Annotated in this window: 47 protein-coding genes (1 of these 47 running past the window's edge); 29 read left to right on the top strand and 18 right to left on the bottom strand. The window is 64.9% G+C overall.

Going from position 1 to position 57,671, the window contains the following annotated elements:
* The 3 genes from QSJ34_RS06020 to QSJ34_RS06010 all read right to left on the bottom strand — a co-directional run.
* Positions 1–1,002, bottom strand: the 5' portion of a protein-coding gene (locus QSJ34_RS06020; RefSeq protein WP_285571714.1) for a Rossmann-fold NAD(P)-binding domain-containing protein. Its footprint begins 432 nt before the window's first position; the window shows 1,002 of its 1,434 coding nt (coding positions 1–1,002); the start codon lies at positions 1,000–1,002; its stop codon lies off the left edge, out of view.
* Between the two features lie 366 nt (positions 1,003–1,368).
* Complete coding sequence (locus QSJ34_RS06015; RefSeq protein WP_285571712.1) at positions 1,369–2,076, bottom strand: alpha/beta fold hydrolase; 708 nt, start codon at positions 2,074–2,076, stop codon at positions 1,369–1,371.
* A gap of 41 nt (positions 2,077–2,117) precedes the next feature.
* The gene (locus tag QSJ34_RS06010; protein ID WP_285571710.1) at positions 2,118–3,770 is read right to left on the bottom strand and encodes an ATP-binding protein; all 1,653 of its coding nucleotides are present in this window, start codon (positions 3,768–3,770) and stop codon (positions 2,118–2,120) included.
* 167 nt (positions 3,771–3,937) lie between these two features.
* Here QSJ34_RS06010 and QSJ34_RS06005 point away from each other — a divergent pair, with 167 nt between their 5' ends.
* Together QSJ34_RS06005 and QSJ34_RS06000 are read left to right on the top strand one after the other, a co-directional pair.
* Complete coding sequence (locus tag QSJ34_RS06005) at positions 3,938–5,404, top strand: serine/threonine-protein kinase (RefSeq protein WP_285571708.1); 1,467 nt, start codon at positions 3,938–3,940, stop codon at positions 5,402–5,404.
* Entirely contained in the window at positions 5,401–6,099 is a 699-nt protein-coding gene (locus QSJ34_RS06000; RefSeq protein WP_285571706.1) for an OmpA family protein, read from the top strand. Before QSJ34_RS06005 ends, QSJ34_RS06000 begins: the two co-directional genes overlap by 4 nt.
* On the opposite strand, the gene QSJ34_RS05995 is transcribed toward QSJ34_RS06000, so the two are convergent.
* Positions 6,065–6,880 carry a helix-turn-helix domain-containing protein gene (locus QSJ34_RS05995; protein WP_285571704.1) on the bottom strand — a complete coding sequence of 272 codons (816 nt, stop codon included), beginning with the start codon at positions 6,878–6,880 and terminating at the stop codon, positions 6,065–6,067. The genes QSJ34_RS06000 and QSJ34_RS05995 overlap by 35 nt on opposite strands.
* Positions 6,881–7,007: 127 nt before the next feature.
* Between QSJ34_RS05995 and QSJ34_RS05990 the strand changes: the two genes are divergently transcribed.
* Positions 7,008–7,364, top strand: a complete 357-nt coding sequence (locus tag QSJ34_RS05990) for an antibiotic biosynthesis monooxygenase family protein (RefSeq protein ID WP_285571702.1) — start codon at positions 7,008–7,010, stop codon at positions 7,362–7,364.
* A 7-nt stretch (positions 7,365–7,371) separates the two neighbouring features.
* Here QSJ34_RS05990 and QSJ34_RS05985 read toward each other — a convergent pair whose 3' ends face one another.
* Positions 7,372–7,671, bottom strand: coding sequence for a cupin domain-containing protein (locus tag QSJ34_RS05985; RefSeq protein ID WP_285571700.1), 300 nt, complete (start codon positions 7,669–7,671; stop codon positions 7,372–7,374).
* Between the two features lie 249 nt (positions 7,672–7,920).
* Here QSJ34_RS05985 and QSJ34_RS05980 point away from each other — a divergent pair, with 249 nt between their 5' ends.
* From QSJ34_RS05980 to QSJ34_RS05965, 4 genes are all read left to right on the top strand, one after another.
* Complete coding sequence (locus QSJ34_RS05980; protein WP_285571697.1) at positions 7,921–11,196, top strand: S41 family peptidase; 3,276 nt, start codon at positions 7,921–7,923, stop codon at positions 11,194–11,196.
* A gap of 214 nt (positions 11,197–11,410) precedes the next feature.
* Positions 11,411–12,577 (top strand): alcohol dehydrogenase-like regulatory protein ErcA, encoded by a 1,167-nt coding sequence (gene ercA, locus QSJ34_RS05975; RefSeq protein WP_285571695.1) that lies wholly within the window; start codon positions 11,411–11,413, stop codon positions 12,575–12,577.
* The gene (locus QSJ34_RS05970; protein ID WP_285571693.1) at positions 12,578–14,233 is read left to right on the top strand and encodes a hybrid sensor histidine kinase/response regulator; all 1,656 of its coding nucleotides are present in this window, start codon (positions 12,578–12,580) and stop codon (positions 14,231–14,233) included.
* 350 nt (positions 14,234–14,583) lie between these two features.
* Positions 14,584–16,083 (top strand): butyryl-CoA:acetate CoA transferase, encoded by a 1,500-nt coding sequence (locus QSJ34_RS05965; protein ID WP_285571691.1) that lies wholly within the window; start codon positions 14,584–14,586, stop codon positions 16,081–16,083.
* A gap of 572 nt (positions 16,084–16,655) precedes the next feature.
* Here the strand turns inward: QSJ34_RS05965 and QSJ34_RS18550 are convergent.
* Positions 16,656–17,099 (bottom strand): DoxX family protein, encoded by a 444-nt coding sequence (locus QSJ34_RS18550; RefSeq protein ID WP_420798830.1) that lies wholly within the window; start codon positions 17,097–17,099, stop codon positions 16,656–16,658.
* Between QSJ34_RS18550 and QSJ34_RS05960 the strand changes: the two genes are divergently transcribed.
* A complete protein-coding gene (locus QSJ34_RS05960) occupies positions 17,098–18,060 on the top strand; it encodes a LysR family transcriptional regulator (RefSeq protein ID WP_285571688.1) in 963 nt (320 codons plus the stop codon). The two genes, QSJ34_RS18550 and QSJ34_RS05960, sit on opposite strands and share 2 nt — an antisense overlap.
* Positions 18,061–18,399: 339 nt before the next feature.
* Here the strand turns inward: QSJ34_RS05960 and QSJ34_RS05955 are convergent, their stop codons facing one another.
* From QSJ34_RS05955 to QSJ34_RS05940, 4 genes are read right to left on the bottom strand one after another with little or no spacing between them, the layout of a single operon-like run.
* The gene (locus QSJ34_RS05955) at positions 18,400–18,828 is read right to left on the bottom strand and encodes a hypothetical protein (RefSeq protein WP_285571685.1); all 429 of its coding nucleotides are present in this window, start codon (positions 18,826–18,828) and stop codon (positions 18,400–18,402) included.
* A gap of 32 nt (positions 18,829–18,860) precedes the next feature.
* Positions 18,861–19,427 (bottom strand): DUF4252 domain-containing protein, encoded by a 567-nt coding sequence (locus QSJ34_RS05950; protein WP_285571683.1) that lies wholly within the window; start codon positions 19,425–19,427, stop codon positions 18,861–18,863.
* Positions 19,424–19,708, bottom strand: a complete 285-nt coding sequence (locus QSJ34_RS05945; RefSeq protein ID WP_285571681.1) for a hypothetical protein — start codon at positions 19,706–19,708, stop codon at positions 19,424–19,426. The genes QSJ34_RS05950 and QSJ34_RS05945 overlap by 4 nt, the downstream gene beginning before the upstream one ends.
* Positions 19,695–20,240, bottom strand: a complete 546-nt coding sequence (locus QSJ34_RS05940; protein WP_285571678.1) for an RNA polymerase sigma factor — start codon at positions 20,238–20,240, stop codon at positions 19,695–19,697. Before QSJ34_RS05940 ends, QSJ34_RS05945 begins: the two co-directional genes overlap by 14 nt.
* Before the next feature lie 626 nt (positions 20,241–20,866).
* Between QSJ34_RS05940 and QSJ34_RS05935 the strand changes: the two genes are divergently transcribed.
* Complete coding sequence (locus QSJ34_RS05935; protein WP_285571675.1) at positions 20,867–21,871, top strand: hypothetical protein; 1,005 nt, start codon at positions 20,867–20,869, stop codon at positions 21,869–21,871.
* Positions 21,872–22,307: 436 nt separating this feature from the next.
* Here the strand turns inward: QSJ34_RS05935 and topA are convergent, their stop codons facing one another.
* Both topA and QSJ34_RS05925 read right to left on the bottom strand, forming a co-directional pair.
* Positions 22,308–24,794 carry a type I DNA topoisomerase gene (gene topA, locus QSJ34_RS05930; RefSeq protein WP_285571672.1) on the bottom strand — a complete coding sequence of 829 codons (2,487 nt, stop codon included), beginning with the start codon at positions 24,792–24,794 and terminating at the stop codon, positions 22,308–22,310.
* A 49-nt stretch (positions 24,795–24,843) separates the two neighbouring features.
* Positions 24,844–25,710: a DNA-processing protein DprA gene (locus QSJ34_RS05925; RefSeq protein ID WP_285571669.1), complete on the bottom strand. Its 867-nt coding sequence runs from the start codon at positions 25,708–25,710 to the stop codon at positions 24,844–24,846.
* 132 nt (positions 25,711–25,842) lie between these two features.
* Between QSJ34_RS05925 and rpmB the strand changes: the two genes are divergently transcribed.
* From rpmB to QSJ34_RS05890, 7 genes are all read left to right on the top strand, one after another.
* Positions 25,843–26,034 (top strand): 50S ribosomal protein L28, encoded by a 192-nt coding sequence (rpmB, locus tag QSJ34_RS05920; RefSeq protein ID WP_285571666.1) that lies wholly within the window; start codon positions 25,843–25,845, stop codon positions 26,032–26,034.
* Between the two features lie 73 nt (positions 26,035–26,107).
* Positions 26,108–26,803 (top strand): tRNA (adenosine(37)-N6)-threonylcarbamoyltransferase complex dimerization subunit type 1 TsaB, encoded by a 696-nt coding sequence (tsaB, locus tag QSJ34_RS05915; protein ID WP_285571664.1) that lies wholly within the window; start codon positions 26,108–26,110, stop codon positions 26,801–26,803.
* Positions 26,800–27,225: a GNAT family N-acetyltransferase gene (locus QSJ34_RS05910; RefSeq protein ID WP_285571661.1), complete on the top strand. Its 426-nt coding sequence runs from the start codon at positions 26,800–26,802 to the stop codon at positions 27,223–27,225. The genes tsaB and QSJ34_RS05910 overlap by 4 nt, the downstream gene beginning before the upstream one ends.
* Before the next feature lie 178 nt (positions 27,226–27,403).
* Positions 27,404–27,880 (top strand): RrF2 family transcriptional regulator, encoded by a 477-nt coding sequence (locus QSJ34_RS05905; protein WP_285571658.1) that lies wholly within the window; start codon positions 27,404–27,406, stop codon positions 27,878–27,880.
* A 35-nt stretch (positions 27,881–27,915) separates the two neighbouring features.
* The gene (locus tag QSJ34_RS05900) at positions 27,916–29,235 is read left to right on the top strand and encodes a cytochrome ubiquinol oxidase subunit I (RefSeq protein WP_285571655.1); all 1,320 of its coding nucleotides are present in this window, start codon (positions 27,916–27,918) and stop codon (positions 29,233–29,235) included.
* Positions 29,236–29,246: 11 nt separating this feature from the next.
* Positions 29,247–30,272 carry a cytochrome d ubiquinol oxidase subunit II gene (cydB, locus tag QSJ34_RS05895; RefSeq protein WP_285571653.1) on the top strand — a complete coding sequence of 342 codons (1,026 nt, stop codon included), beginning with the start codon at positions 29,247–29,249 and terminating at the stop codon, positions 30,270–30,272.
* Positions 30,273–30,424: 152 nt separating this feature from the next.
* A complete protein-coding gene (locus QSJ34_RS05890; RefSeq protein WP_285571651.1) occupies positions 30,425–31,036 on the top strand; it encodes an OmpW/AlkL family protein in 612 nt (203 codons plus the stop codon).
* A 340-nt stretch (positions 31,037–31,376) separates the two neighbouring features.
* On the opposite strand, the gene QSJ34_RS05885 is transcribed toward QSJ34_RS05890, so the two are convergent.
* Positions 31,377–32,060 carry a hypothetical protein gene (locus tag QSJ34_RS05885; protein WP_285571650.1) on the bottom strand — a complete coding sequence of 228 codons (684 nt, stop codon included), beginning with the start codon at positions 32,058–32,060 and terminating at the stop codon, positions 31,377–31,379.
* A 128-nt stretch (positions 32,061–32,188) separates the two neighbouring features.
* Here QSJ34_RS05885 and QSJ34_RS05880 point away from each other — a divergent pair, with 128 nt between their 5' ends.
* Positions 32,189–32,566, top strand: coding sequence for a hypothetical protein (locus tag QSJ34_RS05880; protein ID WP_285571649.1), 378 nt, complete (start codon positions 32,189–32,191; stop codon positions 32,564–32,566).
* Positions 32,567–32,629: 63 nt separating this feature from the next.
* On the opposite strand, the gene QSJ34_RS05875 is transcribed toward QSJ34_RS05880, so the two are convergent.
* Positions 32,630–33,880, bottom strand: coding sequence for a DNA methyltransferase (locus QSJ34_RS05875; protein WP_285571648.1), 1,251 nt, complete (start codon positions 33,878–33,880; stop codon positions 32,630–32,632).
* A gap of 169 nt (positions 33,881–34,049) precedes the next feature.
* Between QSJ34_RS05875 and QSJ34_RS05870 the strand changes: the two genes are divergently transcribed.
* From QSJ34_RS05870 to QSJ34_RS05855, 4 genes are all read left to right on the top strand, one after another.
* Complete coding sequence (locus QSJ34_RS05870) at positions 34,050–36,188, top strand: sensor histidine kinase (protein ID WP_285571645.1); 2,139 nt, start codon at positions 34,050–34,052, stop codon at positions 36,186–36,188.
* Between the two features lie 81 nt (positions 36,189–36,269).
* A complete protein-coding gene (locus tag QSJ34_RS05865; protein ID WP_285571642.1) occupies positions 36,270–36,554 on the top strand; it encodes a carboxymuconolactone decarboxylase family protein in 285 nt (94 codons plus the stop codon).
* 100 nt (positions 36,555–36,654) lie between these two features.
* Positions 36,655–37,224 (top strand): RNA polymerase sigma factor, encoded by a 570-nt coding sequence (locus tag QSJ34_RS05860; RefSeq protein ID WP_285571639.1) that lies wholly within the window; start codon positions 36,655–36,657, stop codon positions 37,222–37,224.
* Between the two features lie 165 nt (positions 37,225–37,389).
* On the top strand, positions 37,390–38,316 hold the full coding sequence (locus QSJ34_RS05855; protein ID WP_285571636.1) for an SDR family oxidoreductase: 927 nt from the start codon (positions 37,390–37,392) through the stop codon (positions 38,314–38,316).
* Here the strand turns inward: QSJ34_RS05855 and QSJ34_RS05850 are convergent.
* From QSJ34_RS05850 to surE, 3 genes are read right to left on the bottom strand one after another with little or no spacing between them, the layout of a single operon-like run.
* Positions 38,297–38,809 (bottom strand): adenine phosphoribosyltransferase, encoded by a 513-nt coding sequence (locus QSJ34_RS05850; RefSeq protein ID WP_285571635.1) that lies wholly within the window; start codon positions 38,807–38,809, stop codon positions 38,297–38,299. The two genes, QSJ34_RS05855 and QSJ34_RS05850, sit on opposite strands and share 20 nt — an antisense overlap.
* 2 nt (positions 38,810–38,811) lie before the next feature.
* Positions 38,812–39,084, bottom strand: coding sequence for an acylphosphatase (locus QSJ34_RS05845; protein WP_285571633.1), 273 nt, complete (start codon positions 39,082–39,084; stop codon positions 38,812–38,814).
* Positions 39,085–39,088: 4 nt separating this feature from the next.
* Positions 39,089–39,838, bottom strand: coding sequence for a 5'/3'-nucleotidase SurE (surE, locus tag QSJ34_RS05840; RefSeq protein WP_285571631.1), 750 nt, complete (start codon positions 39,836–39,838; stop codon positions 39,089–39,091).
* A gap of 66 nt (positions 39,839–39,904) precedes the next feature.
* On the opposite strand from surE, the gene QSJ34_RS05835 reads away from it, so the two are divergent.
* The 7 genes from QSJ34_RS05835 (at position 39,905) to QSJ34_RS05805 (ending at position 51,128) form a co-directional block, all read left to right on the top strand.
* Entirely contained in the window at positions 39,905–40,489 is a 585-nt protein-coding gene (locus QSJ34_RS05835) for an RNA polymerase sigma factor (RefSeq protein ID WP_285571628.1), read from the top strand.
* Positions 40,486–41,616, top strand: coding sequence for a hypothetical protein (locus tag QSJ34_RS05830; RefSeq protein WP_285571626.1), 1,131 nt, complete (start codon positions 40,486–40,488; stop codon positions 41,614–41,616). The genes QSJ34_RS05835 and QSJ34_RS05830 overlap by 4 nt, the downstream gene beginning before the upstream one ends.
* 71 nt (positions 41,617–41,687) lie before the next feature.
* A complete protein-coding gene (locus tag QSJ34_RS05825) occupies positions 41,688–44,099 on the top strand; it encodes a VIT and vWA domain-containing protein (protein WP_285571623.1) in 2,412 nt (803 codons plus the stop codon).
* A 93-nt stretch (positions 44,100–44,192) separates the two neighbouring features.
* A complete protein-coding gene (locus QSJ34_RS05820; protein ID WP_285571620.1) occupies positions 44,193–44,906 on the top strand; it encodes a protein-L-isoaspartate(D-aspartate) O-methyltransferase in 714 nt (237 codons plus the stop codon).
* Positions 44,907–45,078: 172 nt separating this feature from the next.
* A complete protein-coding gene (locus tag QSJ34_RS05815) occupies positions 45,079–46,155 on the top strand; it encodes a metallophosphoesterase (RefSeq protein ID WP_285571618.1) in 1,077 nt (358 codons plus the stop codon).
* 307 nt (positions 46,156–46,462) lie between these two features.
* Positions 46,463–48,526 carry a polysaccharide biosynthesis protein gene (locus QSJ34_RS05810; protein ID WP_285571615.1) on the top strand — a complete coding sequence of 688 codons (2,064 nt, stop codon included), beginning with the start codon at positions 46,463–46,465 and terminating at the stop codon, positions 48,524–48,526.
* 280 nt (positions 48,527–48,806) lie between these two features.
* Positions 48,807–51,128 (top strand): right-handed parallel beta-helix repeat-containing protein, encoded by a 2,322-nt coding sequence (locus QSJ34_RS05805; protein ID WP_285571612.1) that lies wholly within the window; start codon positions 48,807–48,809, stop codon positions 51,126–51,128.
* Positions 51,129–51,194: 66 nt separating this feature from the next.
* Here QSJ34_RS05805 and QSJ34_RS05800 read toward each other — a convergent pair whose 3' ends face one another.
* On the bottom strand, positions 51,195–51,836 hold the full coding sequence (locus tag QSJ34_RS05800; RefSeq protein WP_285571610.1) for a PilZ domain-containing protein: 642 nt from the start codon (positions 51,834–51,836) through the stop codon (positions 51,195–51,197).
* 194 nt (positions 51,837–52,030) lie between these two features.
* On the opposite strand from QSJ34_RS05800, the gene QSJ34_RS05795 reads away from it, so the two are divergent.
* Positions 52,031–57,671, top strand: a 5,641-nt coding sequence (locus tag QSJ34_RS05795; protein WP_285571605.1) for a right-handed parallel beta-helix repeat-containing protein, incomplete at its 3' end; no start/stop codon positions are given.

Below are 57,671 nucleotides of genomic sequence, written 5' to 3'. Positions count from 1 at the left end.
GGAGCGCACGCGGCCCATCTGGCGGATGATCTCGTCGTCCACGTGCCGCTGGCCCTTCGAAAGGGTTCCCGAGGCGGAGGTCAGGGACCGCGCCAGGGTGCCTTGCAGGGGCGCCCAGTCGCGGGTGGCGGCCTGCTGCACGGGATTGTCCTGGCCCGGCGTGCCATCCGCGAACTGATCCAGGAGGTAGCGGAGGAAGACCGGATGCAGCGAAGGATTCAGGCTGCGCAGCAGGGCCGCGAAGAGTCCCGGGGGCATGCCCGGCCAGGGGACGAAGCGGGCCTTGCGGCCCTGCAGGCGGGCCGTGTCCTCGATCATTCGCCGCAGGGTGACGGGTTCGGGCCCGAACACATCGAAGGCGCGATGAAAGGTGTCCGGCCGTCCCACGCAGTGCTGGAAGGCCGCGAGCAGGGTCTCCAGGTGGATGGGGCGGATGTCCGTGTCGGCGAGCCTGGGCAGGGGGATCAGAGGCAAGCGTCGCACCAGGCGCGCCAGCAGCTTCGACAATTCACCACCGGGACCCATCACCAGGCCCGTGCGCAGCACCGTGAGGGGCACACCGCGTGCGGCGAGCACCGCTTCCAGTTCCTGCGCGTGCCTGGCGGTGGGCCGCTCCGGATGGGCCAGCAGCGGCGCGCGGCAGAGGATCTGCTTCACGCCGTTCTTTGCGGCGGCCCAGGCGAAATTGTCGGCCACGAGCAGATCCATGTCCTGGCATTGGGCCTGGTCCAGGCGGGCCGAGGGATCGCGGTTGTGCACGAGGTAGATGGCGTAGTCCACGCCCTCCAGCGCCGTGGCCAGTTCCTTGCGGGAGAAATGGTCGCAGGGCCGGATGTCATCTTCGGGGCCCGCTCGGCGGGCCATGGAGCGCGTGAGGATGCGCAGGTCGAAGCGCTCGCCCAGCGCCTCGCAAAGCGCCGCTCCGATGAAGCCGCTGGTACCGGCGAGCGCGACCCGGGGTCGGGCGGCCCAGAGGTGAGTGGAAGGGGCGGGGAGGTCCACGGGGCCCAAGCATAGCAAGGGCCCGCAAGGCGAAAGCAAAAGCAAAAGATCTTTAACCAGTGATAAACGGAGATGGACAGTGATGAAAAGCGTCCCTCTTTATCACCGTTCATCACTGTTCATCACCGGTTCCAAAGGCTTCCCGCGGTGTGATCAACCCCGCGGGAGACGCACCAGGAAATCCCGGATGGCCTGCGCGGCGGCTTCGGGACGGGCCTGCAGCCATAGCAAGGTCCCTCACGGTGAAAATCACCGCGAAAGATCTTTAACCAGTGATGAACGGAGATGGACAGTGATGAAAAGCGCCCCTCTTTATCACCGTTCATCACTGTCCATCACCGGTTCCAAAGGCTTCCCACGGTGTAATCAACCCCGCGGGAGGCGCGCCAGGAAATCCCGGATGGCCTTTGCGGCGGCTTCGGGACGGGCCTGCAGCAGCCAGTGGGGTCCATCGAGCCTGACGATGTCCAGGTTCGGCAGGTGGGCGCGCAACCACGTGGTGGCGGCCCGGGGCACCAGGCGGTCGCGGGTTGCCACCAGGGCCAGCGTGGGCGCCTGGATGTGCGCGAGCAGCGGTGTGTGATCCACGCCCATCACCGCCTGGAGCCGCGCCCGCATGGCCACGGGGGAAGCTTCGGCGCCCATGGCTCGGGCCAGATCCATCAGCGGCGTCGTGGCCCACCGGCCCAGGAGCAGGAAGCGCAGCAGCCACATGGGCAGGCGACGGGCGGGCAGAAGGCCCAGCAGACCCGCCAGCCAGGACAGGCCCGGGCGCGGGTTCCGCGCGAAGCTGCCGCAGAGCACCAGGGCCACCAGCCCCTCGGGACGCTCCGCCGCCAGGGCCAGGGCCACGGGCCCCGAAAAGGATTCGCCCAGCAGGAGGAAGGGCCGGTCCTTCGGCAGATGCGTGCGCACGAAGTGGATGCAGGCGGGGTACGAGACGAGCGCCGCCGGATAGCGCACCACCCGCGCGTCGAAGTCCTCCAGGGCCGATAGGAACGGCTCGAACATGCGGCCCGTGCCGTCCAGTCCGGGGAGCAGGATGAGCAGGGGAGGGAGGTCGGTATCGGCCATGCGAGGTTTCCGATCCCGTGGTTGCGCCCGCGGCAGGGAGGTCAGCGGTTCGAAGCGAGCAGGGGCAGGCTGAAGGCGAAGGCGCTGCCTTGGCCGGGCCTGCTCGCCACCGAGATCGTGCCGCCCTGCATTTCGACGAGCCGGCTTGAGATGTAGAGGCCCAGGCCGGTGCCGCCGAAGCGTCGCGTGGTGGCCGCCTCGCCCTGGGTGTAGGGATTGAAGAGGTGGTCGATCCGTTCTTCCGGGATGCCGATGCCCGTGTCCGTGACGGTGAAGCGGAGCCGCGCGGGATCCTCCCCGGGCACCACCGCGAGCGAGACGTGCCCGTCGGAGGTGAACTTCACCGCGTTGCCCACCAGGTTGGTGAGCACCTGCCCGAGCCGAAGCGGATCGCCGACGCAGTCCGTGGGCAGCGAGGGATCGCGCTGCAGCCGGAGGGTGATGCCCTTGGCCGAGGCCTGGGGGCCGAAGAGATCCAGGACGGTTTCAAGCACTTCCTGAAGCTGGAAGGGGATGCGCTCCAGTTCGATGCCGCCCGCCTCGAGTTTCGAGAAGTCCAGCACCTCGTTGAGGATGTTCAGCAGGGTGGCGCCGGAGCGCTCGGCCTTCTGCAGGTGGGCCTGCGCGGCCGGAGGCAGATTGGCCCGCTGGGCGAGCTCCAGGAAACCGATGAGCGCCGTGAGCGGGTTCCGGATCTCGTGGCTGATGAAGGCGAGCAGCTCCCCCTTGGCGCGGGTCTGGGATTCCAGGGCGAGGATCTGGCGTTCCAGATCTTCCTTGCGCTGCAGTTCCTCCGCCGTGCGCTGATGAATGATGCGGGTGGCCGCCAGGTTGCCCAGGGAGACGACGAAGCGGATCTCCTGCTCGGTGAAGGGGCCGCGGGTCTCGCTCGCACCGAAATGCATCAGCCCGAGCACCTCGCCCTGGGATTCGAGCGGAACCACCATCACGGACCGGGTCGTGTCGCCCGGGGTGGCTGCCGTCACGCCGTTCGGAGCCGCCGGGTGGTTCGGAGCAGCCAGCGTCGCATCCATCAGCAGCGCTTCCTTCCGCTCGAACAGGGCCTCCATGGTGCCGGGCGAGAGGGAGGCCGCCGCGCCGGGATCCGTGCCCACGGATCGCGCCGCCAGGCATTCCAGGGCTCCTCCGGGCTGTTTCAGGTAGACCGCGCCGTGGCTCGCGTCGAGGTGGGACATCAGGCGCTCGAGCAGGTCCTCGAGGAGGCTCCGGGGCGACCGGCGAGACACCAGGTCGCGGCTCAGGTGATGGAGGATGTCCACGGCGCCGGGCCCCGAGACGTCGCCGCCGGGCGGCCGCGTTTCGTACCGCAGGTTCTCCACGGACAGGGAGAGGGTGACCGTCTCTTCCTTCGTGCGCCGCGGGAGGCCGGGCTCCGCGCGGGATTCGCAGGGCGAAAGAGAGAGCTCCACTTCACCCAGCAGGATCCGGTCGCCGGGCTGAATTTCGCAGCGGCCCGAGGTCTTCCGTCCGTTGATGCGGCTGCCGTGCCGCGAGCCCAGGTCCTCCAGGTAGGCCTTCCCTTCCTTCCACAGGAAGCGCGCGTGGCTGCGCGAGATGGCCGGATCTTCCAGGACGACATCCTGTCCCGGGGCCCGGCCGATCCGAAGCTCAGGCCTGGCTTGGTTCAGCGGCTGAGCGCGGTGCCCGGGAATGTGGAGAAGGAAATCCGGCATGGCCTGGACCCCTGGGAGCGGGAATCGCTCGGGATGTAAACGGGACAGTCTCGGCATTTTCCGTGAGGAGGAGGCCCCTGTCTAGGCTGCCGAGAGATTATCTCGAATGCTGGGCCCCCGGAATCCTCCCACGGATGGATAATGGGCCCATGTCCCAGGAACGGTGGATGCAGCTTGCGGTCCGGCTGGCGGACCGGTACGAGTTCGTGTCTCTGGTGGGCAAGGGCGGCTGGGGTTCGGTTTTCGAAGTCGTGAACCGCCAGCTGGGGCGGCGCGAAGCCCTCAAGGTCGCCTCCGAAGACGCCAGCACCGGGCTCAGATCCCGCCGCTTCACCCATGAAGTGAAGACCGTCGCCGCGCTGGACCACCCGCGCATCGTCAAGGTCTACGCCTTCGGCGAAGAAGAAGGCATCCAGTGGTACTCCATGCAGCTGGTGGACGGCCCGACCCTGGCGGACCTGCTGCAGGCGGGTTGGCGCTTCGATGCGGCCATGACGGCCCGCATCGCCGTCCCCCTCCTGGACGCACTGGCCTACAGCCATGAGCGGGGTGTCATCCACCGGGACATCAAGCCCGCCAACATCATCTTCAACCAGGAGGGTCGGCCCTTCCTGGCGGACTTTGGCATCGCCAAGGTCTGGGGGGACATCCAGGAGACCCAGACGGGCCAGCTGCTGGGCACGCCCGCCTACCTCTCGCCCGAGCAGGCCCTGGGCGAGGAGGTCGATGGCCGCGCGGATCAGTACGCCCTCGGCATCACGCTGTACCGCACCCTCACGGGGGTCTTCCCCTTCAGCGAGGAAGGCGCCATCCAGACGCTGATGCAGCGGGTGCAGGAAGAACCCACGCCCATCGGGACACTGTTGCCGCACCTGGATCCGGTCTTCAGCGAGGTGGTCATGCGCGCGCTGCGCCGTGACAAGAACCGGCGCTGGGCGGGCCTCCACGAGATGCGCGAGGCCCTGGTGCAGGCCTGCGCGGCGGCGGGAATCGCGTGGAACCTCCCCCTCGAAGGCCTGGGCAGCGTTTCGATCACGCACGAGCCCCTCAGGCCCCTTCCGGCGGAGGAGGCGGCGGAGAACCACCATCCAGGGCTCGATCCGACCGTGGACCTGCCGAAGGGGCCCAAGCGGAGCGGCGCCGGCAGCCTCGTTCTGGGGGCCGCCCTCCTGGCCGCCGTGGCGCTGCTTGCCTGGACCCTCCCGCGCAGGTCCGTCGACGCGCCGGCTCCTACTGGATTGGTGGCCGGAGTTTCGCCGACCCCCTGGAAGACGCCGCCTCCGCCGGCCCCGAAGCAGGCTCCCGCCGACGTTCCGGCCAAAGCCGCGCCCGCGGAACCTCCACCCCGCCGGGTGGTCACCTACCCGCAGCTGATCGAAGGGGGGGCCGCGTCCACTTTCACGCCCACCTCCGTGCCCGCCGCCTGCCTGGGCACCAAGGTGGCCGTGTCCCTGGTGGTGGGCGAGGACGGCACGGTCAAGTCCTGCCGGCTGCTTTCCAAGGTGGCGCCCGAGTGCGCCGAAGCGGCCAAGGCCCTCGCCCTGGCCTCCCGCTACAAGCCCGCGCTGGATGGGGAGGGCAGGCCCATCGAAAGCACCGTGGCAGCGGGCATCGATTTCCCGGAGGCACCATGAACGCTCAATCTTCAGCCTTCTGCGCCCTCGTTTGCTCCCTCACCGTCGGCATCCTGGCTTTTGGCTGCCGGACGCCGGAGCCGCCGGCCCCTCAGCCGGCGATCAAGGTCACCATCACCTCCGATCCCGGCAAGGCCGCCCTGTTCCGCGGGGGCAAGCCCATCGGCGAAACGCCCCAGACCCTGGCGGTGAACGCGACCGAAGACCTGCTGCCCATCACGGCCACCTTCGGCCAGGAGGTCCTGGTGGAGAAGCGGATCAAGTACCTGAACCTGGACCGGGTGGAGATGAGCTTCACCTTCGGCGCGGGCCGCTCGGCCATGGCGAAGGTCCTGAAGCTTCCGCGGATTCTCGTGTTCGACTACGGCGCCGGCGTCACCTTCGACGTCAACCGCGCGGACCTCAAGCCCGACTTCCTTCCGCTGCTGGATCAGCAAGCCCGCCTGCTCAACGGCCCCTTCTCGGCGCTGGAGGTCCACCTCTGCGGCCACACCGACAGCCAGGGCACCAACGACTTCAACCTGGCCCTCTCCCTGGATCGCGCGCGGGCCGTGGCGGGCCGCCTGGAGGCGCAGGGCGTGCCGAAGAATCGCTTGAAGTCCGAAGGGTTTGGCAGCGCCTATCCCGTGGCCGGGAACGACACCGAAAGCGGGCGGTCGCTCAATCGCCGGACTGAGTTGATCCTGCCCCAGTAGGTCCGCCGCAGGGCGGCCCCTGGAGGAAGGCCTTTGGCGAAACGCCGAGGGCGGCCCTGAAGTGGCGATTGAAGTGGGCCTGATCGTAGTAGCCCGCATCGAGTGCCACCCGCGTCAGCGGGGCGCCCCTGCGGTGGGAGCCGATGGCCCGCCGCAGGCGGAGGATGGCCGCCAGCTGCTTGGGCGAGGCGCCGACGCTGCGGCGGAAGCGCTTCTCCAGCCCGTCGATGCTGAGCCCCAGTTCCTGCGCGAGGGCGCCCACGCGCAGGGCGCCCGGGTCGCTGCGGATGGCCTGCACGGCCGCATCCACGACCCGGTCCGGCCCCCAGGCCCGCCGCGCCAAACGCTGCAGCAGGAACCGCTCGAAGGCGTCCACGCGCTCCCGATGGCTCCTCGCCGCGCGGATTTGGGCGGAAGCGGCTTCGACCTCGGCGGGATCCACCAGTTCTTCGAGGGCCACCGTCGCCCCGAAAAGGTGGTGCAGGGGCAGGTCGAGGAAGGCCCCGGCGGCGCCGTCGTGGCATTTGGCCAGGATGATGCCGCTGCCCGGGGCGGTGAGCATCCGTCGCGCCGTGGCCCGCAGGCCCGTCACCACGTGGTTTGGCACGGGCACCTCGGCGGCGCCCTCCTGCAGGCGCGAGGAACCCGCGTAGCGGAAGCCGAGGATCAGGCCCGATTCCGGAACGAGGGTGTGGTCCGCGGCCGCCTCGGCCTCGACGATCTCGAAGACCCGCACGTAGGGCGCGAGGGCGGCGCAGGGTGCGAACGCGTGCATCTTCATGGGGCCATCCTACTCGACGCATGTTCGGGGCCCGCTGAATTCATACAATCCCCAGGTCCGCGTCGGAACAAGAATCAGGGTCCGGGCCACGCGCCCCTGGTATCCACCCCCCTCACGAGGACCCGCCATGTCGACCTTCATCCCCCGCCCGAACCCGGCCATCCAGCCCTGGTATCGCATCGATTCGTTCATCCTCCCCGAGGCCGCGCGAGAGGAATTCCTGTCGGCCATGCATCAGAACATGGCCTTCATCCGCACCCTGCCGGGGTTCCAGGGCCACAGGGTCTTCGAGAAGAAGGCGGGGGATGGGCCCTACAACCTCGTCACCCTCGCCACCTGGGAAAGCCGCGAGGCCCTGGAGGCTGCCGGCAAGGAGGTGCGGGCCTACTACCAGCGCATGGGCTTCGACATGCCGGGGTTGTTGAAGCGCTGGGGCGTCGTCATGGTGCGCGCGGACTACGAGGCCCCCGCCGGGCTGCAGTAGGGCGACCTCAGCGGGGCAGCAGGCGGATGGTCTCCTTGTCCCCGGCTTCCAGGAGGTAGGCCGCGATGAAGGTCGCGGAGGCGCTTCCCTCCGGGTCGAAATGGACAACGCGGGCCATCGCCGGCTCGAAGAAGGCCTCGCCCGGTTTCAGGTGCTGAACGGGCCCGCCTTCGATCTGGAAGCAGATCGCGCCCGCCGTGACCAGGCCGACCACGGGGCAGGGGTGAAGGTGGAGCGGAGCCTTCATGCCCGCTTTCAGGGTGATCTCCTGGATCTCGACCCGGTCCGTGCGTTTCCCTGGTTCCACCTGGGCGAGCAGAAGGGCTTTTCGAAGGATCGGCGGGGCGGCCGGCTCCTGCGCACGGCCTGAGCCGAGGAGCAGCAAGGGGAGAAGGAGAGCGCGAAGGGAAGGCCTGATTGGTTGTCTCATGAGACGAGCATCGGCGGCTCGGAGCGGTTTGGGAAGACCGGGCCTGTGCCCGTGCTACACCTTTCGCCGTTAAGCTCGTAACGCCAATCTCAGTCGGCAGGCCCACCCCGCCGCCCCGGAGCCTCCATGTCCAAGCCCCTTTCCGCCCTCGCCTTCAAGCTCGTCTTGGGCGCGCTCATCCTGAGCCTGCCCGCCCATGCGGGCGAGGCCTATGTCCGCTTCCCCGCCACCCGGGGCGACCAGGTCTTCTTCACGGCCGAGGGCGACCTCTGGCGCGCGCCGCTGACGGGGGGCAGGGCGATGCGGCTGACCTCGCACGCGGGGCAGGAGATCCGGCCCGCGGTGTCTCCCGACGGCCGCTGGCTGGCCTTCTCGGGCTCGTACGAAGGGCCCCAGGAGGTCTACGTGATGCCGGTGGAAGGCGGCCAACCCCGGCGCCTCACCTTCGCGGGCCTGGGCTGCTCCGTGCTGGGCTGGACGCCTCAGGGCCAGGTGCTCTTCACCACCCAGGCCGAGGTGGGCCCCAGCCGTGCCACCGTCGTGGCCATGGTGGATCCCAAGACGCTGGCGCGCACCACGCTGCCCCTGGCGGATGCCAACGAGGCCTGCGTGGATCCCTCGGGCAAGCTCCTCTTCTTCACCCGCCTGGGCATCCACATGACCGGGGACAACGCGCGGAACTACCGCGGCGGCGCGGCGGCCGAGGTGTGGCGCTACGACCTGGCGGGCGGCCGCGAGGCCGTGAAGGTGTCCTTCGGCGCCCCCCTCAAGCGGCCCATGGTGTGGAAGGACCGCCTCCTCGTCGTGAGCGACAAGGACGGCTGCGACAACCTCTGGTCCCTGGCCTTCGATGGCAGCGACGCGCGCCAGCTCACCCATCACAAGGCCTGGGACGTGCGCGGCGCCTCCCTGGGGGATGGACGGGTGGCCTACCAGCTGGGCGCGGACCTGCGCGTCTATGACCTGGTCACGGGGCAGGACCGCCTGGTGGAGGTCTCCCTCGCCTCCGACTTCGATCAGCAGCGCGAACGGCTCATCAAGAAGCCCCTCGATTTCCTCGAGAACGCCGGCCTCGCCCTCAACGGCGAGCGCGTGGTGCTCACGGCCCGCGGCCAGGTGGCCGTGGCGGGAACCGAGGGCTTGCGCCGCGTGGACGTGGCCCTGCCCGCGGGCAGCCGCGCCCGCGAAGCCACCCTGAGCCTGGACGGCAAGAGCGTCTTCGCCTTCTGTGACGCCACCGGCGAGCAGCAGCTCTGGCGCTTCCCCGCCAACGGCGCTCCCGGCGGCATGGCCCTCACCACCGACAAGGGCCTCGACCGCATGGCCATCTTTCCCGCGCCGGACGGCTCGGTCCTGGCCCACACCGACCACGAGGGGAACCTCTACCTGCTGAACCTCGCTTCCGGCGAGAACAAGCGCATCGACGCGAACCCCTACGGCGAGGTGCCCAGCGTGATCTGGGCGCCGGACGCCAAGACGCTCGCCATCATCCGCCCCGACAGCGCCCGCCACCTCAGCCAGATCCTGCTGCACAGCGTGGCCGACGGCCGGCAGATGGTCCTCAGCAGCGACAAGTACGAATCCTATGCGCCCGCCTTCAGCCCCGACGGCAAGTGGCTCTACTTCCTTTCCGACCGCAGCTTCCAGGTGGTGAACGATTCCCCCTGGGGCGACCGCAACATGGGCCCCTACTTCGACCACCGCACCAAGGTCTACGCCCTGGCCCTGCAGGAGGGCCTGCGCTTCCCCTTCCAGCCCAGGACCGAACTGGATGCCGAGCCCGCCGAATCCAAGGAGGCCAAGCCCAAGGAAGGCAAGGAGGCGAAGGCCAAGGATGCGAAGGCCGAAACTCCGGCCATCCTCTGGAACGGTCTGGCGGCGCGACTCTACGAGGTGCCCCTCGCCGCGGGCAACTACAGCGACCTGCACGTGGACGCCAAGAGGCTCTACCTCACCGAGCGCGAGGGCCGCGCCACCCAGGTGAAGACGCTGGAGATCGGCAACAGCGGCGCGCCGCTTGAAACCTTCGCCGCCGACGTGGCGAGCTTTGATCTCTCCGCCGACGGGAAGAAGGCCATGCTGCGCAAGCACGGCCCCAACGGTGACACCTTCTACCTCGTGGAGGCGGGCGCCAAGGCCGGCGACCTGGCCAAGGCCGAGGTGAAGCTGGGCGGCTGGGCCTTCCCCGTGGAGCCCAAGACCGAGTGGCGGCAGATGTTCCAGGATGCCTGGCGCATGCACCGCGACCGCTTCTACGACAGCAAGCTGCGGGGCCAGGACTGGGAGGCTCTGCGCAGGAAATACGAACCCCTGGTGGCCCGCGTGACGGATCGCGCCGAGCTGAACGACCTGCTGGGCCAGATGATGGGCGAGCTCGGCGCCCTGCACAGTCAGACCCGCCCCGGCGATCAGCGCGTGGCCCAGGACGGCTCGGCCCAGGCCTTCCTCGGCGCGGTGTTCAGCCGCAGCGCCGAGGGCTACCGCCTCGACCACCTCTACCGCACCGAAGCCGAGCTGCCCTCGGAGGCCTCGCCCCTGGCCCAGGCGGGTCTGGGCCTGCGGGAAGGCGACGTGCTCACGGCGGTCAACGGACGTCCCGTGCTCGAGGCCCGCGACCTCTCGGACCTGCTGCGCAACCGGGCCGGCCAGCAGGTGCTGCTCGCCTTCACGCGCGGCGGCGAAGCGCTCAAGCCCGTCATCGTCACGGCCATCGACGGCGGACGCCAGGCCAGCCTGCGCTACAGCGACTGGGAGGAGGGCCTGCGGCGCCAGGTGGACCAGGCCAGCCACGGCCGGATCGGCTACCTGCACCTGCGGGCCATGGGACCCGGCGACATCAACACCTTCGCCCGCGAGTTCTACGGCCAGGTGGACCGCGACGGCCTCATCCTCGACGTGCGCCGCAACAACGGTGGCAACATCGACAGCTGGGTCATCGAGAAGCTGCTGCGCCGCGTCTGGGGCTACTGGACCGACAACAAGGGCCACCTGAACGCCACCAACATGCAGCAGACCTTCCGCGGCCACCTCGTGGTGCTGGCCGACGAGTTCACCTACAGCGACGGCGAAACCTTCACCGCCGGCATCAAGGCCCTGGGCTTGGGTCCCGTGGTGGGTCGTCGCACCGCCGGGGCCGGCGCCTGGCTCACGGATTCCAACCTGCTCGCCGACAGGGGCCAGATCCGCGCCGCCGAATGGGCCCAGTACCTGGGCAAGGACGGCAGCTGGATCATCGAAGGCGTCGGTGTCGCCCCCGATGTGGAAGTCGAAAACCTGCCCAAGGAAACCTACGAAGGCCGCGACCGCCAGCTGGAAACGGCGATCAAGCTGCTGCAGGACAAACTGGCCAAGGAGCCCGTGGCGCCGCTGAAGCCCAAGGAGGTACCGGCGCTTCTCCGCTAGGGCTGATTGGCCACGGATGAGCACGAATCCTTTGACCTCCAACAACCCCGACTGACCGGTCCATGGACGGCACCTGGATCAGCGAAGGCGTGGTTCCGCCAATGTCTGATTTGCCTGGCCCCCCCTGCCAGATGGGGCTAATTCATCGACAAACGCCCCTTTGCCGATACAGGAAGCACCTACCCAAGCTGAACCCTGGTCCCCGGGGGCCTTCATGCCTGACACGATCATCGACGAACTCCGGAAATTCGTGGCGCCCGAGTTCATCTTCGGGGCGAATGCGCGGCAGCTGGCGGGCCGGTACGTCCGGAAGTTGGGTGGACATCGGGTGTTGCTGGTTTCCGATGCCGGGGTGGAGGCCGCAGGCTGGACCGGGGAGGTCCTCGCCCAGCTGGAGGCCGAGGGGCTGGTGGTGGTGCCGTTTCTTGGCGTCTCGGCCAATCCCCGCGATACCGAGGTGATGGAGGGCGCCGAGCGCTTCCGCGACATGGCCTGCGATCTCATCGTGGCCGTGGGCGGCGGCAGCCCCATGGACTGCGCGAAGGGGATCGGCATCGTGGCCGCGAATGGGGGCTCGATTCTCGACTTTGAGGGCGTGGATCGGGTGCCTACGCCCATGGTCCCCCTGATCTGCATCCCGACCACCGGGGGCACCTCGGCGGATGTCTCCCAGTTCGCCATCATCACCGACTCGCAGGAGAAGGTGAAGATCGCCATCATCAGCAAGGCCGTCGTGCCCGATGTGGCGCTCATCGATCCCTGCACGCTGCTCACCATGGATACCTACCTCACGGCCTGCACGGGCATGGATGCCCTGGTGCATGCCATCGAGGCCTTCGTGTCCAACGCCCACTCGCCCATCACGGATCTGCATGCCCTGGAGGCCATCCGCCTGGTTCACACCCACCTGCGGGCCAGCGCCGAAGCCCCGCAGAACCTGGAACTGCGCACCCAGATCATGCAGGCCAGCCTCCAGGCCGGGCTGGCCTTTTCGAATGCCAGCCTGGGCTCCGTCCATGCCATGGCCCACAGCCTGGGCGGCTTCAAGGATCTGACCCACGGGGAATGCAATGCCCTGCTTCTCCCCTTCGTGATGGACTACAACTTCTCCTCGGCCCCCGAGCGGTTCCGCCGCATCGGCGAGGTCATGGGCTGCGATCTGCGGGGACTCAACGATCGGGAGTGCCGGGCCCGATTGACGGCGCATATCCTGGACCTGCGTCGGGATTGCGGCATTGACCAAGGGCTCGCGGCCCGGGGGATTCACGCCACCGATCACCAGCGGCTGGCCAGCAAGGCCATCCTCGATCCCTGCAATGCCACCAACCCCAGGCCGCCCAGCCAGGGGGACCTCCAGTCCCTCTATTCGGAAGCCATGTAGATGCGCGACAGACAGGATTGGGCCCGGATGCGGGAGGGCATCATCGGATTGGGAACCGAGTCCTCCCGGAGAACCTACTATCCCGAACTCCAGAGCCGCATCACCCAGTTGGAGGAGGCCCGCGAAGACCTGCGGCGTTCGGAGGCGAACCTCCGCACCCTCTTCGACAACCTGCACGACGCGATCCTGATCCATGACTGGGAGGGTCGGCTGATCGAAGTGAACGACGCCATGCTGTCCATGTACGGCGTCACCCGGGACACGTTCCGCACCTTCACCCTTGCGGACTATTCCGCCTCTCCGGATGCCAGCCAGCCCAACAAGGTCGGCATCGCGGACCAGCTGGCCCGCCTGCGCGTGGAAGGGTACCTGGTCTTCGAGTGGCGTGCGAGACGCCCCCTCAGCCCGAACGGGGACTTCGATGTGGAAGTCTCGCTCCGACGGGCCACCTGGTACGACCAGGACGTGGTCGTGGCCGTGGTGCGGGATGTCTCCGAACGGAAGCGGCTGGAAGCCATGCTGCAGCAGGCCCAGAAGCTGGATGCCCTGGGGCAGCTGGCGGGTGGCGTGGCCCACGACACCAACAACATGCTGGGCGTGATCATCGGCTACGCGGACCTGCTGCTGGAAGAACTGCCCGAAGGCACCAAGGCCCGCGAGGATCTGGAGCAGATCCGCAAGGCCGCCCTCCATTCGGCGGATCTCAATCGGCAGCTGCTGGGCTTCGCCCGCAAGCAGACGATCCAGCCCGTGTTGGTCGATCTGAACGAGGTGTTTGAGGCCACCCAGAAAATGCTCCGGCGCCTGATCGGGGAACAGCACACCCTGGTTTGGAAAGCGGCCAAGGATCTCTGGCTCGTGCGCGTGGACCCCTCGCAGATGGACCAGATCCTCACCAACCTGGTGTTGAACGCCCGGGATGCCCTCGGTCCCAGTGGGACCATCACCCTGGAAATGGCCAATGTCACCGTGGATGAGGCCTTCCATCAGGTACACCCGGACGCGGATCCGGGCCAGTTCGTGGTGCTGCGGGTCACCGACACGGGCCACGGCATGAGCCCAGAGGTGCAAGCCAGGATCTTCGAGCCCTTCTTCACCACCAAGGCGCTGGGGTGCGGCACGGGCCTAGGCCTGGCCATGGTGTATGGCATCGCCCGCCAGAATGGGGGCTTCGTTTCCGTCTATAGCAGCCCGGGCCTGGGAACCACCCTCAGCTTCTACCTCCCGAGACACCAGGGTGGAGATCCCGCGACCCTGTCCACCCAGGATCTCGACCCACCCCGGGGGCATGAAAAGGTGCTGCTGGTGGAAGATGAGCAGGCGCTGCTCGAATTGGGAACCCGGGTGCTGAAGGAGGCCGGTTATCAGGTCGTCCCCGTGTCGAATCCCCTGGAAGCCCTGGCGAAAGCCCGGGATGGCAGCCTGCAGAGCGTCGCCTTGCTGGTCTCCGACCTCGTCATGCCGGGCCTGAATGGGATCGAGCTGTTCCATCAGTTCCAAGCCCTCCAGCCCACCCTTCGGGCCCTGTTCGTCTCCGGATATCCCTCGGGGACCTTGGACCTCGAATCCCAACCCGTCCTCGGTCGGGCCTTCCTCCAGAAACCCTTCACCCGTGCCGCCCTGCTGCACAAAGTGCGGGAGATCCTGGACGCCTAGGTTCGCTCCTGGGCGCCGCTGAATCCTCGCTTCAAGGAAGAAGTAAATAAGCGGAGGAGAGCTGAGAAACGGAGGACAGCGGAGCAGAGCAGGGCTGAATCGTTTTTCCTCCGCTTTCCTCAGCTCCTCCGCCATCCTCCGCTTATTGAATTCCTTTTCCTTTCTTCTTTGATCCCCGATGCTGCCTTCACACGATGGGGCAGGCGGAACTTCATTCATGATCGAATGGTCATTAACGGCTGAAATCCGCTAAAATGGGCTTGTCGCCCCGGTTCCGGGGCCCCGTACCGGGGCCTCAGCTTTTCGACCCGGAGAGCGCGCATCCCCCACCACCCATGCAGGTGATTCCCATGTCTACTCCTTTTCCCGTCATGACCGCCGCCGAGGCCGCGGAACTCATCGGCCACGGCCAGACCATCGGCTTCAGCGGCTTCACAGCCGCGGGCGCGGCCAAGGACGTGCCGGCCGCGCTGGCGGTGCGGGCCAAGCGCGAACACGCGGCGGGCCGCCCCTTCAAGGTGGGCGTGCTCACGGGGGCCTCCACGGGCAAGAGCCTGGATGGCGCCCTGGCGGAAGCCGAGGCCATCAGCTTCCGCGCCCCCTATCAATCCGATGCCGGGCTGCGCAAGCAGATCAACGCGGGGCAGGTGCGCTTCGTGGACATGCACCTTTCCGTCGTGCCCCAGAATGCGCGCTACGGATTTCTCGGCCCCATCCACTTCGCCGTGGTTGAGGCCTGCGATATCACGGCCGGCGGCGGCATCGTACTCAGCACCTCCGTGGGTGCCTCCAACACGTACCTGCGCCTGGCCGACAAGATCATCATCGAGCTCAACGAAAGTCTGTCGCCCCAGATGCTGGGCATGCACGATCTCTTCGAGCCCCAGGACCCCCCGACCCGCGCCGAGATCCCCATCTTCAACGCGTCCGATCGCATCGGTTCGCCCATCTGCACCGTGGATCCCCGAAAGATCGTGGCCGTGGTGCGCACGAACCGCCCCGACGAAACCGGCGCCTTCGACAAACCCACCGCCGCCACCGATCAGATCGGCGATAACGTGGCCCGGTTCCTCGTGGCCGAAATGAAGGCGGGGCGCATCCCGCCCACCTTCTTGCCCCTTCAATCCGGCGTGGGCAACATCGCCAACGCCGTGCTGGCGGCCCTGGGCGAAAGCAGGGACATTCCCCCCTTCGAGATGTACACGGAGGTGCTGCAGGATTCCGTGGTGCCCCTGCTGGAAAATGGCCGCTGCACCTTCGCCTCCACCTGCGCCCTCACGCTGTCCCTGGAGGCCCACGACAAGGTCTTCAAGAACCTGGATTTCTTCAAGCAGCGCGTCCTGCTGCGCCCCCAGGAAATCAGCAATCATCCCGAAATCGTGCGGCGCATCGGCATCGTGTCCATGAACACGGCCATCGAGGTGGACCTGGGCGGCAACGTGAACAGCACCCACGTCATGGGCAGCACCATGATGAACGGCATCGGGGGATCGGGCGATTTCACGCGCAACGCCTACCTGTCCATCTTCTCCTGCCCCTCCACGGCCAAGGGCGGCATGATCTCGGCCATCGTGCCCATGGTGAGCCACATGGACCACAGCGAACACTCCGTGCAGGTGGTCGTCACCGAACAAGGCGTGGCCGACCTGCGAGGCAAGGATCCCCACGAGCGCGCCCATCTCATCATCAACAACTGCGCCCACCCCGCCTACCGCGAGCAGCTGCGCGACTACCTCAAGCTCACCGAGGCCGGCCACGCGCCGCTGTCGCTTGCTTTGAGCCTCGGCATGCACCGGGAATTTTTGGCCAGCGGGGATATGCGCAACATCGACTGGGCGAAGTACCAGTAGGTTTCGTAGTCGTTCGTCGAAAGGAATTTTGAAAGCGGAGGAGAGCGGAAAGGCGTAGGCAAGCGGAGCAAAGAAGGACTGTCTTTCTCCGCTTTCCTCAGCTCCTCCGCCAACCTCCGCTTATTGAATTCCTTTTCTTTGACCTCTAACGCATCCGATTAGCCACGGATGAACACGGATTCATATGGATGGAAGAACTGAAAAGCAGGAATCGGTCAAAAACACCGATGAACACCGCAAACTGAATGATGAACACCGATAAAGCCTGTGAGCGTACTGCTCATGTCTTGGCCTGATCGGTGTTCATTCGCTTTTATCGATGTTGACCTTTTCGATCTACCCCTTCTTTCGCGCCATGCCTTCAGGGTCGTCCAGCCACCTCTGCAACTGCTCGGGATCCACTCGCATCTTGATGAGCACGACCTCGGTCTTCTCGGAGGTCACGATCATCAGTTCGGTCCTGGTCCCCTTCTCCCAGAGGTAGAGTTCGCTTTACCCGTTTGGCCGTAGGCTTAATGGGTTTTTCTGCTTTGGAATGATTTCCATCGCGACTTGTTGAATTTTTTCCGATCTCAGCTTCGAGCTCGCGGCGGGACGGCGGCTCTTCCGAAACGGCCCCACGCGACGAAGACGGCTAGGCCACCAAGTGTCATGGTCACGGGGACCATGGAAAGCTCGCCGCGGGAAAGGTGCGTGATGCTTGCGAGTGCCATGACCAAAGCCAATCCCAGGGACGCCACTGGAGTGAGCTTCGGCGCGATTCGAGTGGCGGCCGGTAAGACAATTCCAATAGCTCCGAGAATCTCGACAAACCCAATCATGCGAACGGCACTGCCCAAGGCACCATTGACCCAGGGCATTTGTGCCCTTAGTGCTTCGGTTGACGCAGCCACCTTCATTCCACCTGACATTAGAAAAACCAAAGCCAGGATCGTTTGAGCGACCCACAAGCTGGTGGTGAGAGCCTTGCCAGAGGCGGTAACCCGAGAGGGTGATATTGCGCTGGTGTTGTTCATGGTGAATTCCCCTTTCTGTTGTAACGATGATTCTGTTCCGCATTGCCAACAAGCTCGAAAAAAGGAAACAATGTGTTCTATGAATGCAACACAGATTGATTTCCAGCTTCTCGTCGTCTTTGCCGCCGTCGCAGAGCAAAACAGCTTCACAAAAGCCTCACGCAAGCTTGGCATCGGCAAGGGAACCGTCAGCCGATCCATCGCCCAGCTCGAAGGTCTTCTCGGCTTTGAATTGCTTCACCGAACCACCCATAAGGTCGCGCTTTCCACTGCCGGCGCTGCCCTCTACGAAAGGACACGAGAGCATCTAGCGGAGTTACAAAGGGCTCTTGTCGACCTGCCTGAGCGGGACGAAGAACCTTCCGGCGTCTTGCGTATGACCGCACCTCAGGACTTTGGGACCATCGTGTTGCCTCCCATCTTCGCGGCATTCGCCCGTCGCTATCCTGCGGTTCAGCTGGAAGTTCGTTTGATGGGCCCTCATTCCGGCCCGGTAAGAGAAGGCTACGATCTCGCGATTCGAGTCGCCACGGGGCCTCTAAAGGATTCATCGTTGACGGTTCGGCGAATTACACGCATTCCGGTCGGAATTTACGCATCGCCGTCGTACCTCGCTCGTCGCGGCCGCCCCAGGGACAAAGTGGATGAACGCCACTCGTGGGTAGTTCATCTCGCAACTATCAGGTTGCTGAAGACCCGCCCACTCCCTTCACACTTCGTGGTAGATGATTTCTTGTTTGCGCGGGAGCTCATTCGTGAGGGCGTGGGCTTGGGCCTATTACCGCTCTTTGTTGCCAAAGACTATGTGCGCGAGGGGTTCATCGAAGAAGTCTCAATTCCCGGGCGCGATCGGATGGAGGGCGAAATCGTGATCCTATATCCTTCGAGTGGCCAGGTACCCAAGAAGGTAATTGCGTTTGCCAATTTCGTGATCGATGCGTTTCGTTCGCACTCGCGATAGTTTGGATTGGAGCTGCGTTATCTCAACCTGGGACTCTCACCAGTCTTGGTATAGAAGTGAGAAAGACGTTACTCGCCGTATCTAAAGGGCATTAGTCGCGACTTCGCGCGCGTCGTGGCATTCGCCGATGACCGCGAATCCTTTGCTGAAATCCCCATGGCAGCCCCGAACCCAAGACGTGCGGGCCTTGTCGGGGACACGGCGTGAAACGCGGATGGACAGGATCAAGAACGAAAGACAGGGGAACCAGTGATGAACGGTGATGGACAGTGATGGGGTGGGTGGATCACCGTCCATCACGGTTCATCACCGGTTGCCTGTCCGCGTCGCGGCTCGGGCTCAGCCCTTCTTCCGGGCCATGCCCTCCGGGTCGTTCAGCCACTCCCGCAGACGGTCGGGATCCAGGCGCATTTTCAGCAGAACCACTTCGCCCTTTTCGGAGGAGAAGATCAGGAGTTCGGTCCGCTTTTCCCGCTCCCAGAGGTAGATGCTGCAACGTTCTCCCGTCCTGCTGAGGGACCGCAGCAGGGGCGTCACCTCCGTGCCGATGGTCGAACGCACGACGGCCTCGAAGTCCTCGCCCTGGGGTTGGCGCGTGTCCACTTCCTCGAAAATGGCCATGCGCAGCCCGCTGACGCCCTTGGGCGAGAAGCACCGGGCCATGAACCCCATGAAGCCCGTGCCCACAGGCGCCTTCTGATAGCGCGACTGGAGGTGGTTCACCAGGTGGTCGAAGACCTTGTCGCCGGCCCGGAGGGGGCATCCCACGAGAAGCGCCGAGAGGAGGAGGCTCCGGGCTCTCACTTCGCACCGCCCGGCTTGGTGGCCTGCTTGGTGACCTTCGGCTCGCTCAGCCGGGGGATCCCCATCTTGCCTTCCAGCGAACCCAGCTTGGCGACGTCGATGGGGCCCAGGATGTTCACCAGGGCCACCTCCCGGGGCTCCATGGCCAGGACGGTGAGGCCCGCGTTGCCTCCCTTACCGTCTTCCAGCAGGTAGATTTCCACCTCGCCCTCCCGGCGGCTCTTCACCTGGGTGATGCGGGACCAGCCCCCGGGTTGAAGCTGGGCGCGGATCCCCTCCAGATCGGACGCCGCGTAGCCCCCGGGCTTATCGAACTCGAAGACCTTGACGAAAATGCCCGTCAATCCCTGGATCATGGCCTGGGCCTCGGGATCCTTCTCCAGGATGCGGGCGGCCATGCGAAGGCCCGGGCCGTCCAGGGTGATGTCCACCACGTTCGAAGCCTTGGCCGCCAGACCGGCGCAGGCGTCCAGTTTGAGGCGACCCTGCTGGGCGAAGGCGGGCAGCGCCACCAGGCAGATGAGGCCAGCGCAGGCGAATGAGGGGAGGCGGTTCGTGATCATGGCTGCTCCGGTTCGGCGTTCAGGTGTTTGAAGGCGAGGTTGAGTTTTCCGCTGGTGATGCTGAGGGCCAGGCGGAGCTGAGCTTCGGCGCGCTGGCGTTCCGTGTGGACGTGGTAGGCGTAGCCCGCCGGGAGGATCATCAGGGCGAGGGAAGCGGCGGCGAGCCAGCCCCAGCGCCGCTGCCGCCGGGCACGGGCCGCGAGAAGCACGCGGTCCGCGAAGCCCGCTGGCGCTTCCTGGCGGCGAAGGGCGTGGGTCAGATGAAGCTCAAAGTCGTCCATGGCCGACTCCCAGGGTTTTGAAGCTGTCCCGCAGGGCCTGCAAACCGCGCTGAAGACGGCTCTTGATGGTGGGGAGGGGTTCCTGCAGGATCCTGGCGATCTCAGAGGGATCCAGATCCTCCTGGTAGCGCAGCACCAGGGCCACCCGGACGGGAGGCGGAAGCTCCCCCACCAGGTGCCGCAGGTGCGCGGACAGGAAGGGATCCCGGGGATGCGGCTCGGCCGCTGGTTCAGGCACGGCCTCCAGGCTCAGGGCCTTGCGGCCATGGCTGCGCAGCTCGTCGATGCACAACCGCGACGTCACGGTGCGCAGCCAGTTCACGAGGTGGGCTTCCGACTGGATGCCGCCCAGCCGGTCCGAGAGGCGCAGAAAGACTTCCTGCGCCACCTCCTCCGCCAGGGCCCTGTTGCGCAGGGTGTGCAAGGCGATGGAAAACACCAAGGACTGATGCGCCGTCACGATCTCCCGGAAGCTCCGCAGGGGAACGGCGGCCTCGGCGGCTTCCAGCGGCATGGGAAGGTCGAGGTCCAAGGGATGCATCCAGGTGATCGCAACGGCGATACAGACCTATACGAACGAGCCGAGCGGAAGGATGCACGGAAATTTTGGAGAGGCTGTCCCTAAGAGTGCCTAACAAAACTACCAACCCAGCGCATACCAGCAGATCAGGATGCATCCGAGACTGAGGAATACCTGGTGGATCGGTTCTGCCGACTTGGGGGGCTACCGTTCGGCCTTCATAAATTACCGTTCAGGCCTTTTCGTTGGACGGGAAAAGACTCCATTCCGTTTAATGTGTCAGCCGCTGAGATACCCCCTGCTTTACCGCGTGGGACCTTTCCTTGTTTGCGAAGACTTTTGGGGGACCTTATCACTCACATTACATGCTTGGGTAAAACATGTTAATAAATGTAAAAATATAACAATAACCATATGTAGCCAAAATTGTAACCAAGCTTATTGTCAAAAATAAATTCACTATGACCCCAGAATTCACTGGAAAAATGTTAATTTAATTCATATCAAATGTTAACATGGTTTATAAAATGATAATTATATATTTGAGCGAATCTAGAACAACTTATAATCGAGGTCCACCTTTCATTTAAAATATTATTGCATAATAATCTTTATAATCGCTGATGGAGAACATAGCTATGAAAATTGCATCTTGCGCTTTGATTTTTGCTTTGAATATATATGCCGAAACGCCAACAAATCCCGTCCATGCAGACACAGCGGTTATTTGTCCAATCGTTGCAGATGCGACATTTCATGTAAAAAAAATGAATTTGAATTTCACACAATTGTCTTATTTGAATGTTGATGGCAATAGTGCCAATGTGAATAATTTGGCTAATACTGCAGTGGCTGGTTTGGGGTTTAATGAGCCAAAATATAAAGATATTTTAAGCCAAGTCTGGAATAATAATTATGCGGGAGTAGTTGCCTATATTCAATGGTATGTTGTTACTCAAGCAGTGACCGGTGCATTAACTGGAATAGCGAATAATCTTGCATCGTATAATACGCAATATAGGTATTTTACTTTTTTTGTACCTGTCGATGGTCGCTATACAATATCAGTGTCTCTCCCTGGTGATCCAATTATAAGGCCAAAAAATACCTTGAGGTTAGTTAGTGGTAATTATAACTGGTCCTGGATTGAAAATCTTGGAGGCAATACATCGAAGACTTTTGTGTTTGAAAATCTCGCTGCAGGTCCATACATCATAGAGGTTGGGTTAGGATCAACATCTACAATCTTTCATTCGGCTGGAGATTTAACTCAAGTCCAACTGGACAGCAGTACGGAGAGGTCGTGGGTAAATAAGGTAATTATAAAATCTGATTCTTTTGATGTGCGTACGCAGCTTCCAACTATCGGCAGTACAAAACAGTTCGCGTTTCCATTTCTTCCAGTCCCTGTGAACACTAATGTACTTGATGGCAGGGTTGAGTATACGAATTTTGAAGCCCGACATGCATTTTTAAACTCTACATATAATGATATTTGGACGCAAAAAGTAGGTGGGCTGTGTCGCTGGGTAGAATTTCCAATGGCGAGTGAAACTGTTGAACCATTTCTTTCCGGAGGGCAAGCCTTTTATTCGTTTAAACGAGACGCAAATGAGTACGAGAAAATTTGCGGTGAACAATAGCAATTGTGGGTCCTTGCCTATTTGATTTGATAAGTGTTTGCCATCTGCTATCTTTTGAGTGGTTGGCAAACACTTGTAATTTATAAATAAACAAGGATGACCTGTTGCATGATTTCAAGTAGAGGCAAATAAGGAAACTGGCGATAGTAGCCATCATGGCGTAGTTTTTCATGATTTTGTCGCAAGGGGTGGCGAGGCTGCGACCTCACTACTTGAATCCTATGATTAGGCTTTTCGATAGCTTTTCAATCTTTGTAGAGGTGATAAACATAGTGTAATGGACAAGTTTCACTCGATTCAGGAATAGATGTGGACCTTAATAAAAGCAAAATCTTCACGCTATCAGGTAAGGTCGTGCCTTGTGGGCATAGCAACTAAGCGCTACTTGTTTATTGAAGGTGATTACCAGTAGTAATTGAATTCATATAATAATTAATTACCCCATCGGCTCTTCGTGCTGGCATTTCGGGCAGATGAGCACCTGGATGGGGTCCTTGCCCCTTGGCTTCCGCGTCTTTTCACCCATGGTGGGGTTCTTGCACGCGGGGCAGGTGACGGGGACGGGCTTGTCCCAGGCGGTGTAGTCGCACTTGGGGTAGTTCACGCAGCCGTAGAAGACCTTGCCGAAGCGCGTCTTGCGGGGGCTGAGGCCGCCGCCGCACTTGGGGCAGGGCACGGGCAGGATTTCCTTCTTCACGGTCTTGCAGGTGGGGTAGTCCACGCAGCAGACGAACTCGCCGTAGCGGCCGTGCCGCTTCACGAAGCCCTTGCCGCAGTTGGGGCAGGTCTCGCCGGTGGGCTCGTCGGGGGGCACGGGGATGCCCTTGGGATCGGCCTTCACGATGCCCTTGCACTTGGGGTAGTTGGGGCAGGCCCAGAAGGGGCCCCACTGGCCCTTGCGCAGGTTCATGGGCGTGGTGCCGCAGAGCGGGCATTCCGGCGCGTCTTCGGGCTCCTCCATCTTCTCGAGGTCCGCCGTGTAGTCGCACTTGTCCTTCTCGGCTTCGGCGCCGTAGTTGGTGCAGCCCACGAAGAGCCCGTTGCGGCCGATGCGCTTGAGCAGGGTGCCCGGGTGCTTCTTGCGGTCGCCGCACTTGGGGCACTTCTCCCCCGTGGGTACGCCGGCCTTCAGGTTCTGCATGTCCCGCCCGGCGGCGGCCAGGCTTTCTTCGAAGGGACCGTAGAAGTCCGTCATGGCCTTCTTGAAGGTGAGCTTGCCCTCTTCGATGCGGTCGAGGTTGCCTTCCATGGCGCCGGTGTACTTGGGATCCAGCAGGTCGTGGAAGCCCTGCAGCAGCAGCTCGGTGACCGTCATGCCCAAGTCCGTGGGCTTGAAGCGGCCCTCGTGCTTCTTCACGTAGTCGCGATCCTGGATGGTGGCGATGATGCTGGCGTAGGTGGAGGGCCGGCCGATGCCGTCCTCTTCCAGTTCCTTCACGAGGGTGGCTTCGTTGAAGCGCGCGGGGGGCTTGGTGAACTGCTGATCCGCGTCGAGCTGTTCGAGCTTGAGGGCCTCGCCCAGCTTCAGGGCGGGCAGCAGGGCCTCGTCCTCGTCCTCTTCATCGGGGCCCTTGGTGGCGTCGGCGATGCCCTCGGCATCCTCCTCGGTCTTGTCGGCGCGGTAGACCGCCAGCCAGCCGGGGAAGCGCTCGATCTCGCCCTTGGCCTCGAAGAGGGCCGTGTCCTTGCCCACCGAGGCCCCTACTTGGGCTTCCGTCTGGACGACCGTCTCGTCGAAGCGCGCGGCCTCCATCTGCGAGGCCATGGTGCGCCGCCAAATGAGGGCGTAGAGGCGGAACTGATCGGGCTCCAGGTGCCCGCGCAGGCTTTCGGGGGTGCGGGTGACATCCGTGGGACGGATGGCTTCGTGCGCGTCCTGCGCCCCGGCCTTGCCCGTGTAGACGCGGGCCTTGGCGGGCAGGAAATCCTTGCCGTACTTCGACGCGATGAATTCGCGGGTGGCCTCGACGGCCTCGGGGGCCATGCGGGGCGAATCCGTTCTCATGTAGGTGATGAGGCCCACGGGCCCTTCGCCGAAATCGACGCCTTCATACAAGCGCTGGGCGTTCTGCATGGTGCGGCTCACGCTCATCTTCAGCTTCTGGGCCGATTCCTGCTGCAGCTTGGCGGTGGTGAAGGGCGCGGCGGGGTTGCGCTTCTTCTCCTTGGTTTCGAGGCCCGTCACCGTGTAGGCGGCCTTCTCCAGCTTCGCCTTCAGATCCTTGGCCTGGGCGGCGTCGGCCACGCGGCGCTTGGCCTCCTTGTTGCCGAGCTGCACGGGCTGGCCGCCCAGCTTGACCAGCTTCATCCAGAAGGAGGGCGGCAGCTTGGCGGCGAAGCGGCCCTTCAGCACCCAGTATTCGACCGGGTTGAAGGCCATGATCTCCTTCTCGCGATCGACGATGATGCGCACGGCCACGCTCTGCACGCGGCCCGCGGAAAGCCCGCGACGCACCTTGTCCCAGAGTACCTGGCTGACCTTGTAGCCCACGAGGCGGTCGAGCACGCGGCGGGCCCGCTGGGCGTCGACGAGTTTCTTATTAATGGTGGTGGGCGCGGCCATGGCCTTCTGGATGCCCGCGGGGGTGATCTCGTTGAAGAGCACGCGGCTCACGGGCAGGCTCTTGGGCGGCTTGATGGCCTCCAGCAGGTGCCAGCTGATGGCCTCGCCCTCGCGGTCAGGGTCGGTGGCGAGCACGAGTTCGTCGGCAGTCTTGGCGGCGGCGCGGAGTTCCTTGACCACCTTCTCCTTGGCCGGGCTGATCTCGTATTCCTCCTGGAACCCGTTCTCGATGTCGACGCCCAGTTTCCGCGGCAGATCCCGGATGTGGCCCACGGACGCCATGACCTTGTACCCCTTGCCGAGGTACTTGGTGATGGTCTTCGCCTTGGAGGGGCTTTCGACGATCACTAACTTGGTCACTGGACATCTCCCTTGGGGGCTAAGGATGGAACCTAGGGGCGGCCCTTTGTCAAGTGACCCGGCCGGGGACGAGCCCCTCCAGAAGGTCGTCCGGCGATAGACAAACCCTTGCAGAACATTCTTTTAGCAATAAATTCGGACCCTCGGCCGAAGGATCCTCCGGAGATCCCGGGCAGACCCAGAGTTCCTTGCCCAGGTCCAGGGCGAGGCGAGCCGTGACCAGGGAACCGGACTTCAGGCGGGCCTCGGTGACGAGGACGCCCTCGGTCCAGGCCGCCAGCAGCCAGTTGCGCCGGGGGAAATGCCACTTCAGGGGCGGGGCCTCGGGCGGAAAGGGCGTGATGACGCCGCCTCCCGCGGCCACCATGCGGTCCATGAGGGGCTTGTGCTCGGGCGGGTAGGGCTGATCCAGGCCCGAACCCATGACGCCCCAGGTGCCCGCCTGGGTGAACATGCCGGGCGCGGCCTCCAGGGCCCCGGCATGAGCTTCGCCGTCGATGCCCCGGGCCAACCCCGAGATCACGGCCACGCCGGCTTCGGCGAGCGCCTTCGCCCAGGCCCGGGTGCGGGCCTTGCCCCGCGTGGTGGCCGCGCGGCTGCCCACGATGGCGATGCGGGGGCCGGATGGTGGCAGGGTGCCCCGCACCCACAGGGCCACGGGGTAGGGCAGGGGCGCCAGCAGGGCGTCGACGGCCGGCCCCTCCTCGGGGTCGCCCGGCAGCAGCAGGCGGGCGCCGCGATCCCGGGCCTCCTGCTGGCGGCGGGGCAGGTCGGCCTCCAGGCGGGCCAGGGCTTCGGCCTGTTCGGGGCTGAGGGCGGGCTGGGCCCCGATCTGCAGGGCCGCCCAGCATTCGGCCTTCTGGCGCTCGGGCCAGTCCAGGACGGTGAAGGCGAGGGCCCAGAGGCGAAGGTTCACGGCGGTTCCAGGGGATGCCGCTATCCTGGACAAGGAAAGTGGCGAGGCGCAAGGGCTTTCCCCTTGCGTTATGCACCCGCTTGGCTACACTGGTTCTCTTGGCTGTTTTCACCTTTGGTTCGTGAGGTTCCCATGTCCCGTCAGTGCGAAGTCTGCGGTAAGAAGCCCCAGTTCGGGAACAACGTCTCCCACTCCAACAACGTCACCAAGCGTCGTTGGAACCCGAACATCCAGCGCGTCCGTGCCCTCGTGAACGGCGCCGCGAAGCGCATGCGCGTCTGCACCTCCTGCATCCAGGCGGGCAAGATCCTCAAGGCCTGCTAGGTCTCGGATTCCCATTCGAAAAGGCGGCCCCCGCGGCCGCCTTTTTCTGTTTCCCGCCCTCTACACTGATTTCATGCTGCTCGCCCTCGACACCACCACGGAAATCCTGCACCTGGCCCTGATCCGCGGCGAACGGGTGTGGGCGCGGCGGGTGCTTTCGGGCGTGGGACGGGGCCACAGCGAGCGCCTGATCCCCACGCTGAACGAGCTGATGGCCGAGGCCGGCGCCGCGCCCCGCGATCTTTCGGGGGTGGCGGCCTGCCTGGGGCCCGGCGGCTTCACGAGCCTGCGCATCGGCGTAGCCACGGCCGAGGGCCTGGGCCTCACGGGCCTGCCCACCTGGGGCTTTTCGGCCTTCGCCCTGCGGGCCGAGGCCCTGCGCCAGGCGGGAATCACGGGGCCCTTCTGGATCCTGCTGGACGGCCAGCGCGGCGAGGCCTTCCATCAGCGCTGGGAGGAGGCGCCGACGGAAGCGGCCGCCAAGCACCTGCTCGCGACGTTGCCCGAGCGCGTGGGCGAGGAGGCCTGGTGGGCCCCCGAAGCCTTCGCGCCCAAGGTCGAGGCCGTGCTACCTGCTCATCGAATCGCTCTCGCCGACGAGGGCGAGGCCACCCTGGCGGGCCTGGTGGCCCTGGCGCGACGCGTCTCCCAGGGCGCCCCGGAATCGCCCCTCGTGCCCTTCTACCTGCGCGAGACGGACGCCGAAGTGAACTTCCCCCACGCCGCCGCCCACCTGCCCGAGGCCCTGCGGAAGGGCCACGCGCGATGAGTGAAGAGGCCCTGATCACTCAGCGGCTTTCGGGAAGGGACCCGTTGCCGGACTGGGCGGTGCGCCTGGACCGCACGGCCTTCGGAGTGCCCTGGAAGGCCGCCGCCGATCACGAGGCCCTGTGGCTGGTGCCGGGTCTGGCCTTCGCTCGTTGGGCCTGCGTGCCCGCGGCCGGCGAGGCCGAGCTGCTGCGCATCGCCGTGGATCCGGCCCATCGGGGCGGGGGCCTGGGAAGGCACCTGCTGGAGGCCTGCCAGCGCGACCTGGCGGCCGAGGGGATGCCCCACCTCTTCCTCGAGGTGCGCGTGTCCAACGCACCGGCCATCCGGCTCTACGAAGCCTGCGGCTGGACGCTCTGCGGCCGGCGGCCCGGCTACTACCCGGATGGCGAGGACGCCCTGCTGTTCCAGCGGACCTCCTAGAACCTCGGAACCCGGGTCGGACGCCAAGCGTCGAAGAAAAAAATCAATGCTTCCAAGCGCGGACTTTTCTCGTCTTGAAATAAACGGATAAATCACTCTTTTAAATAATTGACCTACAGGTGTTGACCAATGTTACCCAATGGGTAATGTTACAGATCTGGTCACCTTGCGGGGCTCCATGATCGGCATTTCACGGCAAACGGATTACGCGGCGCGGCTCGTGCTGCACCTGGCGGCGCTGCCGACGGGCAGCCAGGTCTCCATCGCCGAGATCTCTACCCTGCGCCTGCTGCCGGTGGCCCTGGTGCGCCGCCTGGCGGGCCCCCTCGTGAAGGCCGGCATCCTGCGCACCTCCCGGGGCACGGGCGGGGGCATCCGCCTGGGCCGCGACGCCGCGCTGATCTCCCTGCTGGACGTGATCACCGCCATCGAGGGGCCCGTGGTGCTCAACCAGTGCCTGGATGGCAAGCACGTCTGCCCCTTCACGAACGCCTGCCCCATCCAGGATGCCTGGGCCGCCGCCACCCGCGCCCTGGAAACCCATCTCGCGGCCGTGCGTTTCGACGCCCTGGCCCGGGCTTCGGATACGCACCTCAGCGCTCACCTCTCTCGCCACGCCGCCTGCAAGGCGGTCCCGGCCTGTACTGTCACCTAGCCCACCCACCCATCCCGCCCTGAAAGGAGGACACCTTGGATGTCCTAGCCCTGTCGCGCCTGCAATTCGCGGTCGCCACCTACTTCCACTTCCTCTTCGTGCCGCTCACCCTCGGCCTGTCCATGCTCGTCGCCATCATGGAGACGATGTACGTGCGCTCCGGGGACGAGGACTACAAGCGCATGACGAAGTTCTGGGGCAAGCTCTTCCTCATCAATTTCGCCGTGGGCATCGTCACGGGGCTCACACTGGAATTCCAGTTCGGCACGAACTGGTCCCGCTACTCGGCCTACGTGGGTGACATCTTCGGATCGCTGCTGGCCATCGAGGCCACGGCGGCCTTCTTCCTGGAATCCACCTTCATTGCGGTGTGGTTCTTCGGCTGGGAGAAGCTGTCGAAGAAGGCCCACGCCACGACCATCTGGCTGGTGGCCATCGCCTCGAACATCTCGGCCTTCTGGATCCTCGTGGCCAACGCCTGGATGCAGCATCCCGTGGGCTTCGTGCTGCGCAACGGCCGCGCGGAACTGTCGGATTTCTTCGCCGTCATCACCCAGCGCTTCGCCATCCTGGAATTCATCCACACCCTGGGCGGCGCCTACCTCACGGCGGGATTTTTCGTGCTGGGCATCTCGGCCTGGCACCTGATCCGCAAGCACGAGACGGCCTTCTTCAAGAAGTCGTTCCGCGTCGCCGCGGCCTGGACGCTGGCCTTCGCGCTCTTCGAGATCGCCCAGGGCCACATGAACGCCGAGATCCTCAGCAGCTCCCAGCCCACCAAGCTCGCCGCCATGGAAGCCCACTGGGAGACGGGCCGCAACGTGCCCATGCACCTCATCGCCTGGCCCGACGCCAAGGGCGAGCGCAACGCCGTGCAGAGCCTGTCGGTGCCCAGCGGCCTCAGCCTGCTGGCCACCTATTCCACCGGCGGCGAGGTGAAGGGGCTGAAGGACTACCCAGCCTCGGAGCGCCCGCCCGTGCTGCCCGTTTTCCTCAGCTTCCGCGCCATGGTGGGCCTGGCCTTCGTCTTCCTGGCCGTGGGCCTCTGGGCCTGGCTGAAGCGCCATCAGATCGAATCGCGGAGCACCTTCCTGCGCGTGCTGCCCTGGCTGATCCCGCTGCCCTACCTGGCCAATGAACTGGGCTGGACCATCGCCGAGCTGGGCCGCCAGCCCTGGATCGTCTACGGCCTGATGAAGACCTCGGATGCGGTGTCTCCCATCGCGGTCTCCCAGGTGGGCACCTCGCTCGTGGCCTTCTTCCTCGTCTACGCGCTGCTGGGTGCCGTGGACTTCTACCTGCTGTTCAAGTTCGCCCGCAAGGGCCCCGAAGCCGCACCCGCGGCCGCGAAGTGAGGGAGGCGACCATGTTCGAGACCATCTGGTTCGTGATCTGGGGAGTGGCCTGGGCCGTCTACTTCATGCTCGACGGCTTCGACCTGGGCCTGGGCACGCTCTTCCCCTTCCTCGCGAAGAATGAAACGGAGAAGCGCATCCTCGTGAACGCCATGGGGCCCTTCTGGGACGGCAACGAAGTGTGGCTCATCACGGCGGGCGGCGTGACCTTCGCGGCCTTCCCGCGGGCCTACGCCATCATGTTCTCGGGGCTCTACACGCCGCTCATGCTGCTGCTCTTCGCGCTCATCCTGCGGGGCGTGGCCTTCGAATTCCGCGGCAAGGAAGAGGGTCGCGCCTGGCGCGCCATCTGGGACACCTGCCTGGTGGTGGGCTCCTTCCTGCCGGCCCTGCTGCTGGGCGTGGCCTTCGCCAACATCTTCGCGGGCCTGCCACTGGACGCCGCAGGCATCTTCCACGGCAACCTGTTCACCCTGCTGAACCCCTACGGCCTGCTGGGCGGCGTGCTCTTCGTGCTGATCTTCGCCGTGCATGGCGCCCTCTGGCTGACCACGCGCACGGAAGGCGAACTGCAGGCCCGCGCCGGCCGCATGGCCACCTCGCTCTGGTGGGCCGAGGCCGTCGTGGCCGTGGCCTTCCTCGCCCTGACCTGGTTCAGCACGCGGCTCTGGCAGAACGTGCTGGCCAAGCCCCTGCTGCTGATCCTGCCGCTGCTGGCGGTGGCGGGCCTGCTTTCGCTTCGCGTCTTCGCCGCCAAGGGCGCCTGGTGGAAGGCCTGGTTCGCCTCTTCGGCGCTCATCCTCGGCGCCGTGCTGTTCGGCGTGGCCGGCCTCTTCCCCAACCTGCTGCCCTCCAGCCTCGATCCCGCGGCCTCGGTGACGGCCTTCAACGCCGCCTCCAGCCCGCTCACGCTGAAGATCATGCTGGGCGTCGTGCTCTGCTTCCTGCCCGTCGTCATCGGCTACCAGCTCTGGGTGTACCTGAAGTTCCGCGACACGCTCAACGCCGAGAGCATCGGCAAGGGGCCGGCCTACTGAAAAAGCTGAAACCGCGAATGGCGCGAATGGGCGCGAATCAAGAAGAGAGTCCCACCTTCGCGTGACTTCGCGTCATTCGCGGTTCGCCTTCCAGATCCCTGAACGACGAAAATCTCCCGGGGAGAACCCCGGGCCTCACAAGGAGAAATCCCATGAAGACCCTCATCCTGCCGGTGGCTTTGGCCGCCGGGTGGCTAAGTTCTGTCCCGCTCCAGGCCCAGGAGGGCCCGTGGATGGTCCGCCTGCGCGCCGTATCCCTCCAGCCTGCGGACAAGTCCGACGCGGCTCCGGGCATCCCGGCCGACGCCATCCACGTCAGCTCGAAGACCATCCCCGAGGTGGACTTCAGCTACTTCTTCACGAAGAACTTCGCCGCGGAGCTGGTGCTGACGGTGCCCCAGGAGCACGACGTCACCCTGGCCGGCACCAAGATCGGCACCTTCAAGGAGCTGCCGCCCACCCTCGTCGCCCAGTGGCACTTCCTCCCGGGCCAGACGGTGAATCCCTATGTTGGCCTGGGCCTGAACCTCACCCTCATCTCGGATGTGAAGCTGGCGGGCGGGGCCCTGAACCTCGATTCGTCCAGCGTGGGGCCCGCCGCCCAGGTCGGCGTGGATATCCAGGTGGCGAAGAACTGCTACCTCAACTTTGATGCGAAGTACGTGCAGATCCGCAGTGACGTGAAAACCACCGCCGGCGCCAAGGTGACCACCGTGAAGGTGGATCCCATGCTCTACGGCGTGGGGGTGGGGTACCGGTTCTGATGTCCCGCGGGGATTCCTCGCCGTGGGGAATCTCTGGATCAGGGAGAAAAGTCACGGCCCGGCTTGGCCGGGTCGTGACGCGGGGGTCTGGGGGTGTGCGCGCAGCGCGGAACCCTCGGATCAGCGCTGGATCAGGGAGAAAAGTCACGGCCCGGCTTTGCCGGGTCGTGACGCGGGGGTCCGGGGGTGTGCGCGCAGCGCGGAACCCCCGGATCAGCGCTGGATCAGGGAGAAAAGTCACGGCCCGGCTTGGCCGGGTCGTGACGCGGGGGTCCGGGGGTGTGCGCGCAGCGCGCCCCTAGATCCTCGCAGCGCACGCGCCGCGAGGGGAACCCCCGGATCAGCGTTCGAACAGCACCACGCGGTTGCTGTTGGTGCCCTTGTCGTTGTTGCCCACGCCCCAGATGTGGGCGGTCTTGGTGAAGGTCTGGCTGTTCACGAGGACGCCGTGGGCCTTGAATCCGGCGCGAAGGCCCAGGGGCAGCACCACCTCGTCGAGGCGCAGCTTGCCGCGCCGCACCTCGCCCACCTCGAAGGCCACGAAGCCGCCGCGCCGCGTGATGCGGAACAGCTCCGCGAAGACGGCGGACATGGTGTCGGACCAGGCCTCCACCGTGCGGGGGGTGCTGATGCTGCGGCCGATGGTGTCGGCGTCGAGGCCCGTGAACCAGCAGCGCAGCCAGTTGTCGCCGGCGTAGTCCACCACGTCGAGGAAGGGCGGCGAGGTCAGCGTGAGGGTCATGCACCCGTCGAGCAGCGAATGGGTGTCACGCGCGTCGCCCGTGAGAAAGCGCGCGTCCAGCGCCGCGGCCCGGAGGTGCTTCGTCTGCACGGGCTCCAGGCCCGAGAGCAGCTGCTTCGTCTTCTTCAGGATCAGCGCGCGGGTGTCCCGGTAGGTCGGCGTCTGCTCACGTTGCGCGTTGATCTTCCGCTGCTTGTCGGCGCTGAGGGCCTGATTGGGGGGCAGGGTGTAGACCGAGAAAAATCCCGGGCTGTGCCCCGTGAGCCGGTTGGTGGCGACCATGCGGATCCAGGCATTTGAAAAGAATCAAATTTCAAATCCAGATGTTGATTGATCACTAGACGTTAGGTAAGGAGATAATTACCATCAGTGTGATTTGTATTAAGCGCGACCTTCCTTCAGGAGTAACCATGTCATTTCTTCAAGCAGTACAGAATAAGGCTGCGAATCCACGCACCAGTATAGTGCACAAATGTATTTTGGATTTTCTTATTGCCAATGCTGTTGGTAGTGCAAATGCCCAGCCTTGGGAAGCAATCGAAATACACCTCGCCAATTGTGGCTTTACTTTGTCTCAGAATGCATTTCAGCAGGGGTTATTGAAAAATTCTCGTGAAAATGGCTATTTTATCGGTTCCTTTGACCACGATCCTTGGGGGTACTTTATTATTGACACACAGCATGATGCTGAACTTATGCGCGATTGGTACACCGCTAGAATTGCGAAGGAGCAAGCACGAGTTGCTGCGTTGCGTGCTGATGCTGCTATAGTCGGATGGACAATTTAAAGTTATTGCTCTTCGGTGTTTAATTAGTGTTGATATATATGATATAAATATTGAATATTGCGATTATGGTTTTTTTAATAAAACTATTCTGTTTGTGTTTGTTCCACCTGAGTTATTTTCAACTCCCCAAATATGGGAAGTTTTTGTGAATACTTGCTCGTTTAGAAGCACGCCAACCGGTTGAAAGCCGGCGCTTATTGCGATTGGCATAACTAGATTTTCCATTTGCACTCGACCACGGCGCACTTCTCCAACTTCAAATGCAACATGCCCACCAAAAATGCTGATTCTATATAATTCAAGGAAAACGGCCTTCATGACGGCCTGCCAAACTTCGATGCTTGAAGGGGTGGATATGTTTTTACCTATTTCATTTGCATCTAAACCATTAAACCAACACCTTAACCAATTGTCTTCGGCATATTGAACAATATCGAGAAAAGGGGGAGAGGTAACGGTTAAGGCAACGGATTCACTCTCGATTTCGGGTGTATTCCTGGCGTCTTTGGTCAAAAAGATGGCAGATTTTCTTGCTCTATCAAGATTGACTCTTTCATGCTCTTGGATTTCTGAAGAAAGTAGAGATCTCGATTTTTTAATTATGATGTCGTAGGTATTCTTATATTCTGGGCGTTGCTTGTATTTTTCATTTATTTTTATTTGCCCTTCTATCGAAGTGGCTTGATTTGGTGGAAGCGTATAGACGCTGAAAAAGCCTGGACTATGGCCAGTTAACCTGTTTGTAGCGACCATTCTAATCCAGCTATCGATTCCGTCGAGTGAATTAGATTTTTCTTTATTTAAAAAATATTCTCTCAATGCTAAAATTTCATCAAAAGTATCCTTGTGATAAAACATATCTAAATGATTGATGGCTGGTTGACTTGGTTTTTTAGGTATAGTTTTAAGTCGATCCGAAATGCTAGTTATACTTGGCGGTAATAGCCGTGGTTGTGTCAATATTTTAGATAAAGGATTAATGTCATTTGAAATAAATTTTCGACCTAGAAACGCAGCTTCCAGGGCCGTTGTTCCGCGCCCTGCGAATGGGTCATATACAACTTGTGATTCAGTTGTGAGTCTGGAGATAAAAAATCGAGGAAGCTGTGGTTTAAAGCATGCACGATAGCTTATTTCATGAAGACTATGTGCTTGTCTTTGTCTTGCCGTCCAGAGTTCACGTGTAATGATTGGAATGGGTTGGTTATAGTCTGGTAATTCAAGTTTATCAAATATATATGGAACATCAGGTTCTGTTATTTTTGTGAGCTTATTTACGTTCTCAATATAATTTGCTAAATCTGTTTTTTTCATATTTACCTTTGAAGGGCTGAATGGGGGAAATGACTATGTTGGCCGGTAGTTGTTGGGAACATAACCAGCCTACTACCTTCAGTGGGTTCTTCCTTCATATTGCAGGGGGCCCACAACTCGGATGCTTCGAGTACCTAAAGGCCCTAAATGCTCTTCCATGGATGGGTCAGTGCCTCCTAGGTGCATCCAGGATAGCCTGCTGGAGATGAACCCGACGCCCAAGCGCCATCCCGAACTGACGCGCCTCTACGTAGCGGTGGGCCTGGGCGTGGTGGTGCTGATGATCATCATGGTCTACAAGACCGTGGGCAACCGCATTGCCGGGGGCGGGCTGGACGCGCCGTCGCGCTGGGCCCTCGTGGCACTGGGCCTGCTCAACGTGCTGGCCATCGGCACCCTGCTCTTCATCGTGGCCCGCAGCATCGCCAAGCTCTACTTCGAGCGCAAGAGCGGCATCCTGGGCTCGCGCCTGCGCACCCGCATGGTGCTGACCCTCTTCATCGTGGGCATCGTGCCGAGCCTGATCCTCTTCATGGTGGGCCGCGACTTCATCAACAAGAACGTGGAGCGCTGGTTCAGCCCCGAGACCGAGGTGGCCATCCGCGACGGCCAGAAGGTGGCCGAGGATCTGCGCGCCGCCGCCCGGGGCCGCCTGGATTTCGGCGCAGAGCGCCTGCGGGCCTCGGCTTCGGCGGAGCCGGCGGCCATCCGCGTTGTGTCGGGCCTGGACCTCGTGGCCGTCCTCGGCGGCCGCGCTGAAGGTCGCACAGACGGCGGCGTGAAGGGGCTGGACATGATCGCCGAGTCGCCCACGCCGGACCTGGATCTGCCGGAGGGTGAGGCGACCCAGGAATACCCGGAAGGCATGTGGCTGCTGCGCCGCGTGCCCAGGGGCGACGGGCCCTGGGTGGTGGGCATCTTCATGCCCCGGGAGACCCTCGACCGCCTGCTGGCGCTGGAGCAGCGCTACAAGGAAAGCCAGCAGATCCGGGCCAACAAGGACACTCTCCAGACCCTGCCCCAGAGCACCTTCCTCTTCCTGACGATGCTGACGCTCTTCTTCGCCGTGTGGTCGGGCCTGGCCCTGGCCAAGTCGCTGAGCGAGCCGATCCGCGCCCTTGCCAAGGCGGCCCAGCGCGTGGGTAGCGGCGACCTCGACGTGCAGCTCCCCGAGCTGGGCGAGGACGAGCTGGCCTTCTTGGCGCGCACCTTCAACGCCATGACCCGCGACCTGAAGACCAACCGGGCCGCCATCGAGGCCCAGGCCAGCCGCCTGGATCAGCAGCGGGCCTACCTGGACCAGCTGCTGGCGGCGCTGCCCGTGGGCGTCATGAGCTGGCGGGCCGATGGCGAACTGCGTACCTTCAACGCCGCCGCGCGCGCTTGGCTGGGGCTGGACGCCTTCGATCCCACCGAGGCCCGCTGGGCGGAGGTGGAATCGTTGCCCCGCCTGGGCCGCCTGCCTGAGCTGCTGACGGCCGTGCGCGAATCGGGACGGGGCGTGCAGGAGGAATTCCGCCTCGGTGGCGAAGGGGAGGGGCGCCCCGTGCGCGCCATCCTCGTGCCCCTGCAGGGCGGCGGCGCGCTGGCGGTGCTGGAGGATCTCTCCCTGCTGGCCCAGGCCGAGAAGCGGGCCGCCTGGCAGGAGGTGGCGCGACGCATGGCCCACGAGGTGAAGAACCCCCTCACGCCCATCCAGCTCACGGCCCAGCGCCTGCTGCGGCGCGGGCGGGAGGGCAGGCTGGATCCCATGGCCGTGCAGGAAGGCGCGGAAACCATCCTGGCTGAAGTCGCCAGCCTCTCGCGCCTGGTGGACAGCTTCAGCCGCTTCGCGCGGCTGCCCAGCCCCCAGTTCTCTCCCTGCGATCCGGCGGACCTGCTGCGCCAGGTGGCGGCCCTCTACCAGCCCAACCACCCCGACATCCGGTGGGAGCTCCGCCTGCCCGAAGAGCCCCTATCCGCGCTCTGGGACGGCGACATGGTGAAGCGGGCCCTCATCAACTTCGTGGACAACGCGGTATCGGCGGTCGCCGCCGGGGCAGGCCAGGGCGCCATCGCGCTCACGCTCTCGGTGGAGGGCCCGGACCTGCGCTACGACATTTCCGATGACGGCGCCGGCGTGCCCGAGGCCGACCGCGAGCGGCTTTTCGAGCCCTACTTCTCGACCAAGCGCAAGGGCACGGGCCTCGGGCTCGCCATCGTGCGCCGCATCGCCCAGGATCATGGCGGCGACGCCCGCTACGAGCCCAAGGAGCCCGGCAGCCGCTTCAGCCTGCTGCTGCCCCGGAAGGCGCACGCTCGGTCCTAGATCCGAAGCGGGGTGAGGGCCTACCCGGTCCTGTATCCATGGAGGGTCGCTGCTCGTCTCAAGGGGTGAAAGGAGGACACCATGTCCCAATCCACATCCCATATGACCGAGGCGGTCACCGAATTGGTGGCCATCGGGGCGGCCATCGCCGCGAATTGTGAGCCCTGCTTCAGGCATCACTTCGATTCGGCCCGCGAGCTGGGCGTTTCCAAGGAAGACATGAGGGCGGCGGTCAAGATGGCTCTGGCCGTCAAAGCCACACCCCACCGGAAAATGGTGGAGTCGGCAGAGCGTTACCTGGCCGCGGGCGGACCGGAGACTGCAGGTGCCGTCGAGGCCTGCTTACCCGGTGGCACCTGCTGCTGAGTCCTGGAAGTCCAGATGCCGGGGAAGGTTGCCCATCCTAAAAAAGGGTCGCAAACTTCCTCGGCCCGTCAAACTGAAAGGACCCTGAGTGAGGATGGTCATGGCCATCGAACCCACCTCCTTTGAATGTCTGGAAGCGGCCACCAGGCCGAAGGTTCTTCGTTACCTCAGCCGCTTCGTGGGGCCGACCGAGGCCGAGGATCTCGCCCAGGAAGTCTTTCTCAAGGTCCACCAAGGGCTGAGTCGCTTTCGCGGAGAGGCCAAGCTGTCCACCTGGGTCTTCCAGGTGGCCACCCATGCGGCCTTGGATCGATTGAAGAGCCCCTCTTACCGGGCCTCTCGGGCTCTCCTGCCTGAGGCCATGCTGGAAGGTGCCGATATTCATGCGGGTCCGGACCATGGCCAGGAACCCATGAAAGCGGAAATGTGCCACTGCATCCGCGACCTCGTGGATGACCTGCCCCTGAATGACCGTACGATCATCTACTTGAGTGAACTGAAGGAACTGCGGATCGGCGCGGTGGCAGAGATCCTCGGCATCAGCGCCGGTTCCGCCAAGATCCGCCTCCATCGCGCTCGCCGAAGGTTGCGGGCCCAGATGGAGCAAGACTGCCGGATCCTTCTGGATGAGCAGGCAGAACTCCAGTGCGATCGCAAGGAAGCGCCCTGACCAGGCTTCGTCCTACAGCCTGATTTTCCTCCGCCGCCGCAGCCAGATCCCCACGGGTCCGAGCACGAGCCAGGCCAGCAGCACGAGCTTGTAGAGGGGGATCACGCGGGCTCCAGCGGACGACGGCCTGCACCAGCCTCTCATGGCGGCGCGTATGCTGGGCGGATGAAGACGCCCCCGCCCAACCCCGCGCCCCCGGCCCTCATCGCCGGGTGCGGCTACCTGGGCACCCGATTGGCCCGGCGGATGGCGGCCGAGGGTCCCGTGCTGGCGCTGACGCGCAGCCCGGCCTCGGCGGAGGGGCTGCGGCGCCTGGGTCTGCGGGCTCTCGCAGAGGACTTCGACCAGCCGGCTGCGAACCTGGATCTTCCGGGGGATCCGGGTGCCGTGCTGTACGCGGCGCCGCCCTCGGGAGCGGGTCCCGAAGATCTGCGCCTGGCGCGCTTCCTGGAGTCATTGGGCCCAGCGCGTCCCCAGGTGCTGCTCTACGTGAGCACCACGGGTGTCTACGGCGACGCCGGCGGTCGCGAGGTGGATGAGGAGAGTCCCCTCGCCCCGCGGGAGGACCGGTCGCGCCAGCGGCTGGACGCCGAAAGGCGCGCGACCGCCTGGTGCGACGAGCGGAAGGTGCGCTGCGTGATCTTCCGTGTGCCGGCCATCTACGGGCCCCACCGCCTGCCCCTGGAGCGCCTGCAGCGGCGCGAACCGGTGCTGCGCGAGGAGGATTCGGGCCCGGGCAACCGGATCCACGTCGACGATCTGGCCGGCGCCTGCCTGGCGGCCCTGCGGGGGACCGCTTCCGGCGCGTTCAACCTGACGGATGGCTGCGCGATGAGCATGGCGGCCTTCAGCTGCCGCGTGGCCGACCTGGCGGGCCTGCCCCGGCCCCCGCGGGTGTCCTGGGCCGAGGCGCAGACTATCCTGAGCCCGGGGCTCCTCGCCTTCCTGCGGGAATCCCGGCGCGTGACGAGCCGCCGCGCGCAGGCGCTGGGCTGGACGCCCGTCTACAGGAATCCCGACGACGGCATCCGGGCCAGCCTGCTGGAGATGGGCTGGGCGGCCGCGGAAGGTGCTAGTAGCGCAGGACGCTGAAGACCGGCAGGCCTTCGACCTTTTCCCGGCCGGGCAGGGAGGTCAGTTCGATGAAGACCGTGAGGGCCAGCGGCTGGGCGCCGGTGCGCTGCACGAGGCGCTGGGCGGCGGCGGCGGTGCCGCCGGTGGCCATGACGTCATCCACAATGAGCACGCGGTCGCCGGCCTTGAAGGCGTCCGTGTGGATCTCCAGGGCATCACTGCCGTACTCCAGGCCGTAGCTCTCGTTGAAGGTGGCCATGGGCAGCTTGCCGGGCTTGCGCGCGGGCACGAAGCCCACGCCCAGCTTCTGGGCCAGGGCGCTGCCGAAGATGAAGCCCCGGGATTCGAGCCCGAGCACGTGGGTGGGCTGGAGGGCGAGCACCGGCTGCGCCATGGCTTCCACGGCCTCGGCGTTGGCCAGCAGGGGGGTGATGTCGCGGAAGAGGATGCCCTCTTTCGGGAAGTCCGGCACATCGCGGACGAAGGAGTTGAAGGGGGTGGTGGGTGACATGGCTACCTGTGGATCTCGAAAGGAAGGGGTAGCGAGGATCGCATATCCAGGCCGTTCCAGTCCAGTCGCTGGACGGCGGCGAAGGCGGGGCCCCGGGCCAGCTGGGCGCGGAAGGCGGCCAGCGCGGCTTCGGAGCCCTCGGCCTGCCCGCTGACGGATCCGTCGGGCTCGTTCTTCACCCAGCCCGCCAGATCCAGGGCCTGGGCCGCCTGGACCGCGAAGCGGCGGTAGCCGACGCCCTGCACGGCGCCATGAACCTGGAAGGCCACTCGCATGGAGCTATCCGTTGAAGGTCGCGTTGAAGTCCGCCTGCCGGGCCAGGGTCTCGGGGCAGCCCAGGTCGAGGCGCAGGGGCGTCACGCTGGCAAATCCGTGGAAGACCGCCTCGGCATCGGTGCCCGGGGCCTTGGCGTAGGTGGGGCCGGCGTCGCCGCCGATCCAGAAATAGGGCGTGTTGCGGGGATCGAGGCGGCGCTCCACCAGGTCGTGGTAGGCGCGGCTGTCCTGGCTCGTGAGGTGGAAGCCTTTGGGTTCCTCTTTCGGCAGGTTCACGTTCCAGATGCGGTTGCCGGGCAGTTCCATGCCCTCCCAGCGCTCGAGGAAGCGGGCGATCCAGGGTTCGGCCGCTTCCAGCGAACCCGAGGGGTGGATGGAAAAGGCCGCCGCCAGGGCGCCCTGGAGCCGCCCCTCGAAGGCCGCGCCCACGGTGCCCGAGTAGAACACGTCCTCGCCCAGGTTGAAACCGTGGTTCACGCCCGACAGCACCCAGTCGGGCTGGCGTCCCAGCGCCTCGCACACGCCCAGAAGCACGCAGTCCACGGGGGTTCCGTCGCAGGCGAAACGGTCGGGGCCCACTTCGTTCAGGCGCAGGATGTTGTGCAGGCTCATGGCCGAAGAGATGGCCGAGCGGTTGCGGTCCGGCGCCACCGTGACCACGCGGCCGAACCGGGAGGCCACCTTGGCCAGGGTGGCGAGGCCGGGGGCCCACAGGCCATCGTCGTTGGTGAGAAGAATCAGGCGTTCGGGCATGGCACCAGTCTACCCGCTGGGTCGCGCCCCCATTCGCTGTCAGGATGGAATTCTCCCAGCCGCCCCATGGAAACCCAGGCCCCGACCCCTTCCGCCGTCACGAACCCATCTGGGGTGGACGGGATTCTGCCGGACCGGGCCGCCCTCCTCGCGCGCCTCCGTGAAAGGATGGTCGCCTTCGCGGCATCCCGTTTAGCAGGCGCCCATGCGGAGGACCTGGCGCAGGAGGTGCTGGTGCTCATCCATGAAAAGTACGGGCATCTCGACCGGATCGAGGATCTGCTGCCCCTGTCCTTCCAGATCCTGCGCTTCAAGCTGGCCGCCCACCGCCGCAAGGCCGCGCGACGCGGCGAATTCGACGCGGTGGACGTGGACGCCTTCCCGCCCGCCTCGGAGGATCCCGATCCGGCCGCCGTGCTGGAGCGGAAGGAACTGCTCGCGAAACTCATGGGCGGCATTTCGCGCATGGGCGAGCGCTGCCGCGACCTGTTCCGCCTCAAGCTGCAGGGACGCAGCTTCCCGGAAATCCAGGCCCTGCTGGGCGCGGCCAGCCTCAATACCGTCTACACCTGGGACCACCGCTGCCGGAAGCAGCTGCTGGAATCCCTCGGGGGCCATTGGGCCGGACCTTCCGAAAGGGGGACGCCATGAAGCCGGTCGACATGAAGCCGATTGACACCGAAAAGCTGCTGGGTGGCTACGCGACGGGCACCCTCACCGAATCTGAACGCCAGATTCTCTTCGCGGCGGCCCTGGAGCGTCAGGAGATCTTCGATGCGCTGGCCGACGAGGAGGTCCTGCGCGACCTGCTGGCGGATCCGGAAGCCAAGGCCCAGCTGCTCGCGGCCCTCGCGCCGCCGCAGCCGAAGGTCCGTCCCCTCTGGCGTAGGTGGGAGGTGCTCGGCACCGCGGCCAGCCTCCTGGTGGCGGCTACGGCAGGCCTGGTCTACCTTCGCAGCCCCGGCACCGCGCCGCCGCCCCTGCATCCGGAAACCGAGAAGGCATCCCCGGCGAAGGCCCCCGAAGCGCCCGCCGCTCCGGCCCCCGACGCCGCCGCGCGGAAGCGAAGTTCCGAAGCGAAGACGAAGCAAGCGGAGCCGGCGGCCGAGGCGGCAGGGAGGATGATGTCGGCCCCCGCGGTGGCGGCTCCACCCCCGCCACCCGTGGCAGTGCCAGCCGCAATTTCGGCTCAGCAAGGCTCGGCCTCCGCGAGCGCCGCGGATCAGGTGGCGAAGAAGGCCGAGGCTTCCAGATCCTCGGCGGTGGTGGAGGTGTTGACGAACCAGGCTGCGTACGAAAGACGGGCCGTGCCGGAAGCCGTGCCCCGTGGCGTTCCGGGCGGCGTTCCGGGCGGAGTGGTGGGCGGCGTGGTCGGTGGTGTTGTGGGCGGCACTGCCAAATCGCCTTCTCCTGCGGAGACCGCGAAGGCGAAGGCGGTGCGCTTCAGTCCGGATGCGGCGCCGGAGACCCCGACCTGGACGGTGGTGGCCCAGGCGGATGGAAGCCTCCGTGTGACGGTGAAGGCCCAGCGCGGGCACCAGGTGGCGCTCCTGCGGCGCGGGGCCTCGGGGGTGGAAGCGCTGGCTCTGCGCGCGACCGAAGGCGATGCGAGCAGCCAGTCCTGGCGCGCCGACGTGCGCCCCAGCGCCGGGGAAGTCCTCGATCTCTACGTGCTGGCCCATCCCGTGGCCAACGTGATCGCCCTTCCGGAAACGGGCGCAGTGGACGGCTTCCGGGCCCGCATCCATCCGGCGGAGAAAAAAACACCGGCGCACTGAAAGGGACCGGATTCCCGCGGCATTCCCTCCTGAACCGCGCCATGCCGGCGCGGGCCATCCGGGAGGAACCCATGTCGATGCGCCGGTCCACCACCACCTTGTTCGCCTGCGCGGCCGGGCTCGTCCTGGCCACCCAGGGGGATGCCCAGACCCATGTCCGCGCCAGGACCGCGGCGTTCCGGATGGATGGCTGCCAGGGCATCGAGTCCGCCGACGCCACGCGATCTCCCTACTTCTTCGTGAAGGGCGGGGACAGCGCCGTGGATCAGCTGCCGCTGAAGGCCACCTCGGCCAAGGTGGCCATCGCGGGCGTCATCGCCGACGTGAAGGTCACGCAGGTCTACCGCAACACGGGCACGAAGGCCCTGGAGGCGGTCTACGTGTTTCCGGGTTCCACCCGCTCCGCGGTCTACGGCATGACCATGCGCATCGGCGAGCGCGTGCTGAAGGCCCAGATCAAGGAGCGCGGCCAGGCCCGCATCGAGTACGAGCAGGCCAAGCAGCAGGGGCGCAGCGCCTCGCTGCTGGAGCAGCACCGGCCCAACGTCTTCCAGATGAACGTGGCGAACATCCTGCCCGGCGACGAGATCCGCGTGGAGCTGTCGTACACCGAACTGCTGGTGCCCAGCGAGGGCACGTACAGCTTCGTCTATCCGACGGTGGTGGGTCCGCGCTACGCGGGGCAGGCGGGCACGGATTCAAGCACGGGCGAGGCCTGGGTGGCCAATCCCTACACGCACGCGGGCGAGAAGCCGTCGACCACGTTCGATCTGGAGGTGAAACTGTCCGCCGGCCTGCCCATCCAGCGCATGTCCTGCGACACGCATAAAACCTCCATCGCCTACGACAGCAAGGCGGACGCCACCCTTCGCCTGGATCCCGGCGAAGCCCAGGGTGGCAACCGCGACGTCATCGTGAAGTACCAGCTCGCGGGCGGTGCCGTGCAGTCGGGCCTGCTGTTGGATCAGGCCCAGGAAGAGAACACCTTCCTGCTCATGGCGCAGCCGCCCAAGCGCGTGACGCCCAAGGATCTGCCGCCCCGCGAATTCGTCTTCATCATGGACGTGAGCGGCAGCCAGATGGGCTTTCCCATCGAAGTCTCCAAGGTGCTCATGCAGGAGATGATCCAGGGCCTGCGTCCCCAGGACCTCTTCAACGTCATGGTCTTCGAAGGCAGCTCGGCGCTCTGGTCGCCGGCCTCGCAGCACGCCACGCCCGAGAACGCGCAGGCGGCCCTGGCCTTCGTGCGCGCGCAGAACGGCGGCGGCGGCACGGAGCTGGGCAGCGCCATGCGGCGCGCGCTCGGACTGCCGCGCCTGCCCGGGATCTCGCGCACCTTCGTCGTCTCCACGGACGGCTACATCAGCGCCGACGGCCAGGTCTTCGACATCATCCGCAAGAACCTCGGATCGGCGAACCTCTTCACCTTCGGCATCGGATCTTCCGTGAACCGCCACCTCATCGAAGGCATGGCCCACGCGGGGCAGGGCGAGGCCTTCGTCATCACGCGCCCCGAGCAGGCGGCGGCCGAGGCCGAAAAGTTCCGCGCCTACGTGTCCTCGCCCGTGCTCACGAACCTGAAGCTCACGACGAACGGATTCCACATCCAGGATCTGGAACCCATGCAGCTGTCCGACGTGCTGGCGGATCGCCCCGTCATCTGCCTCGGCAAGTGGAGCGGCGAGGCGAAGGGCACGGTCACGTTGTCCGGCGTCAGCGGGGCGGGGCCCTGGAGCCAGACCTTTGAGGTGGGCCAGGTGAAGGATCGCCATCACGGCTCGCTGCGCCAGCTTTGGGCCCGCCAGCGCATCCAGATGCTCTCGGACTACGATCAGTTCGGCCAGAACGCGGACCGCAAGGCCGAGGTCACGCGGCTGGGCCTTTCCTACCACCTGCTCACGGCCTACACGTCCTTCGTGGCCATCGATTCCCAGGTGCGGAACACGGGCGGATCGACCACGGTGACCCAGCCCCTGCCCATGCCCGAAGGCGTGCCGGACACGGCGGTGGGCGGCCTTTCCGGGAACCAGCCGGGCGGCCTGGTCGGTGGGGTGGTCGGCCATGTGGTGGGTGGCGTGATGTCTTCGCCCGCGGCCCCGGCCCCCATGATGAAACGGTCCTCGTACGGTTCGGCGGTGACCGAGGTGGTGGCGCAGGATGCGGTGCTGCGCGCAGAGAAAGCCAAAGTGGCCCACACCCTGCGGATCCTGGCCTTCTCGGGCCTCACGGGGAGCTCGGATCCCGCGGCCCTGCGACGGGAGATCGACGCGCGCCTGATGGATCCGGCCCTGGCTTCGGCGCTCGCACACCTGCCTTCGGGCACCACGCTCACGCTGAAGGTTGATGGCTCCGGTCGGGTCGTGTCGGCGACCTTCGACGCTACCTTTGCCGGTTCCACCCGGGCCACGGCTTTGATGAAGCTATGGCGCCTGCGGAGCTGGACCGGAGGCCTGGCCGGACAGCTCGAGATCACCCTCGGTTGAAGGATCGGCCCCGAATCTGCCTCGGGGACGCGCCTCCTCCATTCCGGGGGAGGCGCGCTGGCGCCGGGCCGGGATCGAGCTATCTTCGTACCCATGAAGGAACTCCTGGGAGTGGCCTTGATGCTCACGAGTGGGGGCTTCGAACCGGGATCCACGCCACCGCCCGTGGAGGATGCGGTCTTCATCGTTGCGCGCGCCCGCATGGTGCGCGATCAGATCGTCGCGCGCGGCCTCACGGATCCGCGCGTGCTGTCGGTCATGGGCCGGGTGCCTCGGCAGGAATTCGTCCCCAAGAACCAGCGGTATGCCTCCTACGAGGACGGGCCGCTGCCCATCGGCCACGGGCAGACCATCTCCCAGCCCTACATCGTGGCCTTCATGACGGCGGCGTTGGACCCCCAGCCCAAGGACCGGGTCCTGGAGATCGGCACGGGCTCGGGCTATCAGGCGGCGGTGATCTCGGAACTGGTGGCGGCCGTCTACAGCATCGAGATCGTGGAACCCCTGGCCCGTCGCGCCGAGGCGGACCTCAAGCGCCTGGGCTACGACAAGGTGAAGGTGCGCGCCGGGGACGGCTACCGAGGCTGGCCCGAGGCGGCGCCCTTCGACGCCATCATCGTCACCTGCGCTCCGGAAAAGGTGCCGAAGGCCCTGGTGGATCAGTTGAAGGTGGGAGGCCGGATGATCGTCCCCGTCGGGCCGCAGCATGGGGTCCAGGAACTCTACCTGCTGCGCAAGCTCGAAGGTGGCCTGCAGACCCAGGCCGTGCTTCCGGTGCGATTCGTTCCGATGGTCATGGCCCACTAGTGCGTGGTGCATAGGAATGCGGCCTCGATAAGGTGCGCGCAAGCCTGTGGCATGATGGGTTGATTCGATGGGCTTGGCGGCCGATTAGGCGCCAGGACAGTTTTTCCACGATGAGGTCCAGGCTCTTGAATCTCCCTTTCCTGCCAAGAATCAGGTCGCACCGGACGCGAAGATGAGGCCCAGCCATCTTTTCCTCGTCCTGGCGGGCCTTCTCGTGCAGGCACTGGCCTGGGCTCTGCTGCCTCGCCGAGGGCGGCCCACCTTCACGCTGGCGGCCTTGTCGCTGGATCTGACCTGGATCCTTTGGTACGCCATCGACGGCCGCAGCCTGAGCGTCTCCGGCGTGTGGGCGCTGTCGCCGGTGGCCACCTGGCTCACCTTCCATCTGATGCTGGGGCCGCTCCTGGGGGTGGAGGCTGTGGCGCGGCTGCTGCCGTTGCGGCACTGGATCCGGGCGGCGGGCCTGGGCTTGATCCTGGGGGGCTATGCCTGGGGATTGGGCGAGGCCTACGGGCCCCCGGTCGTCACTGAAGTCTCCCTCGCCTTTCCGGATCTGCCGCCGGCCTTCGACGGCTACCGCATCGTGCTCGTCGGCGACATCCACGCGGGGCCCTACGCCGGCACGCGGACGGTGGGACGCTGGGCGCGCGCCATCGCCAAGCTGCCCGCGGACCTCGTGGTGGGGGCGGGCGATTTCGTGGCCCGCATTCCCGAGGAAGCTGAACGCACCGGCGAAGCCTTTCAGGCCCTTCATCCTGCCGATGGCCTGGTGGGCGTGCTCGGCAATCACGATCAGTACTCGCACACGGACGAAGTGGCGAGCCGGCTCCGCAAGCACGGCTGGGTGCTGCTGCTGGACCAGAAGCGGGTGATCGAGCGGCAGGGCCAGCGGCTGGTGCTGCTGGGTTCCCGTCATCCGGCCGAAGACGAAGAAGGGTTCCGGCCGGATTGGGAAGGGAAGCCCTGGCCATCCGGCTTCCGGATCGGGCTCTGCCATGGCCCCGAGCAGTGGCACCTGCTGCGGGAAGAAGGCGCGCGCCTGACCCTGGCCGCCCATACCCACGGGGGGCAGGTGGACCTCAGCCCCTTCTACAACGCGGCCAAGGAGCGCTCGCCCTATGTCGAGGGTCTGTACTCGGAGGGGCAGGATCGCCTGTTCGTCACGCGGGGGCTCGGGTGCACCACCCTGCCGTTCCGTTTCCGGTGCCGTCCCGAAATTGTCCGGATCACCCTGCACCGGGATCATTGAACGCCGCCGCTCCTTGAACGGTCTACTCCTTTTGATCTAGTGCATGGAGGCAATGGTCATAAGGGGGGGCCTTGGTTTTATCCGCGCTTATGGTCTTTGAAAATCGGCGGCCTTTCCAAGTGCCTGCAAAATCTGAATGTTCGCCTTGTCTATGAGTGTTGTCGCAAGTGATTTAGCAGGAATTTTCCACCTGGCCGGCATGAAGTGCTTATACTTTGGGGTCCAGACCAAAATGGGTTCCATAGACAGGAAGTCGACCATGGACGCACACGCAAAATCAGCTGCCGAACCTATGTCTCCATATGTTGTGAGTCCCATTCTCCGACAAGCCGGAAAGCAGCTGCTGGACGGCGTCCTGGCCGCCTGCGCCTGGCTGATCGTGGAAGGCCTGTGGACGGGCACGGGATGGTATCTGAAACAGACCGCCATCTGGGTGCTGATCTCCTTGTCCGTGGGCGGACTCTTCCAGCTGACCAGGCACGTCTACAGCCTGACCGATGTCCGGGATACGATGCGCCTGGCCATGGCGACGCTGACGCTGGCCAGTCTGGCCGTGGTCCTGAAGGTCATGACGGGTCCGCTCGGGCTCTTTCCCCCCATCTCGAACGTCGCCTTCGGTGCGAGCATCCTCACCGGCGGTTTCTGGGGCACACTCCGGGTTGGATGCCGGTGGTGGCGTGAGACCCGCGCGCGGAAGTCAGCCAATGGGAAGGTGGACCAGCGGAAGTTCCGGACTCTGATCGTGGGCGCCGGCCAAGCCGGGGCCTTGGTCCTGCAGGAGCTCCGCCGCCACACGGAACTGGGCTTCCACGTCATCGGGTTCATCGATGACAACACTTCCATCTATGGCGAGCGGGTGCACGGAATCCCCGTGCTGGGCGGCACGGCGCGCCTGGAGGAGATCGTCCGCAAGCACAAGGTGACCCACGCCATCCTCGCCATTCCGAGCGCCCCCGGACAAGCGGTCCGCAAGCTGAACAGCCGCCTCCAATCCATGCGGGTCCAGATCAAGACGGTGCCTGGCCTCTACAACCTGCTCGGAACCCAGGTGTGGAAACCCGTCATCCGCGACGTCTCCATCGAGGACGTGCTGCGGCGCGATGCGGTGCATCTGGATCACTCGGCCCTGCTCGAAGCCATCGAAGGCTCGGTGGTGCTCATCACCGGCGCCGGAGGTTCCATCGGCAGCGAACTGGCCCGCCAGATCGCCACCTTCAAGCCCAAGCACCTCGTGCTGCTCGGCCGGGGTGAGAACAGCCTTTGGATGATCCAGCGCGAACTGCACCGGCTCTTCCCGGACCAGGCCTACTCCCTGGAGCTCATGGATATCCGGAAGCGGAACGGCCTCCGGGAGATCTTCCAGATCTACCGCCCGGACATCGTCATGCACGCGGCGGCCCACAAGCATGTGCCCTTTCTCGAAACGCATCCGGCCGAGGCCGTGCTCAACAACATCTTCGGCACCATGAACGTCGTGGAGGCGGCCCTCGAATGTGGCACGCGCACGCTCGTCAGCATCTCTACGGACAAGGCCGTGAATCCGACGAATGTTCTGGGGGCCTCCAAGCGCATCGCCGAATGCATCGTGCTGGAGGCGTCCAAGAAGGCCGCGGCAGGGACGAGCTTCGTCAGTGTCCGCTTTGGCAACGTGCTCGGCAGCCGCGGCAGCGTCGTCCCCATCTTCATGGAGCAGATCGAGCAGGGCGGTCCCATCACGGTGACCCACCCTGAGATGACACGCTACTTCATGACGATCCCCGAGGCGAGCCAGCTGGTCCTCCAGGCTGGCGTTCTCGGCGAGACAGGCAAGGTCTATGTGTTGGACATGGGCGAGCCGGTGAAGATCGCTGATCTCGCTGCGGACATGGTGCGGCTGTCGGGGCTCACGCCCGGACGGGACATCGAGATCCAGTTCACGGGACTCCGGCCCGGCGAGAAGCTGCACGAGGAACTCTTCCTCGATCAGGAACGCTCCACGACCACGCTGCATTCCAAGGTCTACGAGACCAATCCCCATGGCATCGACGCCGACAAGCTGGCGGTAGGCCTCGAGGGTTTCCGGAAGGCCATCGCACTTCCGTTCAAGCAGAGGCAGCCCGAAATTGTCCGCCTGCTCCAGGCGATGGTGCCGACGTACACGCCCTCCATACTGGGCGTGGGCCGCTACGGAGGCCACGCCTGGAACCGCCGGAAGCCCAACAGCCCCTTGGCGCCGCAGGAGGCCTGTCGGCGGAAGAACCCGCCCAGCAAGGATGCGACCGCGCCCTGGCTGGTGCTGAACAAATCCAGAGTTCAGACCGACGAAGAACCCGCGGACCGACTCCCTTTCTCCCTCGAGCCTTGGGCGCCCATCGATGAACTTGATGCCTGAGGCTGGAGGCTTGATGCGGAGCCGGACACCCGGGGGGCACCCTGGGCTGGTTTGGAATCTGCGGGGATTCCGCTGGAGGCTTGTGGTCGGGCTGTGCCTGCTGGTGCTCGGTCTCGCCTGCGGCAACAAGGCGCAGGATGGGCAGGCGGCGGTCCAACCGACTCCGACACCAACCCCCACACCGACACCGACACCGACTCCTACGCCAACCCCGACCCCCACTCCAACGCCGACTCCCACGCCGACTCCCACACCTGGCACGACCCTTCACGAGTTCGTCGTGGCTCCCAATGGGACGGCCTCTAATCCTGGAACCCTGGCGGCCCCGACGACCCTGGAAGGCGCCCAGCTCCTGATCCGGAATGCGGCCCGGTCGGGCCCGGGCGTCCTGCGGGTCCTGTTGCGGGGGGGCGTTTATCAGCGAACCTCGGCAACGTTTTCGCTCGGCGCGACGGATTCGGGCTCCCAGGCCAACCCGGTGGAATACGTGGCCTATCCCAACGAGACGCCACGCCTCGTGGGGGGCGTTTCCCTCGATCCCAAGAACCTTCGCCTGGTGGATTCGACCGATCCGAACTGGGCCCGGCTGGATGCCACGGCCCAGTCCAAGATCTACGCAGCGGATCTCAGCAGCGTCCGTTCGTACCTGGGAAGCTTCAGCAGTCGGATCGATGGCAGCAGCGAGATCAATCACGCCATGGAAGTGTTCGCCAATGGCGTGCCGCTCTCGCTGGCTCAGTACCCAAAGGCCGTGGATCCCGAGTCGGTGAATCTCACGCCTCAGGCCACGCTGCGGGTCACGGGCAGCATCACGCCGGACGCGACTGGGGACTACGCCTACAAGGGCACCGATGCGTTGGGCCGCCCGTACTACCAGCTGGCCAAGGGCGGAGACCTCTGGTCCATCGCGGGTTCGGCCACCGGCGCGGATTGGTATCTATCCAACCGCCGCGACCTGGGAGGCACAGGCACATCGGCGTCCTGGGGGACATTTGAAAGCTTCGCGGGCCCCGTCGGCAGGTTCGACCCGACCTCGGGCCGCGCCCTCGGCTCGGCCTTCCTGAGCCGCGCGGATGGATCGAACGCCATGCCAGGTTTCATGCTCATCCAGGGGACGAACGGCAGCACACAGATCCAGGTCTCCAATTCCCGCATGGGCCGCTGGCGGGCCAGTGAGGCGATGTACTACGGTACGGGCTACTACGCATGGTCTGCCAGCCACTGCGCGCTGAGTTCGCTGGACTCGGCCTCCGGAACCATCCACCTGGCCTCGACGCCCACCTACGGCTTGAGGGGAGGCCAGCCCTTCTACGTCTACAACCTGCTCGAAGAACTCACCGATCCGGGGGACTATTTCATCGACCGGGTCAACGCCCGCCTGTACCTTCGCCCCGTGGGAGACGCGGTGCCTGGCGAAATCCTGCTTTCTACGCTGCAGGCGCCCATCGTCACCATGCGAAGCGTCGCTTACGTCAGTTGGAAGGGCATCGTTTTCGAATCGGCCCAGAACAACCTGGTGGACGCCCAGGCCTGCACCAACGTGACCTTCGCCAACTGCCTCTTCCGCAACGCCGGAGGCTGGGGGCTCCTCCTCAGCGGGGCATCCAATCTCGTCGAGGCCTGCGAACTCACACAACTCGGAAAAGGCGGCGTCTGGGTCTGCGGCGGTGACCGGCACACGCTCACGTCCAGCGGCACGGTGATCGAAAACAGTCGGATCCACCACTACGGCCGCCTCTTCTGGAGCTACCAGCCCGGAATCAACATCGATTCCATCACCAAGCCCAGCTACAGCGATGATTGTTCCGGCATCACGGTCCAGCACAACGAAATCCACCACGCGCCCCACCAGGCCATGCTCTTCCAGGGGAACAACCACACGATCCGCTACAACCACATCCATCACGTGTGCCAATGGGTGAACGATGCCGGGGCCCTCTATTCCCAGCGGGACTGGGGCAGCCAGGGCAACCTCGTCCAGTACAACCTGATCCGGCACAGCGGCGGTCCCTTTGGCGTCTACGTCCTGGGGATCTACCTGGATTCGGGAGGCAGCGGCGTCACCATCGAAGGCAACATCCTCTACAAGTCCGGCGCGGCCCTGGCCCTTCAGCACAATGGGGGCCGTGACGTGAAGATCCGGTACAACGTGATGTCTGGATACTGGTTCGGGGCAGTCACCGTGAACTACGGAACGACCATGGTGAACAACGTCGCCGGCAGTAGCCTCAACCTGCTGGAGAAGCTGAACCACTTCAACTACCAGGCTGCACCCTGGTCCACGGCCTATCCCACCGTCGCGGCCATCCCGAACGATTGGACTCTAATCCAGGGAAGCCATTGGCTCGAACCCGAGAATTGCATTTTTTACGGGAACCTGTTCCAGGGCAGCAGCGCCGACGCCATCCGCCAGGAGAATGTCTTTCCGGGCCTGGCCCCGCCCCTGACCTGGTTCACCCAGGTGTCGAATAACCTGAGTCAGGTGGATCCCCTCTTCATGGATCCGGTGAATCTGGACTTCAGGCTCAAACCCGAAAGCCCCATGTACAGCATCCCCGGCTTCCCGGGCATCGACGCATCCAAGATCGGCGTCCAGCCCTGAACCACGCTAAACGGGCACCAGGCCTGCCCTCAACCCTCCAGTCCATCCCTTGACGGAATCACCTTCTCAGGGGTTGGGTTGGGAAGAGCGGCGATGCTTCAGGAAATGGAAGACCGAGAGATCGATGGACGGCTGGATGACCGCCAGCCAGATGGCGCCGTAGCCGAAGCAAAGGGCGATCTTGATCCAGTTCGGATAGGCCGGAATGAGGCTCCGGAGCAGCCATACGGGAAGGATGGCCAGTGAGATGCACGAGCAGAAGGTGATGTAGAAGGTGGTCCGGAAGGCCCGCTTGCTGACGCCCAGGAGTTTTTCGCAGTTGGCCAGGTCCTTGTCGCGGCTGACCTCGAAATAGGCCAGGTAGCCCGCCAGCAGCGAGCTGTGGGTGCTGACCGGAGCGCTGCGAAACAGGGCTTCGAAGCGGCTGGGTTCGATGGCTTGCGCGAACTTGACGGCGGTTCCCCCGCTGTCGCCGCGGACCACGGTCCCCTCGGCGACGATGCGTTTGATGCCGCCTCCATCGGGGACCGGAATGGCGACTTTGCACTGGCTGCCCACCGGCAGGGGCGAGGTGGATCCGAGCAGGATGCCCCCCATCCCGATATTGATGACCATGGCGTAGGCGGCCACGCGCCCGGCGGAGACCACCCTGACCTTCTGGCTGAAGGGCAGGCGTTCGTAGGCTCGCTGATCGGCAGATGAGGTCATCGTCGAATCTCTCAACAGGATGATAGGCCCCTAGTGGACATTCGCAAGGAATGGGAGAAAACTGGCAGACCACCAATAAAGACTTATGCTTTTCGAGCCGAAAAGCAACCTCGTCGCACCCAGGAGCTCCCATGCACGCTGGGAGTATTCAAGTCCGCTTATTGGGCATCCTGATCATCGGGGTGGTGTGTTCGATGATCGCCTGCAGCGGTGGCGGCGGAAGCAGTGCCGCGGCGCCCGCTGCGCCTGTGCCGGGCACGCCTCCGGCTGCGGTGGGCCTGGTGGTCAGTCCCACGGTGACGGACATCAAGGCTGGCGACACGCTTGCGCTTACGGCCACGGTGTCGGGCACCACCGATACCTCCGTAACCTGGAGCGTCGACGGTGTGCCCAATGGAAACGCCAACGTGGGCACCATCTCGGGCAGCGGGACCAGCGCCGTCTACACGGCCCCGGATTCCGCAGGCAGCCACGTCCTGACGGCCACGAGCCAGGCTGATGCCTCCAAGAAAGCCTCGTCAAGTGTGACCGTCCATCCCATCACACCGGCGGTGAGCGTGACCTTGAGTCCCGGTGCGACGACGCTCACGGCCGGTGCGAGCCAATCCTTCTCCGCCGTGGTGTCGAATGCCGCGGATACGACGGTCAAGTGGACCGTCGATGGCGTCGTGAACGGCAATGGCACCGTGGGAACGGTGACCGGGAGTGGAAACACCGTGCTCTACACGGCACCCGCCGTGGCGGGCAGCCATACCCTGGTGGCCACCAGCATTGCGGACAGTTCGAAGAAAGCCGCCTCGACGATCTCGGTCCAGGCCCTCCCCCTCGTCGTCTCCGTGACGATGAACCCGACCTCCGTCACCCTGAATGCCGGGGGCTCCAGCTCCTTCACGGCCGCGGTGTCCGGGACCACCAACACAGCCATCCTGTGGAGCGTGGACGGCGTCCCCAGCGGCAATGCCAGCACGGGGACCGTGGCGGGGAGTGGTCTCACCATCACCTACACGGCCCCCACCCTGGGGGGAAGTCACACCCTGACCGCGACGAGTGTGGCCGATGCGAGCAAATCGGCCTCTGCCATTGTCGTCGTGCAGGTGCCTCCCCCCGCCGAAACGGTGACCCTGAATCCGGTTTCCAGCAGCCTGGCGGCGGGTTCCAGCACCTCCTTCATGGTCACGGTATCCGGCGTTTCCAATACGGCCGTCACCTGGGCCGTGGATGGCATCGCGAATGGGAACAGCACGGTGGGTACCCTCACAGGGACCGGCAACACCATCACCTATACGGCCCCGGCGGCCGCAGGCAGCCATACCCTGGTGGCCACCAGCCAGGCCGATGCGACCAAGTCGGCCTCGGCCCTCATCACCGTCCAGGCGCCTCCAGCCGCGGTGGTGGTCAGCCTGAGCCCTGCCACGGGGACGATCGCCACCGGGGCCTCGCTGACCTGTGCAGCCACCGTGTCGGGGACGACCAACACGGGCCTGTCATGGGCCGTGGACGGCATCACGGATGGAAACGCAAGTGTCGGGACGCTCACGGGAACAGGAACCACACGGCTTTACACCGCACCGGGTACCGCGGGTACCCACAGCATCACGGCCACGAGCGCGCAGGATCCCAGCCAGTCGGCCACGGCGACGGTGACGGTGGTGGTTCCCATCGGCATCACTTCCGTGGCGGTGAGTCCGGCCAGTGCCTCCTTGAACACGGGCGCCCAGAACCAGTTCACGGCTTCCGTCTCCGGAACGGGAAGCTACAACACCTCTGTCACCTGGTCCGCACAGCGGGGCACCATCAGCGGTTCCGGTCTCTACACCGCCCCCGCCACCGGCGGAAGCGATGTCGTGACCGCGACGAGCGTGGCCGACGCCAGCAAGTCGTCGAGCGCGAGCATCACCGTGACGACCACGGCCACCATCAGCTCCGTGACGCTGAGCCCGGCGGCCATTTCCTTGACGACCGGAGCCCAGAACCAGTTCGTCGCCACGGTATCGGGCACGGGCAGCTACAGCTCGGCCGTGACCTGGACGGCCCAGCGGGGCAGCATCACGAGCACGGGCCTGTACACCGCGCCTGCCACGAGCGGGAGCGACGTGGTCACGGCGACGAGCGTGGCGAACACCAGCAAGTCCGCGAGTGCCAGCATCACGGTGGCATCCGCCTCGAGCATCACCTCGGTGACCTTGAGTCCGACAACGATCTCCCTGAATACAAGCGCGCAGAACCAGTTCATTGCGACTGTTGCGGGCACGGGGAGCTACAGCTCGGCGGTGACCTGGACGGCCCAGCGGGGCAGCATCACGAGCGCGGGCCTCTATACCGCGCCCGCCACGAGCGGAAGCGACGTCGTGACGGCGACGAGCGTGGGTGATTCCAGCAAGTCCGCCAGTTCGAGCATCACCGTCAACGTCGCCGCCAGCATCACCTCCGTGACCGTGAGCCCGACGAGTGCATCCCTGAACACGGGCACCCAGAAACAATTCACCGCCACGGTCGCGGGCACGGGAAGCTACAGTTCGGCGGTGACCTGGACGGCCCAGCGGGGCACGGTCACGAGTTCGGGTCTGTACACCGCCCCCGCCACGAGCGGCAGCGACGTGGTGACGGCGACGAGCACGGCCGACGCCAGCAAATCCGCGAGCTCAAGCATCTCCGTGGCCGTGAGCGCCAGCATCACCTCCGTGGCCGTGAGTCCGGCGACCCTGTCCTTGAACGTGGGGGCCCAGAACCAGTTCATCGCGACGGTTGCCGGCACGGGAAGCTACAGTTCGACGGTGACCTGGTCGGCCCAGCGGGGCACGATCACCAGCTCGGGCCTCTATACCGCGCCGGCAACAAGTGGCAGCGATGTCGTGACGGCGACGAGCACGGCGGACGCCACCAAATCCGGGGCTGCAAGCGTCACAGTGGCGGTCACGGGCGTCACCTCCGTGGCGGTGAGTCCGGCGACGCTCACCCTGCTCGCGGGCGCTCAGAACCAGTTCGTGTCCACCGTGACCGGGACGGGAAGCTACAGCTCCTCCGTGACCTGGACGGCGCAGCGGGGCACGATCACCAGCGGAGGTCTCTACACGGCGCCCGCCACGGGCGGCAGTGACGTGGTGACGGCGACGAGCGTGACGGATGCCAGCAAGTCCGCGAGCGCCACCATCACGGTCACCGCCGCGGCGAGCATCACCTCGGTGACTCTGAGCCCGACCTCCCTATCGCTGAACACCGGCGCCCAGAACCAGTTCGTGGTCACGGTTTCGGGAACAGGGAACTACAGTTCGGCGGTGACGTGGACGGCGCAACGAGGAACGATCACGAGCGGTGGCCTCTACACGGCGCCGGCGACGAGCGGCAGCGATGTGGTGACGGCGACGAGCGTGGCAGATACGAGTAAGTCCTCGAGCTCGACCCTCACGGTGACGGCGGCCACGAGCATTACCTCGGTGGCGGTGAGCCCGACCTCGCTGTCCCTGAACGCGAGCGCCCAGAACCAGTTCGTGGTCACGGTCTCCGGGACGGGGAGCTACAGCTCGGCGGTGACCTGGACGGCGCAGCGGGGAACGATCACGAGCGGTGGCCTCTACACGGCGCCGGCGACGAGCGGCAGCGACGTGGTGACGGCCACGAGCGTGGCCGATACGAGCAAGTCCGCGAGCTCGACCCTCACCATCTCCGCCACCAGCAGCATCACCTCGGTGACCGTGAGCCCGACGACGCTGTCCCTGACGGCGAGCGCCCAGAACCAGTTCACGGTGGCCGTTTCGGGTTCGGGGAGCTACAGCTCCTCCGTCACCTGGTCGGCGCAGCGGGGCAGCATCACGAGCGGGGGCCTCTACACGGCGCCTGCCAGCGGCGGCAGCGACGTGGTGACGGCCACCAGCACGACGGATAGCACTAAGAGCAGCTCCTGCACCGTGACCGTGCAGGCTGCCCCCGCGGGCATCTTTGTGGCGCCCAATGGCCTCTCGACCAATCCCGGCACCCTAGCCTCGCCCACGACCCTGGAAGGGGCTCGCACCCTCCTCCAGAACGCCAGCCGTGCCACGGCGGGCACCCTCAGCGTCTACCTGCGTGGCGGCATCTACCCACGGACCTCCAGCTTCACCCTGGGCTCGGCGGATTCCGGTTCCGCGGCCAACCCCATCCAGTACGTCGCCTACCCCAATGAAACGCCCCGGATCATCGGCGGCGTCTCGGTGAATCCGGCCTCCGCCCACCTGGTGGACGGCACGGACCCCAACTGGTCCCGCCTGGATCCCAGCGCCCGGAGCCAGATCTACGTGGTGGACCTCTCGGCCTACAGCGCGAGCCTGGGCACCTTGACCAGCCGCGCCGACGGTAGCGGGGGCGTGAACCAGTCCATGGAAGTCTTTGTGGATGGAAAGCCCCTCACCCTGGCCCGCTACCCCAAGGCCGTGGACGTGAACGCGGCGGTCACGGCGCCCCAGGCCAGCATCCACGTGAGCGGAACGCTCAGCCCCGACGTGACGGGCGACTATGCCTACAAGGGCCTGGACAGCCGCGGGCGGCCCTACTACCAGCTCGCAAAGAACGGCGACGTGTGGTCCATCGCGGCCTCGGCCACGGGACCGGACTGGCGGCTGTCCAACCGCAGGGACCTGGGCGGCACGGGAACGTCGGCCTCCTGGGGGACCTGGGATACCTTCGCAGCCCCTGCGGGCGCCTTCGTCGCGGGATCGGGAGCTTCGGGCACGGCCTTCCTGTCGCCGGCGGATGGATCGAATGCGATCCCGGGCTTCCTGCTGATCCGCAGCACCAATGGCTCCACCCAGATCACGGCGCCCGATCCCAACATGAGCCAGTGGCGGGCCTCGGAGGCCATGTATTTCGGACTGGGCTACTACAGCTGGTCCGGCAGCCACAGCGCGATCACGTCCTTCGATCCGACGACGGGCAGCATCGTGCTGGCCAATTCGGTGACCTATGGGCTTCGTGCGGGCCAGCCCTTCTTTATCTACAACCTGCTGGAGGAGCTGACGGCGCCCGGCGAATGCTTCATCGATCGGGTCAACGCGCGGCTCTACCTGCGGCCCGTGGGCGACGTGCCGCCGAGCGAGATCCTGCTGTCGACGCTGCAGGCGCCGGTGCTGCAGATGTCGGGCTGCCAGCAGATCACCTGGAATGGGATCAGCTTCGAGGCGGCCAAGGACCGGCTGGTCTACGCCTCGAGCTGCCAGAACGTGGCCTTCCGGAACTGCCAGTTCCGCAATGCGGGCGGCTACGCCATGCTCCTCAACGGCAGCTCGAACCTGGTGGAGGGCTGCGACTTCAGGCAGCTGGGCAAGGGCGGCATCTGGGCCTCGGGCGGCAACCGGACGACGCTGACGCCCAGCGGGACGCTGATCGAGAACAGTGAGTTCCAGTACTTCGGGCGGCTGTTCTGGACCTACCAGCCGGCCATCAACCTGGGGACCTTCAGCGACGCGTACAACAACGACTGCATGGGGTTCACGATCCAGCACAACGAGATCCACCATTCGCCCCACGCGGCGATCCTGTTCAGCGGCAATGGGAACACGATCAAGTACAACCACATCCATGACGCGACGCAGTGGACGAACGACGCAGGGGTGATCTACACGACGGGCCGGGAGTGGGGGACACAGGGGAACCTGATCCAGTTCAATCTGATCCGGAACTGCGGGAGCCCGCTGGGGGTCTACACGTCGGGGATCTACATCGACGGCGTGGGCAGTGGCGTGAAGATCGAGGGGAACATCCTCTACAAGGTGTCTCCGATGTTCGCGATCCAGCACAACGGGGGCCGGGACGTACAGACGCAGTACAACATTTTCTCAGGGCACTGGTATGGGGTGGATATCA

The sequence above is a fragment of the Geothrix limicola genome (genome assembly GCF_030268085.1).
Classification (GTDB): Bacteria; Acidobacteriota; Holophagae; order Holophagales; family Holophagaceae; genus Geothrix; species Geothrix limicola.
This window is presented reverse-complemented; position numbering and strand designations above follow the sequence as displayed.

What these genes read in the sequence shown, in the direction of transcription:
- QSJ34_RS06015 (WP_285571712.1), bottom strand. Translation starts at nt 2,076, where the DNA reads ATGGCCGATACCGACCTCCCTCCCCTGCTCATCCTGCTCCCCGGACTG.
- QSJ34_RS06010 (WP_285571710.1), bottom strand. Translation starts at nt 3,770, where the DNA reads ATGCCGGATTTCCTTCTCCACATTCCCGGGCACCGCGCTCAGCCGCTG.
- QSJ34_RS06005 (WP_285571708.1), top strand. Translation starts at nt 3,938, where the DNA reads ATGCAGCTTGCGGTCCGGCTGGCGGACCGGTACGAGTTCGTGTCTCTG.
- QSJ34_RS06000 (WP_285571706.1), top strand. Translation starts at nt 5,401, where the DNA reads ATGAACGCTCAATCTTCAGCCTTCTGCGCCCTCGTTTGCTCCCTCACC.
- QSJ34_RS05995 (WP_285571704.1), bottom strand. Translation starts at nt 6,880, where the DNA reads ATGAAGATGCACGCGTTCGCACCCTGCGCCGCCCTCGCGCCCTACGTG.
- QSJ34_RS05990 (WP_285571702.1), top strand. Translation starts at nt 7,008, where the DNA reads ATGTCGACCTTCATCCCCCGCCCGAACCCGGCCATCCAGCCCTGGTAT.
- QSJ34_RS05980 (WP_285571697.1), top strand. Translation starts at nt 7,921, where the DNA reads ATGTCCAAGCCCCTTTCCGCCCTCGCCTTCAAGCTCGTCTTGGGCGCG.
- ercA (WP_285571695.1), top strand. Translation starts at nt 11,411, where the DNA reads ATGCCTGACACGATCATCGACGAACTCCGGAAATTCGTGGCGCCCGAG.
- QSJ34_RS05970 (WP_285571693.1), top strand. Translation starts at nt 12,578, where the DNA reads ATGCGCGACAGACAGGATTGGGCCCGGATGCGGGAGGGCATCATCGGA.
- QSJ34_RS05965 (WP_285571691.1), top strand. Translation starts at nt 14,584, where the DNA reads ATGTCTACTCCTTTTCCCGTCATGACCGCCGCCGAGGCCGCGGAACTC.
- QSJ34_RS05960 (WP_285571688.1), top strand. Translation starts at nt 17,098, where the DNA reads ATGGTGAATTCCCCTTTCTGTTGTAACGATGATTCTGTTCCGCATTGC.
- QSJ34_RS18550 (WP_420798830.1), bottom strand. Translation starts at nt 17,099, where the DNA reads ATGAACAACACCAGCGCAATATCACCCTCTCGGGTTACCGCCTCTGGC.
- QSJ34_RS05950 (WP_285571683.1), bottom strand. Translation starts at nt 19,427, where the DNA reads ATGATCACGAACCGCCTCCCCTCATTCGCCTGCGCTGGCCTCATCTGC.
- QSJ34_RS05945 (WP_285571681.1), bottom strand. Translation starts at nt 19,708, where the DNA reads ATGGACGACTTTGAGCTTCATCTGACCCACGCCCTTCGCCGCCAGGAA.
- QSJ34_RS05935 (WP_285571675.1), top strand. Translation starts at nt 20,867, where the DNA reads ATGAAAATTGCATCTTGCGCTTTGATTTTTGCTTTGAATATATATGCC.
- rpmB (WP_285571666.1), top strand. Translation starts at nt 25,843, where the DNA reads ATGTCCCGTCAGTGCGAAGTCTGCGGTAAGAAGCCCCAGTTCGGGAAC.
- tsaB (WP_285571664.1), top strand. Translation starts at nt 26,108, where the DNA reads ATGCTGCTCGCCCTCGACACCACCACGGAAATCCTGCACCTGGCCCTG.
- QSJ34_RS05910 (WP_285571661.1), top strand. Translation starts at nt 26,800, where the DNA reads ATGAGTGAAGAGGCCCTGATCACTCAGCGGCTTTCGGGAAGGGACCCG.
- QSJ34_RS05905 (WP_285571658.1), top strand. Translation starts at nt 27,404, where the DNA reads ATGATCGGCATTTCACGGCAAACGGATTACGCGGCGCGGCTCGTGCTG.
- cydB (WP_285571653.1), top strand. Translation starts at nt 29,247, where the DNA reads ATGTTCGAGACCATCTGGTTCGTGATCTGGGGAGTGGCCTGGGCCGTC.
- QSJ34_RS05890 (WP_285571651.1), top strand. Translation starts at nt 30,425, where the DNA reads ATGAAGACCCTCATCCTGCCGGTGGCTTTGGCCGCCGGGTGGCTAAGT.
- QSJ34_RS05885 (WP_285571650.1), bottom strand. Translation starts at nt 32,060, where the DNA reads ATGGTCGCCACCAACCGGCTCACGGGGCACAGCCCGGGATTTTTCTCG.
- QSJ34_RS05880 (WP_285571649.1), top strand. Translation starts at nt 32,189, where the DNA reads ATGTCATTTCTTCAAGCAGTACAGAATAAGGCTGCGAATCCACGCACC.
- QSJ34_RS05875 (WP_285571648.1), bottom strand. Translation starts at nt 33,880, where the DNA reads ATGAAAAAAACAGATTTAGCAAATTATATTGAGAACGTAAATAAGCTC.
- QSJ34_RS05865 (WP_285571642.1), top strand. Translation starts at nt 36,270, where the DNA reads ATGTCCCAATCCACATCCCATATGACCGAGGCGGTCACCGAATTGGTG.
- QSJ34_RS05860 (WP_285571639.1), top strand. Translation starts at nt 36,655, where the DNA reads ATGGCCATCGAACCCACCTCCTTTGAATGTCTGGAAGCGGCCACCAGG.
- QSJ34_RS05855 (WP_285571636.1), top strand. Translation starts at nt 37,390, where the DNA reads ATGAAGACGCCCCCGCCCAACCCCGCGCCCCCGGCCCTCATCGCCGGG.
- QSJ34_RS05850 (WP_285571635.1), bottom strand. Translation starts at nt 38,809, where the DNA reads ATGTCACCCACCACCCCCTTCAACTCCTTCGTCCGCGATGTGCCGGAC.
- QSJ34_RS05845 (WP_285571633.1), bottom strand. Translation starts at nt 39,084, where the DNA reads ATGCGAGTGGCCTTCCAGGTTCATGGCGCCGTGCAGGGCGTCGGCTAC.
- surE (WP_285571631.1), bottom strand. Translation starts at nt 39,838, where the DNA reads ATGCCCGAACGCCTGATTCTTCTCACCAACGACGATGGCCTGTGGGCC.
- QSJ34_RS05835 (WP_285571628.1), top strand. Translation starts at nt 39,905, where the DNA reads ATGGAAACCCAGGCCCCGACCCCTTCCGCCGTCACGAACCCATCTGGG.
- QSJ34_RS05830 (WP_285571626.1), top strand. Translation starts at nt 40,486, where the DNA reads ATGAAGCCGGTCGACATGAAGCCGATTGACACCGAAAAGCTGCTGGGT.
- QSJ34_RS05825 (WP_285571623.1), top strand. Translation starts at nt 41,688, where the DNA reads ATGTCGATGCGCCGGTCCACCACCACCTTGTTCGCCTGCGCGGCCGGG.
- QSJ34_RS05820 (WP_285571620.1), top strand. Translation starts at nt 44,193, where the DNA reads ATGAAGGAACTCCTGGGAGTGGCCTTGATGCTCACGAGTGGGGGCTTC.
- QSJ34_RS05815 (WP_285571618.1), top strand. Translation starts at nt 45,079, where the DNA reads ATGAGGCCCAGCCATCTTTTCCTCGTCCTGGCGGGCCTTCTCGTGCAG.
- QSJ34_RS05800 (WP_285571610.1), bottom strand. Translation starts at nt 51,836, where the DNA reads ATGACCTCATCTGCCGATCAGCGAGCCTACGAACGCCTGCCCTTCAGC.